43 protein-coding genes (2 of these 43 cut by a window edge) are annotated in these 57,671 nt (G+C 50.9%); 24 read left to right on the top strand and 19 right to left on the bottom strand.

Features of this window, described 5'->3' with window-relative positions:
* The 4 genes from mutL to GmarT_RS04945 all read right to left on the bottom strand — a co-directional run.
* On the bottom strand, positions 1-945 hold the 5' portion of the coding sequence (gene mutL, locus GmarT_RS04960; RefSeq protein ID WP_002646412.1) for a DNA mismatch repair endonuclease MutL. Its footprint begins 1,002 nt before the window's first position; the window shows 945 of its 1,947 coding nt (coding positions 1-945); it begins with the start codon at positions 943-945; its stop codon lies off the left edge, out of view.
* 208 nt (positions 946-1,153) lie between these two features.
* A complete protein-coding gene (locus tag GmarT_RS04955) occupies positions 1,154-1,846 on the bottom strand; it encodes a UbiX family flavin prenyltransferase (RefSeq protein ID WP_002646413.1) in 693 nt (230 codons plus the stop codon).
* 29 nt (positions 1,847-1,875) lie between these two features.
* Positions 1,876-2,589: a bifunctional demethylmenaquinone methyltransferase/2-methoxy-6-polyprenyl-1,4-benzoquinol methylase UbiE gene (gene ubiE / locus GmarT_RS04950; RefSeq protein ID WP_002646414.1), complete on the bottom strand. Its 714-nt coding sequence runs from the start codon at positions 2,587-2,589 to the stop codon at positions 1,876-1,878.
* Between the two features lie 23 nt (positions 2,590-2,612).
* The gene (locus GmarT_RS04945; protein WP_157158942.1) at positions 2,613-4,094 is read right to left on the bottom strand and encodes a UbiD family decarboxylase; all 1,482 of its coding nucleotides are present in this window, start codon (positions 4,092-4,094) and stop codon (positions 2,613-2,615) included.
* Between the two features lie 138 nt (positions 4,095-4,232).
* Between GmarT_RS04945 and GmarT_RS04940 the strand changes: the two genes are divergently transcribed.
* Positions 4,233-5,216 carry a bile acid:sodium symporter family protein gene (locus GmarT_RS04940; RefSeq protein WP_002646416.1) on the top strand — a complete coding sequence of 328 codons (984 nt, stop codon included), beginning with the start codon at positions 4,233-4,235 and terminating at the stop codon, positions 5,214-5,216.
* Here the strand turns inward: GmarT_RS04940 and GmarT_RS04935 are convergent.
* The gene (locus GmarT_RS04935) at positions 5,213-5,491 is read right to left on the bottom strand and encodes a hypothetical protein (RefSeq protein ID WP_002646417.1); all 279 of its coding nucleotides are present in this window, start codon (positions 5,489-5,491) and stop codon (positions 5,213-5,215) included. The two genes, GmarT_RS04940 and GmarT_RS04935, sit on opposite strands and share 4 nt — an antisense overlap.
* Before the next feature lie 503 nt (positions 5,492-5,994).
* Between GmarT_RS04935 and GmarT_RS04930 the strand changes: the two genes are divergently transcribed.
* Positions 5,995-8,904: a hypothetical protein gene (locus GmarT_RS04930; protein WP_149302460.1), complete on the top strand. Its 2,910-nt coding sequence runs from the start codon at positions 5,995-5,997 to the stop codon at positions 8,902-8,904.
* A gap of 533 nt (positions 8,905-9,437) precedes the next feature.
* Positions 9,438-10,469 (top strand): class II fructose-bisphosphate aldolase, encoded by a 1,032-nt coding sequence (gene fbaA, locus GmarT_RS04925; protein ID WP_002646420.1) that lies wholly within the window; start codon positions 9,438-9,440, stop codon positions 10,467-10,469.
* A 99-nt stretch (positions 10,470-10,568) separates the two neighbouring features.
* Here the strand turns inward: fbaA and GmarT_RS04920 are convergent, their stop codons facing one another.
* Positions 10,569-11,453, bottom strand: a complete 885-nt coding sequence (locus GmarT_RS04920) for a hypothetical protein (RefSeq protein ID WP_002646421.1) — start codon at positions 11,451-11,453, stop codon at positions 10,569-10,571.
* A gap of 337 nt (positions 11,454-11,790) precedes the next feature.
* Between GmarT_RS04920 and ispF the strand changes: the two genes are divergently transcribed.
* The 5 genes from ispF to GmarT_RS04895 all read left to right on the top strand — a co-directional run bounded on the left by ispF (position 11,791) and on the right by GmarT_RS04895 (position 16,708).
* On the top strand, positions 11,791-12,303 hold the full coding sequence (ispF, locus tag GmarT_RS04915; protein WP_002646422.1) for a 2-C-methyl-D-erythritol 2,4-cyclodiphosphate synthase: 513 nt from the start codon (positions 11,791-11,793) through the stop codon (positions 12,301-12,303).
* A gap of 80 nt (positions 12,304-12,383) precedes the next feature.
* Entirely contained in the window at positions 12,384-13,940 is a 1,557-nt protein-coding gene (gene cysS, locus GmarT_RS04910; protein ID WP_002646423.1) for a cysteine--tRNA ligase, read from the top strand.
* A 31-nt stretch (positions 13,941-13,971) separates the two neighbouring features.
* On the top strand, positions 13,972-14,502 hold the full coding sequence (ruvC, locus tag GmarT_RS04905) for a crossover junction endodeoxyribonuclease RuvC (protein ID WP_044237825.1): 531 nt from the start codon (positions 13,972-13,974) through the stop codon (positions 14,500-14,502).
* 29 nt (positions 14,503-14,531) lie between these two features.
* On the top strand, positions 14,532-15,152 hold the full coding sequence (gene ruvA, locus GmarT_RS04900; protein ID WP_002646425.1) for a Holliday junction branch migration protein RuvA: 621 nt from the start codon (positions 14,532-14,534) through the stop codon (positions 15,150-15,152).
* A 260-nt stretch (positions 15,153-15,412) separates the two neighbouring features.
* Positions 15,413-16,708, top strand: coding sequence for an HD-GYP domain-containing protein (locus GmarT_RS04895; protein ID WP_002646426.1), 1,296 nt, complete (start codon positions 15,413-15,415; stop codon positions 16,706-16,708).
* A 28-nt stretch (positions 16,709-16,736) separates the two neighbouring features.
* On the opposite strand, the gene GmarT_RS04890 is transcribed toward GmarT_RS04895, so the two are convergent.
* From GmarT_RS04890 to GmarT_RS04865, 6 genes are all read right to left on the bottom strand, one after another.
* The gene (locus tag GmarT_RS04890) at positions 16,737-18,095 is read right to left on the bottom strand and encodes a glycerate kinase type-2 family protein (protein ID WP_002646427.1); all 1,359 of its coding nucleotides are present in this window, start codon (positions 18,093-18,095) and stop codon (positions 16,737-16,739) included.
* Positions 18,096-18,231: 136 nt separating this feature from the next.
* Complete coding sequence (locus GmarT_RS04885) at positions 18,232-18,789, bottom strand: hypothetical protein (RefSeq protein ID WP_002646428.1); 558 nt, start codon at positions 18,787-18,789, stop codon at positions 18,232-18,234.
* Complete coding sequence (locus GmarT_RS04880; RefSeq protein ID WP_002646429.1) at positions 18,789-19,007, bottom strand: hypothetical protein; 219 nt, start codon at positions 19,005-19,007, stop codon at positions 18,789-18,791. The genes GmarT_RS04885 and GmarT_RS04880 overlap by 1 nt, the downstream gene beginning before the upstream one ends.
* Positions 19,008-19,359: 352 nt before the next feature.
* On the bottom strand, positions 19,360-20,013 hold the full coding sequence (locus GmarT_RS04875) for an HAD family hydrolase (RefSeq protein WP_002646430.1): 654 nt from the start codon (positions 20,011-20,013) through the stop codon (positions 19,360-19,362).
* Between the two features lie 28 nt (positions 20,014-20,041).
* Entirely contained in the window at positions 20,042-20,356 is a 315-nt protein-coding gene (locus tag GmarT_RS04870; protein ID WP_002646431.1) for a Rieske (2Fe-2S) protein, read from the bottom strand.
* Between the two features lie 127 nt (positions 20,357-20,483).
* A complete protein-coding gene (locus tag GmarT_RS04865; protein ID WP_044237859.1) occupies positions 20,484-21,464 on the bottom strand; it encodes a lysophospholipid acyltransferase family protein in 981 nt (326 codons plus the stop codon).
* 359 nt (positions 21,465-21,823) lie between these two features.
* Between GmarT_RS04865 and GmarT_RS04860 the strand changes: the two genes are divergently transcribed.
* From GmarT_RS04860 to mnmA, 10 genes are all read left to right on the top strand, one after another.
* Positions 21,824-22,222 carry a hypothetical protein gene (locus GmarT_RS04860; protein ID WP_002646433.1) on the top strand — a complete coding sequence of 133 codons (399 nt, stop codon included), beginning with the start codon at positions 21,824-21,826 and terminating at the stop codon, positions 22,220-22,222.
* Positions 22,223-22,371: 149 nt separating this feature from the next.
* Positions 22,372-25,185, top strand: a complete 2,814-nt coding sequence (locus GmarT_RS04855) for a tetratricopeptide repeat protein (RefSeq protein WP_002646434.1) — start codon at positions 22,372-22,374, stop codon at positions 25,183-25,185.
* Positions 25,186-25,251: 66 nt separating this feature from the next.
* Entirely contained in the window at positions 25,252-27,159 is a 1,908-nt protein-coding gene (locus GmarT_RS04850) for a CRTAC1 family protein (RefSeq protein WP_002646435.1), read from the top strand.
* A 428-nt stretch (positions 27,160-27,587) separates the two neighbouring features.
* Positions 27,588-28,886: a DUF1501 domain-containing protein gene (locus GmarT_RS04845; protein WP_002646436.1), complete on the top strand. Its 1,299-nt coding sequence runs from the start codon at positions 27,588-27,590 to the stop codon at positions 28,884-28,886.
* Between the two features lie 125 nt (positions 28,887-29,011).
* A complete protein-coding gene (locus GmarT_RS04840; RefSeq protein WP_002646438.1) occupies positions 29,012-31,462 on the top strand; it encodes a PPC domain-containing protein in 2,451 nt (816 codons plus the stop codon).
* A 94-nt stretch (positions 31,463-31,556) separates the two neighbouring features.
* Entirely contained in the window at positions 31,557-34,316 is a 2,760-nt protein-coding gene (locus tag GmarT_RS04830; protein WP_002646439.1) for a DUF1549 domain-containing protein, read from the top strand.
* Between the two features lie 67 nt (positions 34,317-34,383).
* The gene (locus GmarT_RS04825; RefSeq protein WP_187782341.1) at positions 34,384-36,519 is read left to right on the top strand and encodes a c-type cytochrome domain-containing protein; all 2,136 of its coding nucleotides are present in this window, start codon (positions 34,384-34,386) and stop codon (positions 36,517-36,519) included.
* A 292-nt stretch (positions 36,520-36,811) separates the two neighbouring features.
* Complete coding sequence (locus GmarT_RS04820) at positions 36,812-37,696, top strand: ATP-grasp domain-containing protein (protein ID WP_002646441.1); 885 nt, start codon at positions 36,812-36,814, stop codon at positions 37,694-37,696.
* 119 nt (positions 37,697-37,815) lie between these two features.
* The gene (locus GmarT_RS04815) at positions 37,816-38,823 is read left to right on the top strand and encodes a cation diffusion facilitator family transporter (RefSeq protein ID WP_002646442.1); all 1,008 of its coding nucleotides are present in this window, start codon (positions 37,816-37,818) and stop codon (positions 38,821-38,823) included.
* 142 nt (positions 38,824-38,965) lie between these two features.
* On the top strand, positions 38,966-40,075 hold the full coding sequence (gene mnmA, locus GmarT_RS04810; RefSeq protein ID WP_002646443.1) for a tRNA 2-thiouridine(34) synthase MnmA: 1,110 nt from the start codon (positions 38,966-38,968) through the stop codon (positions 40,073-40,075).
* A 6-nt stretch (positions 40,076-40,081) separates the two neighbouring features.
* Here mnmA and GmarT_RS04805 read toward each other — a convergent pair whose 3' ends face one another.
* On the bottom strand, positions 40,082-43,054 hold the full coding sequence (locus GmarT_RS04805) for an MMPL family transporter (protein WP_002646444.1): 2,973 nt from the start codon (positions 43,052-43,054) through the stop codon (positions 40,082-40,084).
* A gap of 604 nt (positions 43,055-43,658) precedes the next feature.
* On the opposite strand from GmarT_RS04805, the gene GmarT_RS04800 reads away from it, so the two are divergent.
* Positions 43,659-44,810, top strand: a complete 1,152-nt coding sequence (locus GmarT_RS04800; protein WP_044237832.1) for a hypothetical protein — start codon at positions 43,659-43,661, stop codon at positions 44,808-44,810.
* A 103-nt stretch (positions 44,811-44,913) separates the two neighbouring features.
* Here GmarT_RS04800 and GmarT_RS04795 read toward each other — a convergent pair whose 3' ends face one another.
* Together GmarT_RS04795 and gltX are read right to left on the bottom strand one after the other, a co-directional pair.
* Complete coding sequence (locus GmarT_RS04795; RefSeq protein WP_002646446.1) at positions 44,914-46,605, bottom strand: glutamine--tRNA ligase/YqeY domain fusion protein; 1,692 nt, start codon at positions 46,603-46,605, stop codon at positions 44,914-44,916.
* 61 nt (positions 46,606-46,666) lie between these two features.
* Complete coding sequence (gene gltX / locus GmarT_RS04790; RefSeq protein WP_002646447.1) at positions 46,667-48,238, bottom strand: glutamate--tRNA ligase; 1,572 nt, start codon at positions 48,236-48,238, stop codon at positions 46,667-46,669.
* A 238-nt stretch (positions 48,239-48,476) separates the two neighbouring features.
* Here gltX and GmarT_RS04785 point away from each other — a divergent pair, with 238 nt between their 5' ends.
* Positions 48,477-49,142, top strand: a complete 666-nt coding sequence (locus GmarT_RS04785) for a hypothetical protein (RefSeq protein WP_002646448.1) — start codon at positions 48,477-48,479, stop codon at positions 49,140-49,142.
* A gap of 25 nt (positions 49,143-49,167) precedes the next feature.
* Here the strand turns inward: GmarT_RS04785 and GmarT_RS04780 are convergent, their stop codons facing one another.
* On the bottom strand, positions 49,168-49,545 hold the full coding sequence (locus tag GmarT_RS04780; protein WP_081459486.1) for a DNA polymerase ligase N-terminal domain-containing protein: 378 nt from the start codon (positions 49,543-49,545) through the stop codon (positions 49,168-49,170).
* Positions 49,542-50,675 (bottom strand): glycosyltransferase family 4 protein, encoded by a 1,134-nt coding sequence (locus tag GmarT_RS04775; RefSeq protein WP_187782340.1) that lies wholly within the window; start codon positions 50,673-50,675, stop codon positions 49,542-49,544. Before GmarT_RS04775 ends, GmarT_RS04780 begins: the two co-directional genes overlap by 4 nt.
* A 258-nt stretch (positions 50,676-50,933) precedes the next feature.
* Here GmarT_RS04775 and GmarT_RS04770 point away from each other — a divergent pair, with 258 nt between their 5' ends.
* Positions 50,934-51,965, top strand: a complete 1,032-nt coding sequence (locus GmarT_RS04770) for an exonuclease/endonuclease/phosphatase family protein (RefSeq protein ID WP_002646451.1) — start codon at positions 50,934-50,936, stop codon at positions 51,963-51,965.
* A gap of 7 nt (positions 51,966-51,972) precedes the next feature.
* Here the strand turns inward: GmarT_RS04770 and GmarT_RS04765 are convergent, their stop codons facing one another.
* The gene (locus GmarT_RS04765) at positions 51,973-53,271 is read right to left on the bottom strand and encodes a metallophosphoesterase (protein ID WP_002646452.1); all 1,299 of its coding nucleotides are present in this window, start codon (positions 53,269-53,271) and stop codon (positions 51,973-51,975) included.
* 92 nt (positions 53,272-53,363) lie between these two features.
* Between GmarT_RS04765 and GmarT_RS04760 the strand changes: the two genes are divergently transcribed.
* The 3 genes from GmarT_RS04760 (at position 53,364) to GmarT_RS04750 (ending at position 57,091) form a co-directional block, all read left to right on the top strand.
* Positions 53,364-55,193: a UbiD family decarboxylase gene (locus tag GmarT_RS04760; protein ID WP_002646453.1), complete on the top strand. Its 1,830-nt coding sequence runs from the start codon at positions 53,364-53,366 to the stop codon at positions 55,191-55,193.
* Between the two features lie 253 nt (positions 55,194-55,446).
* Positions 55,447-56,124: a hypothetical protein gene (locus GmarT_RS04755; protein ID WP_002646454.1), complete on the top strand. Its 678-nt coding sequence runs from the start codon at positions 55,447-55,449 to the stop codon at positions 56,122-56,124.
* Positions 56,125-56,152: 28 nt separating this feature from the next.
* Positions 56,153-57,091: an alpha/beta hydrolase gene (locus GmarT_RS04750; protein ID WP_002646455.1), complete on the top strand. Its 939-nt coding sequence runs from the start codon at positions 56,153-56,155 to the stop codon at positions 57,089-57,091.
* A 29-nt stretch (positions 57,092-57,120) separates the two neighbouring features.
* Here the strand turns inward: GmarT_RS04750 and GmarT_RS04745 are convergent, their stop codons facing one another.
* Positions 57,121-57,671, bottom strand: the 3' portion of a protein-coding gene (locus GmarT_RS04745; RefSeq protein ID WP_002646456.1) for a tetratricopeptide repeat protein. Its footprint extends 280 nt past the window's final position; only the last 551 of its 831 coding nucleotides appear in the window; its start codon lies off the right edge, out of view — the gene reads right to left on this strand; the stop codon is at positions 57,121-57,123.

The raw sequence follows: 57,671 nt of genomic DNA, 5'->3' as shown, positions 1-57,671 counted from the left end.
GACTTCCGATTTGGTGGGATGCACGTTGACATCGACCTGGGAGGCGGGCATGTCGAGATAGAGGAACGAGATCGGCTGGCGTCCGACCATCAGCAGCCCGCGGTAGGCTTCGGTCAACGCATGCTGCAGCGTACGATCCTGAATCCAGCGACCGTTGAGGAACAGGTACTGCCCTTTGCGGGTCGATTTGTTCTCGCTGGGATGCGAGACGTAGCCCCAGATGCGGATGTCGTCGACTTCCGAATCGACCCAGATCAGTTGCTCGGCGAGTTTGCTGCCATAAAACAGGCGGAGGCGATCGAGCAGATTATCGGAGGGAGGCAGATCGAAGATGACTTTGTTGTTGTGCCTGAGAACCATGTAGAGCCGCGGATGTGCGAGGGCGGCGCGGGTAAACTGCTCGCTGATGTGGCCGAACTCGGTTTTGGTGGTTTTCAGAAACTTGCGGCGTACGGGTGTGTTGGCGAACAGCTGTCGGACCTCAATCGCTGTCCCCAATGGACAGCCGCACGGCTGAGGTTTGCCGGGAATTCCGGTTTTGACTTCGAATTCGAGCCCCTGACTCTGGTCGGCGGTACGCGTGCGAATACGGAAGTGGCTGACTTCGGAAATCGAGGCGAGGGCTTCTCCCCGGAAGCCCATCGTCTGCACGCTGAACAGATCGTCGGCGGTAGAGATTTTGCTGGTCGCATTGCTGGCAACGGCGAGCAGCAGGTCGTCGGGATGAATGCCTTCGCCGTTATCGACGACGCGGATCAGGTCGGCACCGCCGTTCATGATATCGACTTCGATGCGGGTGGCGAGAGCGTCGATGCTGTTATCGAGGAGTTCCTTGACCGCGCTGGCGGGTCGTTCAATCACTTCGCCGGCGGCAATTTTGTTGATGACGCTGGTATCGAGTTGATGAATGCGGGAAATGGATTCCACGACGGCTTTCCGTTCCATTGGCTGATCAGTCCGACTGATGAATTAGTTCTGGACTAAGTCCAGTTTTACTGTAGCGTCTCCAAGAACATTCGAGACGAGTATATTAGATTGAACGACACTCTGGTTAAATGTGAGACGCTCTGACTTGTTTTTAACGGTTCCGAGGCAGAATCGCAAGAAAGAGCGTTTGAGAGGAGTGACTGTGCTGAACACAAGATACAAAAATCTACAAAGGCTGATTGCCCCAGCGTTGATGAATATCGTGCCTGATTCCCAGATGATCACAGATGCGGCCCGACATGAAGTCGACCAGATCATGGATGGTGACCGGGTTATGATAAAAGCCGGGGGCAGCCGGCATGACGATGGCGCCGGCCTGTGTGAGCTTGACCATGTTTTCCAGCGGGATGAGACCCAGGGGCGTTTCACGGGCGAGCAGAATCAGTTTACGGCGTTCTTTGAGATGGACGTCGGCGGCGCGGTGAATGAGGTTGCCACAGGCCCCGGAGGCGATACTTCCCAGGGTTCCCATCGAACAGGGACAGATCACCATGCCATCGGTCAGAAAGGAACCACTGGCGATGCCCGCGGAGAAATCTTTGTAGTGATGATAAATGAGGGCCCCCTGCTTGAGATCGGAATCGCCGAGTACGGAACTGAGGGCGAAGTCTTCACTGTGGGTGGGCTTGATCTTGCGGATGACGCTGTCATCGGGTTGACCGGCGGGATCGGTGAGGAGCTGTGTGGGGTCGAAATTTTCCAGATCGATTTTCAGGCCGAGCTCATGTTTGAGAACCTGCGCAGCAGAGGCGCTGATGGTGAGATGCACGGTGCGTCCGGCGGCCATCAGAACTTCGATCAGACGGACGGCATAAATGGCACCACTGGCACCGGTCATGGCGACGACGACATTGGACATGAGGGGACCTCACAATCTTTGCTGGAACGTTATTTTGAAACTGCTGGTTTGACGCCGGTATACAGTGTGGCGATGCCAAACGTGAGCGGATACCAGCGTGTGCCTTCCAGCCCGCATTCATCCATGAGGTCTGCTAATGCTTTACCATAAGGAAATTCAGAAACGGACTCGGGCAGATAGTTATAGGCGGACTGTCTGTTGCGGGCGAGTAATTGTCCCATTTTTGGAAGAATATGTCGAAAATAAAACTGATAACAGGAGCGAAACAGTGGATTGGTGGGCATGGAGAATTCGAGGACGGCCACCTGACCGCCGGGCTGACAGACGCGGATCATTTCTTTGAGTCCCCGTCGGGTGTCGGCGACATTTCTCAGGCCGAAGGCGACAGAGACGATCTGAAACTGGTTGTCGGCGAAGGGAAGTTCCTGGGTGTCGGCTTCCAGAAAGGTGAGATGGCTGCTGGTATTCTTTTTCAACGCCAGCTGCAGCATTTCATGTGTGAAGTCGGCTCCGACGACCTGCGTTTTGCCGCCTGCTTTTTTGAGATAGGAAAGGGCAAGGTCTCCGGTGCCAGTACAGACATCGAGGATGGGAGCCTGTCCTGCAGGTGCGACTTTCCGCACGGTGCGCCAGCGCCAGTAATAGTCGACGCCGCCCGAGAGGAAGTGGTTCATGAAATCGTAGCGGGGAGCGATTTCGCCAAACATCTGCTGCACACGGGAGCCGGTTTTATCAACATTCATAACTTCAGGATCGTTTCTTATTTTCAGGACAGGCCGAGTTCGCTCAGACGGCTCTGGACGCGTTCTAACATTTCAGCGGGCATCTTCAAGGCAGAAGGCCATTCACGGGGGTGCCCTTCTGACGGTGTTTTCCGTGTGGCATCGAGACCGAGTTTATGGCCGATGCCCTGGATGGCTGCGCTGTGATCGTCATCATCGCCGGGCCCTTCCGAGTGAATCAGATCGCGGCCCGGATTGAGATTCGTGCTGACGCGATACCAGACCTGCTGTTCGTCGTGCACGTTGACATCGTCATCGACGACGACGATCAGCTTCAATGATAATAGACTTTCCAGACTCCACAATGCATTGACCACCCGGCGGGCCTGTTGAGGATAGGATTTGTGAATGCTGACGAACATCAGATAACGGCCTGCGCCGGCAGCGGGAAAATGGATGTCGACCAGCTCGGGGACCATCAGCTTCAACAGGGGGAGAAAAATACGTTCGGTGGCTTGAGCGAAAAAACCGGCTTCTGCGGGAGGCCCCGCCGGGATCAACGCATGCCAGATGGGATTGGCACGATGGGTGACGGCGGACAGATTCAGAGGCATCACTTTTTCAGCCGGGCTGTAGTAGCCGGTGGTATTCGCGACGGGACCGACATCGACCGGATCAGAAGCAGGATCGATAAAACCTTCCATCACGATTTCGGCCTGCGCAGGGACATCGATTTCGATGGAGCGGGCTCTAACCAGTTCCAGCGCATTGTTGCGAAGAAAGCCGCCAAAGGCATAGGGGTCTGTCATTTTCGGCAGTGGTGCATGTGCCGTATAGAGGCCGACGGGATCACCGCCAATCACGATGGCGACGGGCAGTTGATGACCGCGGGCATGGAATTTCTGCAGAAGCTGATAACCGGCGTCATGCTGACTCCAGCGGATCGCCAGTTGCTGATTCGAGATGACCTGAATGGGCCGGGCGTTGACGAAGCGGGCCTTGGTTTCAGGGTCGAACGTAATGATCTGGGCGGCGGTGATCGTGGGAAATTGTTCTTCTGGCCAGCAGGTCAGCAGCGGGAATTCGCTGAGGTTGACATCGCGGCCGAGCTTGACCACCTGCTGACAGCTGGCGGTTTTCACGATGCGGGGCTTGATATTGACCAGTTGCGAGAACTGCGGAATCATTTTCAGTGAATCGAGCCAGCCTTCGGGCAGATCGGGAGAGAGGAGCCCGGCGACACGGTCGGCGATGGAGTCGAGCGAATCGGTATGCAGGATCTGCAGCATTCGGGGGAGACTGCCATAGAGATTGGTCAGCACGGGAATTTTGTGTCCGGCGACCTGATCGAACAGCAGTGCGGGTGCGGAGTTGGTTGGACTGGTTTTGACAACCTGTTCGGTGATGGCAGCAATTTCGAGCTGCGTCTCTACCGGGGATGAGATCCGGACGAGCAGCCCTGCTTCTTCAAAGTTGCTGACGAATTCCGCCAGATGGTCCGCATGCATCATTATGTTGTTGTTCATAGAAATTCGGAATGGCATAGATTACAGTCAGGAATCATAACCGATTCATTACTGTCAACAAATGATCGTGGCTGTGAACCTCTCAGATTATTACGATCTCAAGCCTGTCGCCGCCAATTAAGCCCCGGAAATGCTCTTATGCTGCAACGTTATCTGTTAGTCTGGCTGATCGTGCTTTCTGCGGCTGCAATTTTTTGGGACAAGATCCTGCCTGACGCGTTTCATCCGTTTCATGCATCGAAACCATATCTCTCCTATTTGTTTACTGCCACGATGTTCGTCATTGGTGCCCTGCTGCCTCCCGATGAAGTGCGGGCAGTGTTTCGTCGCTGGCACCAGGTACTGGGCGGCACATTTGTGCAATACACGGTGATGCCGAGCCTGGCTTTTCTGATGAGCCTGTTTTTTATCGATCAACCGGAATTGCGAATCGGCATTATCCTGGTGGGCTGTGTTCCGGGGGCAATGGCTTCGAATGTGCTCACGCTGGCGGCGCGGGGCAACGTGAGTTATTCGGTCTGCCTGACGGCGTCGGCCACCCTGCTCTCGCCGATTTTTGTGCCAATTGTGCTTTATCTGGCTGTCAGCGGAACGGATATCAATGCGACGGAGCTGGCGAAAGATTCCTTCTTTAAGCTACTGACGCAGGTCGTATTGCCTGTGATTGGCGGTCATCTGCTTGCCCTGTATCACTACGGGTTCAGTCGAGTCATGCAGGTTTTTGGCCCTGCATTCGCAAATTTCTCGATCCTGTGGATCATTGCGACGGTAATCAGCCTGCAGGAATCGCAGTTGAAGAAAGTCTTTTTTTCGCTGGCGGCCGCGTTATTAGTGATCAACCTGCTGGGTTATCTGTGTGGATACCTGGCAGGTGCGGCGATCCAACTGAATGAATCGATGCGGCGGGCCTTGACCCTGGAAGTGGGGATGCAGAACGCGGGGCTGGGAGCGGTTCTGGCAGGTCAACTGTTTCCGGGGCAGGAACTGATCGCCTTACCGCCGGCGCTGTATATGTTTGGCTGCATGTTGACCGGGACGATCCTGGCACAGTACTGGTCATATCGATCCGAACGGCAGCCTGAACAAGAGAGAATCGGAGCGAGTCCGGCTCCTGAAGATTAAGTTTCTTCGAGGCGGGCTTTGAGTTCGTCACGTTCTTTTTTGGTGATATCCAGATCGAACATGAGGTATTTCACATCGAGGCGCAATTGAGCCAGTGCTTCCTGGATCAGCCCCAGAATTCGTCTGCGCCGCTTTACCGATTCCACGACACGCGAATAGGAGACTTCCAGTAATTGCTGCTGTTCGCGGGGCAGTTCGGCTATTTTCTTGCCCAGGTCGATTACTTCGCGGGGCAGACTTGCACTATCTGTTTCGTCGGTCAGTCGAATATTCATAAGTTTTCAATTCTCAGCTTGTGCCATTACCTTCTCAAGAAACGATTTCATCAAGGGATGAACTGAAAGCCAATAGAACAGATTTCATGCCGAATATGAATATTTATTAAAGGATTCGCTCTAAGTTACTACATACTAGCCTGTTAGAATAACAACCAGTAATACGCTGTCTGCTGACTGAATCACAAAAAAGGGAGGCTTCGTATTGGCTTAGATTGCAAAATCTTCTAAAATCTCCAGAGAATGTAGTCATTTTTGGCGATGTTATGGCTGGTTGTATTATGGCAACGTCGTCGTTGACTGACTGCAACGAAAACCGGACAGCTTACAACATTTCGTAAAGAATGCTGAACGGTGATTGGTTTGTGGAAAATGGGGAATCTATTCCACAGACGGACGGGATTAAAAATCACATTCCTGAGTCACCAGAGTGTGTAAATCAGTATAGAAACTGCAGCGTTACGATCATTTTATCCCAGGGATGGGTTCGAGTTCAGGCATCGATGCCACGTATATTGAATAAGCTGTTTCAGAGTTACTTCTGCCTGCTGATCATTCTATTCACGGGATTGTTCAGCGAGTCGGTTTTGCGCGCAGAAACTTATCATGAACATTTCGATGATACATCCCGCGTCAGCTGGCAAGTTCGCATTGATCCCAATCAGGCTCAGAAAAAGTGGCATGTCCGCAATACGACGGTAATGCATTCCGGTGCTGCCTGTGAACATCTGCAGGTAGTGACAGGAAACCTGGGCTCGCTGATCGAAGTTTCTCATCCACTCCCTTCGAGTCGGATCATCAATGAACTGACCGTTTCCGTATGGCTGAAATCCAATCGGCGCGGGACTCGGGTTGGCCTGGAAGCGGTTCTGCCTCATCAGATTGATCCAGAAACCGGAGAAGTCGCCCGCATTTATCTGATTGGAGATACCTACACAGAAGAAGGCAAGTGGCAGCAGTTGAAGTGTACCACCACCGAAACCCTGGTGAATCAGTCATTGGGATTGCTCCGGGGGCGGAGTAAGCTCCGTCAATTGGATACACGAGAAATGTATGTAGAGCGGGTCCTGGTGGTAACGCGTTCCTCTTCTGATCAGGTGGAATTCCTGCTGGACGACCTGAAATTAAGCCCGATTGTCCGTCCCAACGAATCGGTCATACAGACTGCTGCTGCTCTGAGTAAACAGAAAGCCAAACCGATTGTCGAATTTCTGCTGGACCGGGTTCAGCTGGAGGGGCGACCTTTCTTTCCCCGCATGTCGCGATATCATGGCGAAAACCTGGAAACACTCAGACAGGCTGGACTGAATGTTATCGAAGCGCCGCAGTTTGATGATTACCAGTTTCTTTCAGAACTGCGCAGTCAGGGTCTATGGGCGATGGCAACACCTCCCCGTCCCCAGGACGAAGATGGGACGTTCCTGCCTTCCCGTAATGCTACGCTGATCCCCTTTGATGAGCAGACGGCACCCATTGTATTCTGGTATCTGGGAACACAAATCCCCGGTAGTAAATGGAATGAAATCCGCAGTCGTGTCGGTCAGATTCAAAGTGCCGACCAGCAGTTCAAGCGTCCGATTATGGCTGATGTCCTCGGTAGAGAACGACAGATTGCACGCGAAGTTTCGATGATTGGTTCCAGCCCGCGTATTCTGAACAGCGACATCAGTCTGCTGGAATACCGAAATACACTCATTGAAAAGACCCGTTTTGCCCCGGGACGATTTCTCTGGACCTGGATTCAGACGGAACCAACGTTTGCCAATGCACGCTGGCGTGATTCTTCCAATAAGCTACCCATTGTGATTGAACCTGAGCAAATTCGCCTGCAGGTCTACGCCACGCTGTCAGCAGGTTGTCGGGCCGTCGGTTACTGGACCACCAACCGCCTGGATGATACGAGTGCTCCCGGTGCGCTGGAACGAAAACTGGTGATTGAGCAGTTGAATCGGGAAATCGATCTGATCGAGCCGTGGCTGGCTACCGGTTCTGTAATTTCTCATGTTCCGTTCCAGCTCAAACAAAAGGGATCTCCCCGGATTACGCAGTTAGGAGTCGACTTCAAGCGTTCCGGCTCCAAGCGACTGCAGGTCAACGAACAACTGTCCGAACGGGAAATGCTGTTACAGCGGGAAAAAGATGCGGCTGCGGAAATGCAGGCGGCTGTGATTCATTCTGAGTATGGCACTTTGATTCTCCCCGTCTGGTATCGCGACGGGTCTCAGTTTGTACCCGATCAGATGGCGGGAAACGATGCCACGATTGTGATACCTGGTGGAAATGTATCCGCGTCTGTCTGGGAACTGAGCACAACACGAATCAAAAATTTAGATCGAAAACGCGTCAACGGGGGTGTTGAAATCTCGCTTCCCAAATTCGATATGACATCGATCATCATCATGACATCCGATCAGGGACTGATTGAGAAACTGCGAAAAAAAGTGGCCCTGATCAGCCCACAGGCAGCAGAAACCAGCCTGAAACTGAGTCGCGCCAAGCTGGAACGCTGTCAGAAAACAAATGCAGAACTGCTGGAACTGGGAGTGAGCCAGGTTGCGCGTATGGATGGACCAGCCATTTTGGAACGGGCCAGAGAGCAATTGAGCCAGGCAGAGTCGGCTTTTTCCGGCCAGGATTTTCATGGTGCCCACAATGCGGCTCGTGACTGTAGACAGATGTTGCGAATCTTACAGCGCATCCAATGGCGGGAAGCAACCCGAACACTTTCGTTATCCATGACGAGCCCGTACACGGTTTCCTACAGTACCCTGCCCGATCACTGGAGAATGATTGAACAGATCGGTCGCAGCGCGAAACACATTGACCCCAACATGCTGCGATCGGGTGATTGTGAAGACATCGACACGATGATCGGGGAAGGTTGGACGCACGTACAAAATGCGATTGAAGGAACTCAGGCGATCGCCGAACTGTATCCCCGAGACAAACAGTCCGGAGATTTCAGCCTGAGATTGCTGGCGACTCCCCTGAACCGTAGTGAAATTCCAAATAATATAGAAGTTCCGCTGGTACAGCTCTCCACGCCTCCGCTGGCGGTCCGCAGTGGCCAGATTGTACATGTCACAGGCTGGGTCAAGGTGTCGACTGCCATTACGGGCAATCCACTGGGGGCAACGCTGCAGGACAGTATTATGGGACCCGGCGGCGCCCTCCATTGGAATGAGAAGACTGAGTGGCAGAAAATTGATCTGATCCGGGAAGTGCCGCAAAGTGAAAACTTCATTCTAACAATGTCATTGAATGGGCTGGGCGCCATCTTATTTGATGATTTACGGGTGATAACCTATACTCCCGAACCTCGGATTTACGAGCAGACCCAGGGGCTGGAAGTGCTGCCCGCCCAAACAACAGGCGCCGCGGCAGTCGATTTACTGAACAAGGTTCCGAAATAAGGTCTGGAATCTCGGTTGAAACCAGTCGCCCCACAACCCTGTAAAAGCGTCCCCTGCTCTCCCAGTTTTTCCCCTAATCCCCAGTGAAAACGGGTATTTTTTGAGAGCGCGTACGAAAACCTCTGGAATGCAGCGGGACACAGATTCCCCCGACACTTGAATGACCGGGCAGAACTTGATAATAAACAGTATATAAGCAGAGTGAAAATCTGGCTCGGGGTTTTATACTCTGTCAAACCATTTTCAGACCGCATTCAACTTTAACAACAATCGCCTTGGTGCTGTTCAGCAGAACTTATGCTCTGAGAGTACCGATGACTGTCTGATATTAAAGTTTGAATCAGCGGAGACTCAGAGACCATTCTCTCGATCATCTTTTCCGGTTCCCTGCTGTTGCCAGTCCGTGATGAACATCGTCTTGGAAATTCATCCGGAAACGAATCAGTTACTGGTCAGAGATCGTAATGTCGAATCGACTAAAAGATCATTCAGAATCAAACTTTTATCACTTTTAAATTGAACAGGAAAAACCAATGCCGATTGCAACCCCAGCTCAATACGCAGCGATGCTGGATGCCGCTCAAGAAGGTAACTATGCCTATCCCGCGATGAATGTCACTTCGCTGACCACGATCAACGGAGCCCTGAAAGCGTTTGCAGATAAGAAGTCAGACGGGATCATCCAGGTATCCACCGGCGGCGGTCAATTTGCTTCCGGCCTGGATCAGGCAGACGCCGTTTTAGGCGCGATCATTTTAGCAGAAGCCACTCACCGACTGGCAGAACGTTATGATGTGCTGATCGCTTTACACACAGACCACTGTCAGCCCGGAAAAGTCGACTCATTCCTGAAGCCACTGATCGCAGAAACAGCCCGTCGACGCGAAGCCGGCCTGCCGAACCTGTTCCAGTCTCACATGCTGGACGCTTCCGAGCTGCCTCTTAAAGAAAACCTGGAATTATCGGTTGATCTGCTCAAGCTGTGTGCGGCCAACGAAATCATTCTGGAAGTGGAAGCGGGTGTAGTCGGTGGTGAAGAAGATGGTGTGGATAACTCCGACCAGCCAGCCGACAAGCTGTATACATCACCAGAAGACATGGTCGCCGTTTATGAAGCACTTAATGGCCTGGGACGCTACATGTTCGCCGCGACCTTCGGTAACGTGCACGGCAGCTACAAACCCGGTGCCGTCAAACTGCGTCCGGAAATTCTGAAACAGGGTCAGGAAGCTGTGATTGCCAAATATGGTAAAGAAGCAGAATTCGACCTGGTATTCCATGGCGGTTCCGGAACTCCCGAAGATCAACTGCGGGAAACTCTGGAATATGGTGTTGTGAAAATGAATATCGATACCGATACTCAGTACGCCTTCACCCGTCCGGTCGTGGATCACATGATGAAAAATTACGACGGCGTATTAAAAATCGATGGTGAAGTCGGAGTCAAAAAAGTTTACGACCCACGCAGCTATCTGAAAGCCGGTGAAATGGGAGTTGTCAAGCGTATGAGTGAAGCCTGCGACGACCTGTTCTCCAGCGGAAAAACCATTTTTGGTAAAGTCTGATCCGCGTCTGCGTTTCAGCTAAAAAACTGATATTCAGTGAGCTGTTTCTTTCCGAAGCAGCTCACTTTTTTTACAACTCGGTTAATTCTGGACGGAGCCTTATTCGCTTCGAACCACATCCATTTTGGACATGTTGGACAGACGCACGACCAGGATTTTCTGAATGTCCGCTTTAGAACCTTCTCCGCGGAAAAACAGGTGCCCGGCCGAGTTCGGTTTGACTCCGTCGGTGGCTGTGATGATCGCCATTTCACCCACATTCAGAGTGACTTCGAACTTCTGGTTATAGAAGGGGCTGGTATTCTGGCGATTTTCCAGTTGCCAGCCAATATTTGTCGGCGTGCGGCGGAGTTGCTGTGGACCATAGTGCACTTCAGGAGTAAATTCCAGTTTTGCCCAGCCATCCTGCACTTTATGTGCTTTGACCCGCATTACACAACGGGCCTCTTCAAACTCTTTCACTTCCTCAGGTTCTTCGTCGTCCCCCGTCAGCAGTTTCAGTCTGCATTTGGGGTAGAAGTCACTAGTCTGAATATCAGTCGGAACGCCCGACCTTAACATCAGACGCCTGCCGGAAAGCAGTAGTGATTCATCTTCCCGGGAAAGCCCTCCCAGGTGTGATTTCAAACCGAGTAACGTCTGCAACGCCATGGGGGGGACCGAACTCACATGGCCGACTCGCAGCCCATTCTGATTCAGGTTTTCCTGGTCCATCAGTTCGATGGCTCCGATTTCATCCACCTCATTCCAGAGTGTGGAACCAAGCAGAGGATCTGTGGCTGGTCGTTCGATGAAGACAATTTCGACCTGCATGGCATCATGGGATACCGGAATGGCAGGCAGCTTGTTGACCGTCTGTTTCTCGGCATATTTCTTTAATCCGAACACGGCGCTTTCTTCCATCAGTGCGCAGCCGGAGATTTTGACGACCAGTAAAACCAGTGCCACCACCACCAAACAGGATCTGACAGGGAGTAACTTCATGAAAGGTTCAAGTTGAGAGAGGTATCAGTTTGAGAGATCAGTGCGCGACAAAGTATCGCCACTTTAATTGAAGGGGTCGGGAGTCTAACGGGATTCAGATTTTATGTCAATTTGAAAATCCCGACTCGCCTCATCCAGCTGAACCAGCACGGTTTGCTTCACAATTTACGCTACTCTCGATCAGGGAACGACTTGGGAATGCCGGCTCATATTGCCTTGTTTGACTGCTCCAGCTATGATCTGCCTGCTTTAGCAGAACCCGACCTAACCCTATATTCATTAGAACAGCACTCGTCATCATCTGAGTGATTACGACCACTGTGATAAATGCGAACTCATGACATCAGCCCCTGAAACCCGGAACAACCCAGAATTGCGAATTGGCGCAGGCCAGGACTGCCATCGGCTGGAGGCAGGTTTCCCTCTCATTCTGGGAGGGGTCTCCATTGAATTTGATCTGGGTCTGGTGGGACACAGCGATGCCGATGTATTGTTGCACGCCATCACCGATGCCTTGCTGGGAGCGGCCGGTCTGGGTGACATCGGAGAGATGTTCCCCAACACGGACGACCGCTGGAAAGGCGCCGATTCCGGTGACCTGTTGAAAGCAGCATTCTCAGAAGTAGAACAGGCGGGCTGGCAAATTGTAAACCTGGATTGCACTATTTCGGCAGAACGTCCTAAACTAGCCAGCTATAAGCCTCAAATCAGGAAATCAGTCGCCCGTTTACTGAACCTGGACGAACAACAAGTCAATATCAAAGCAAAAACAGGAGAACGCGTTGGCCCTGTCGGCAGACAGGAAGCGATGACAGCAGACGCTGTAGTGCTATTAACGCGAAGTCAATGAAATTCACGATCAGACGGAACCTGCTTCATTTCAGGTTCCTCATCAATTGATTACAGGAAGAAATTCAGGTATCCAGCACAATGACACTCAGAATTTACAACACACTCAGTCGCAAAAAAGAAGATTTTCAGACGATCAAGCCGGGTAAGGTTGGCATCTACCTGTGCGGTCCCACAGTTTACAAGCATTCCCATATCGGCCACATGGTCGGACCGGTCATTATTGACACGATCGCACGCTATCTGACCTACAACAATTACGATGTCAAATTCGTTAATAACATCACCGACATTGATGACAAACTGATTAATAAAGCAGCCGAACTGAATATCTCTGTAGAGAAGCTGGCAGCTGACATGACGCAGGATTATTTCGATAACCTGGAAACCATGGGCGTCGATACGATTACCGATTTCCCCAAAGCCACCGACTATATCGAAGCAATGCAGGAGATTATTCAATCGCTGATCGACAAAGACTTCGCCTACCCACTCGATGGGGATGTCTATTTTTCTGCTGCAGCCGACAATAAATACGGCTGTCTGAGCGGTCGAAAAATTGAAGAAATGATCGCAGGCACACGTGTCGAAGCCAATGATAAAAAGAAGAACCCGGCCGACTTCGCACTCTGGAAGAAATCGCGTCCGGGTGAACCCGCGTGGGACAGCCCGTGGGGGCCTGGTCGACCTGGCTGGCATATTGAATGCTCCGCCATGAGCCGCAAACTGCTCGGCGATTCTTTTGACATTCACGGCGGGGGTCTGGACCTGATGTTCCCCCATCACGAAAACGAACGGGCCCAGTCAGAATGCTGCACGGGAAAAACGTATGTCCGTTACTGGGTGCATAACGGCTTGATGCAGGCCAGCGATGCCGCTGGAAAAGTAGGTGGCCAGCATGATCGTCACGGCGATGTCGCCGTTGATCAACAGGCCCAGGAAGCGGACAAACTTTCCGGGTCCAAAGGCGCTGCATCGGTGAAAGAACTGTTTGCCGTTCATCCACCCGAAATCGTGCGGTTGTTTCTGCTCTCCACACACTATCGCAGCCCGATCGCTTTCAGTGATGAGAATATCCGTGAAACCGGAAAAGGGATTGAAGGCTTCTACCGCTTCTTTGAAACATTCGAACGCATCACGGGAGAAAGTTTTTACCAGCTTCCCACAGCAGACAAGCGGGAACAGTCGACAGGCCTGGAAGGAGATCCGGCGGAATACTTTCAGCAGGTATCCGAATTGCGTCAGCGATTTCTGGAAGCAATGGACGATGACTTTAATACAGGCGGCGCCATTGGCGTGTTGTTTGAATTACGTTCGACATTGAACGCCTTGATTCATTCGCAGAATCTGGAAGGTGAAGGCAAGCAGAATCAGACAATGGTCGAGGCGCTGAAAACCGGTGCCAGTCAGCTCAAGGAACTTTCGAACCTGCTGGGCGTATTCCGGAAAGCCCCGGCCAAAGATGCGAACGCCGATGATGACCTGGTCAACCAGCTGATGGAACTGGTTCTGGATATCCGTAAAGATGCTCGTGCCAACAAAAACTGGGACATTGCCGATAAAATTCGCGAAGGTCTCGCCGCCTGTCAGATCACTGTAGAAGATCGTCCGGAAGGCAGCTTGTGGCGACGCGGCTAATCACGTTACCTGTGATCACATCGAGCCAATCATGAATCTGAATTCAACGATGAATGAAGCAGAGTTGACTACAGCGGTCCGCTTTCTGGGAATCGACCCTGGATTGAACCGGACGGGTTATGCTTTGCTACAGCAGTCCGTAAAAGGACCCGTACTGTGCGAAGGGGGCATCATCCGCTCGAACCAGGAAGCAAATCTTGCCGCGCGTGTTCATGAAATCGCTTCTGGAATCCGCGAAGTCATTGCCGAATATCAGCCTGATGTGATGGTCATTGAGCAGGTATTTACGACTCCCCGCTTCCCCAAGAGTTCGATCATTATGGCTCATGCCCGTGGCGCGATCCTGTTCGCTGCCCATGATGCGGGTGTCCCTGTCGTGCATTATACGCCGACACAGATTAAGAAATTAATTACCGGCAGCGGGCGTGCTTCAAAAGAGCAGATGCAGCATGCCATCAAAACCGAACTGGGTCTGAAAGCCATTCTGGAACCCAATGACGTGGCGGATGCCTTCGCGGCCGCTTTATGCCATTATCACACCATCCGTGTCACCTGTTTGTGAAACCACTTTCTCTTATCTACTGAGCACCCATGATTACAAATATCCGCGGCGAACTGATTGAACTGAGCTTAACCGAAGCTATTATCTCCGTCGGGGCATTCGACTATGAAGTTTTTATTCCCGAGTTCGTCCGCCGCCAACTGCAGCCACTGATCGGCAGCGAAATCAGCCTGAAAACCATTCAGTACATCGAAGGGAATCCACAGAAAGGCAGGCTCACACCTCGCTTGATTGGATTTATGAGTCACGCCGAACGGGAGTTCTTCGAACTGGTCTGCTCGGTAGATGGGGTCGGAGTCAAAAAAACACTAAGGGCGATGGTGCGCCCCGTCAAAGAAGTGGCGACCGCCATTGAAGAAAAAGATATTAAACAGCTTACCACGCTGCCTGGAATCGGACCAGCAGTCGCGGAGCGAATTGTCGCCAAGCTCCGGCGCAAGATGACAAAATTCGCGCTGATTGTCGCCAAAGAATTTCCTGCAGAAGAAGGCCACACCGACGTATTCAGTGAAGCCTATGAAGCGCTGCTCAGCCTGGGATATTCGGCAACCGAAGCCCGTACGAAGGTCGAAACCATTGCCGCAGAAGGGAAGAAATTCAAAAGTATTGAAGAATTTCTGACCGCACTCTATCAGCAGGAACGCAACTGACGGTTTGAGACACGCCGTTTTTTCGCCGCTACAATCCCTGCCATTGACAGAATCCTCAATAATTCTTCCGGAATGACCCTGTGTGTACATCTCGCGCGCTTCTGGTTTGGCGGCGGAGTCTGCCTGACCTAAGTTTGAGAAATCTCATATGTTTGCGTATCGGTTTATGCAATCCGATCCCTGTCAACTCCTGTCAGTTCATACAGCTAAAATCACAACATCAAAATTGCAGATCCTCGGGCACAGCGGCGTCTCACACTATGGTTGCCAGAATTATCAAACAGAAATCCAGCCCCTACAGCGCGCTGAATATTGACCGCTTGAGAATGGGCGTCAAATTACAGGCACCCATTTACGACGCGGAAAGTGAAAAGAACATCCTGCTGCTGGCCAGCGGGAAAAGTATCACCAAAACGACCATTCAGAACCTGAAAAAACGCGGCATTCGCAGCGTGCGGGTTCATGAACGGGATCTGTCAAACCTGACGCTGGCTCCCGGAGAAAACCAGTCTTCCGGTTCTACTGCTTCCCTGCGGTTGCAGAGTCAAAAGTTAAAAAACCGACAGGCTGACGAGACAAAACGAACCAATTCTCCCTGGCAGATTCAATCCCAGTCCTTTTTACATGAAGTGACTCCGCCCGCAACAACCGCTTACTCTCCCACATTACAAACCGAGTATCGAAAAGAATTCGCCGTACTGACAAAAGTGACAGATGATATTTACAAACAGATCCTGGGCGCTTCGCGAATCAGTTTGTCACAAATTCAATCAGTGACAAACAGTTCTTTCTCACAAATGATGCAGGACATGGATCTGTTCGTCCTGGAAGGAATTACGCCTGTCGCGCTGGGAAATTTCTGCAGACATGGCCTGCAGATGTCGAGCCTGGCAATGGCGATGGGTACGCAACTCGGTCTGCAGCGAGAACATTTATCACAACTCTGTATCGGTTGCCTGGTCCACGACACCGGCATGGTCAAAATTAATACCAGCGGCATCGTAGGACATCTGCCATCCCGGCCCATCGACAGTCTGGAACTCAGAAAACACCCTGTCATCACTTACAATCTACTCAGCGAATCGAATGAGTTCTCCATGATCTCACGAATGGTGGCTTATCAGATTCATGAACGCTGTGATGGTTCCGGATATCCACGTGGCCAGAAACAAAATCAAATCCACCCGTTTGCAAAAATCGCCGCTGTAGCAGATGAATTCATTTCCCTGGTTTCTCTGGCTGCAGCCAATGCAGAAGTCCATCCTTACCAGGCGGTAGAACAGTTGATCTACGGCGCCTCACGTGGAATCTTCGACAGCAGCGCGGTCCGCGCATTATTACAGTCCATCTCGCTTTACCCTGTGGGATCCGCTGTCGAATTGAATCAGGGACAATTGGCTACGGTACTTCGAACTAATCGTCAGCAATACGATGCACCAGTGGTCAGCGTATTGCACCCCGATGGAAAAACGCAAATATTCAACCTGCAGGAACACGATGATCTGCGCGTCATTCGCGCAATTCCCCACGCGGAACTCGAGGCTCTCTGCCTGTAACTGAGAAGTCAGTCGGCACGCAGCTTTTTCAATCGACAAGAGCCACCCGCAGATCCATCACGTTAGTCTGCGTGGCACCTGTTTTCAGAAGCCCGTCTGTAGCCGCCAGAAAGGGATATGCATTATGGTCCCGTAAATACAGCGCAGGGTCCAGTTTCAACTCATGAGCGCGTTTCAGGCTGAACTCATCCAGAATTCCACCGGCTGCATCAGTAGGGCCATCTTCTCCATCAGTGCCTCCCGAGAGAATGCAGAACCCGGAAATCGCTTCATCCCAGAGACGCTGCATGGCAGCCAGTACCAGTTCCTGATTGCGGCCCCCCTTTCCCGGATGGGGCGATGATGATAAATCGACAACCGGTTCCCCGCCGCTGAGAATACACGCAGGCCGATGTACCGGTCCTGTCCCCGCCTGCAACTGCATACAGAGTTCGGCCAGTTCCACGCCGCTATCAGCGGCAGTCCCTTCGTTTGCCGAACCAAGGGAATACACTTCATACCCCAGCGCCAGAGCCTGTTCTGATGCCGCCTCCACCGCGGTTGCATTACTGCCAATAATATGATTAAACACCGTCGCACATCTGACCGGCTTTTGAGAGTGTGCGGGCGTCTGCTCTGACTTTAAGACACTCCAGACACTTTCGGGAATCTGAGCGGGGTCGGATACAAACCGCTGCAGAACCTGTAATGCATCCTGTGTCGTTGATTCATCGGCTACAGTCGGACCGGAAGCAATCAGATCGAGCGGGTCACCGACAATATCTGAAATAATCAAGGCAAACAGTTGTCGGTAGCCAGCCGCTTGAGCCAGCCGTCCCCCTTTCACAGCGGAGATCTGTTTGCGGACACAGTTCAATTCCTGAATGGTTGCTCCCGATGACATCAGCAACCGTGTTACCAGTTGTTTGTCTTCCAGAGTCACTGGCGGCAGTGGGGCCGGCAGCAATGCACTCCCCCCTCCCGAGATCAGCACAATACAGATATCATCCGGTTGGAGATTCGACATTTTCTGCAGGATCTGGCGGGCACCATATACGCCTTCCACTGTTGGTTCATTCAGGCTTGCAGGTCGCGCCGGATAGAGATGAATCTTTGAAAGCGGACGGACACAGTCCGCGGGCACATTCACCCAGCCGGTTGTTCTGTCAGCCAGCGCTGAACCTCGCAGTGCGGCTTCCACACCCGCGGCCATCCCGCTGCCCGCTTTGCCAGCACCTGTTACCAACAGTCGTTCATGGCCCTGCAGAGGTATTGTGTGTCCGCAGATCGTCAGATCCTGATCTGTCACCTGAATCGACCGGGAGACCAGCGTTTCTGAGTCGACCGCTCTGACTCCGGCTTTCCAGATCTGTAAAGCACGCTGAGCAGTTGAAGATGTCTGCGACATCAATACCTCGCATAAAAGAGAAAAGCAGACCGGTTGATTTCCCGATTACTTTTCGTATCTCCGTGCTTTGACACGGCAGGTAAATTACAGGGAGGCTCTGGTCGAGACTGGTAATCGCTGGAGCAAATTAATACGTTCAGGGATCTACCTGATCCGAGCTCGAGTCTTCCACAGTTGTATTTAACGAACGTGCCAGTTCTTTTGCAAGCACACGTCCCTGGACTTCTGCTGGAGGGACCCCCTCCTCAGTCAGTTTTTTCCGGGCCAGTTCATCTTCCTGATCATACCAGAGAGGATCGACTTTTGCCTGGGTGATATCAGAAACTTTCCAGACTCCCGTCTGGCTTTTGACAAGATGAATGTCCGGCTTGATCGCATAACCGTTTTTCTGAATCTGAACACGAACCTGGGCTGTAGAAGAGGTCATTTTGACATCAAGAACGCGGCATTCAAGAGGCAGTGGATCATCGTGCGACTTCTGGTTCAACTTCTTCGCCAGATCGGCTTTTTCAGGTGTAAGCAGAGCGCGAATCTGTGACTCATTCCCTGTTTCCAGAGCGTCCACAAACTCAAGCGCAATCTGCTTCACCCGATAATGCTCATAGAATCGTTGTGCACCAATTACGACCAGGTAAAGACCTGCTGTAACTAGAACACCGATGAGAAACTTCTGCGAGAGAGGTCTGTTGGCCATCAGGCGCCCGGGCGGAGATGGCTGTATGCTGATAAGATCGCGTAGAGATCCGAGGGAATCTTTACTTCGTCTTCTGAAAAATCAGAGACCCAGGTACGACGATAATAAACTGCTTCTGCCAGGGCATCTGCAATTTCCCCAAATCGAACATTGACCAGGCTCTCACTCTGTTCGAGAGTCTCTTCTTCACCTGTAAAAATTCGAAGCCGATGTTGCATGGAAAGGATCCTTCCTATATCGAACTCAATGATTCCTGGACCGGCTGAATCCGCAGTCAGGCAGAGGCAATTCTCTGCAAACCAGTATCATTTTGATTGAGCTGAACAAAACAGAAGACCGGAATTCACTCCAGCCCCACGTTAATTATCGGCTTAATCAATTTAGCTTCTTGACAGAAAAGTTCAGTTTTTTTCGATTTTATCGGCTGTAAGGTCACCTCATTTTCACTAATTTGAAATCGACAATGTAAGAAATACCAGTCGATCGGCGTAATCCGCGCATTGAGTCTTCGAAGTGAATTATCAAACAGCAATCTTTGCCGGCTGCAGCAGCCCCTGATTGCACGTCTCATCAGGAAAATGACGACTGCAGCCCGAGTAAGGCTGGCAGTTCATACATGGAGCGAAAGGTTTTTGCGCCGAATGATTCCAGTTCAACCGGTGAACTGTGGTCGGCATAACCGAGTACCGGGATGCCTGCAGCGACTGCCGCCTGCACTCCGAGCTTGCTGTCTTCAATGACCACACACTCATTCGGATGGACTCCCATCTGGTCAGCCGCATACAGATACAGATCGGGTTCCGGTTTCCAGACTCCCACCGTATAGGCAGAGTAAATGCGGCCATCAAAATAGCGGGACAGATCGGTGATTTTCAAGGTGAGTGCCATCTTCTCTTCGGGGCCGTTCGAGGCAACACACTTGGTGACGGGAATCGCTTCCAGTGCTTCGCGGACCCCCTGAATGGCCTGAAGTTCTTTTTCAAATACTTTCGCCATCTGTGCACGGACCTGAGTGGCAAAATCTGCCGGTAGCTTCGCATCCATCTGATCTTCGACGACCGCCAGACAATCGGCCAGCTTGCCTCCCTTGAACTGCTGGACCGCCTGCTCAGGAGAAAGGGGAAATCCGATGTCTGTTATCATTTCGGCCAGGACACGATTCCCCAGGGTTTCACTGTCGACCAGCACACCATCACAATCAAAGATCACCGCTTTGTATTTCATGTCGCCTGCTGACTCACTTCTTAATTCACTATGACTCCGGAAGTTCGATGTAAATCCCGTCCTCTTCCACCAGGACGGGATAGGTCGGGTGGCACAGGCGTTCATTCAGACAGTGCTTGCCTGTCGTCACATCAAACTGCCAGCCATGCCAGGGACACGTCACGACATTTCCCGTCAGCGCCCCTTCACCCAGTGGCCCCCCTGCATGTGGACAGACACCGTCCATGGCATAATACGCACCATCCACATGAAACAGGGCAATAATACGATCTTCCGCGACAAACTCACCCGCCTGTCCTTCAGGCACGGTCGTCAGGTCGGCGATTCGTATTTTCTTACCCATGCGTTTCTCCAGGTCGGCTGTCTGATTCAGAATGCGCTGTGAATGGTCTTATGCTGAACAGGGAGTTGCCGATTCAGTGGAATGACCTCTGACTGCGTTTGTAGTGGAGATCAGTGTCTGAATCAATTCAAGCCGCCTTTTTTTCCTGAATCGTTTCAGTCTGGCGCTTCTTTTTCGCTCGCACCCGTGGCTCACTCTTCCAGCGGCGATGTACCCAGAAATACTGTTCGGGTGATTTCCGTACGGCATTTTCTAAAGCTGTCGTAAACTGTTGGGTGATTTCTCCCACCGGATCTTTAGAGGTACACTGAGTTGAGTCGATCAGCTGCTCGCAGCCCATTTCGAACTTGACCCACTGATTGTTTTCAAAATCATCTGGTAGCCGGCGGGCATAGCCGACACAGATATAGGCCCGGTATTCCAAAGCCAGCAGAGCAATTGATTTGAAAGTAGAAGCAGGCTTACCAAAAAAGTCAACAAACAAACCGCGTTTGCCTGCATCCTGATCGCCGAGCAGTGCCAGATGTCCACGACGTTCAATGGTGGCAATCATATCATCATAGCCCCCTTTTTTCGCCATCGCGCGGTGACCGGTATGCTGACGGAATCTTTCAAACCATTCGTTCAGGAATGGATTATCCAGCTCCCGGGCCACCACTCCCATCGGAAAACCAAACAGCCCGAAGACGGAAACCGCGATCTCCCAGTTTCCATAATGACCGCTCAACAGGATCACCGGCCTCCCTGAACAGAGTGCCGTAATCAGCTCCGGCGGATAATCAAAATCCAGTACATCAAAGATATTGCCTCGATGCAGTTTGCGGGGGAGTTGTATGATTTCCACAACCATACGAAACAGATGCGTCCACATCTGATAGATCGTCTCGTCGATTTCCTCATCAGAGCATTCTTCACCAAAGGCAGTCCGCAGATTGGCTGCAGCCACGTGATAACGAGTCAGCTTGCGGGGCAGACAACGGTGAATCACAAACGCCATCCCTTTTGCCAGTTTCACCGATTCTCTCAGCGGTAAAGATCTGACGATACAAACCAGTGTCTGGAAAATCAGATATTCCAGTCGGTATCTTACCATGCGCCAATTGATCATGCGATCGTTCCCCCAGACTTCCCTGCTGTGATTACCCGCTTCTTCCTGAAGATCAGACGGGATCGATTTCAACTGAAACCCAGAAGCAGCCTCACGTTAACTCTTCAGATCTACAATCAGAGAGAGGCCGTTCTATTCCTGGAATCAGTCTCAAAGTCGTAAAAGTGTCTACAGAATCGGGTTTTACGTCAAGCCCCATCTTGAACCTTGTTCACCTGGCATCAAATTCAATCGTTTTTTGCTAAAACAGAATCGGACTAATTATTTTTTGCTCGGAATTGAACGGCTGACAGAGTATATTCATATAGAGTGATAGATATCTTCAAATCAGTTCCCTTTTTGTTCTTCCTGTAATTTCTATGGTTTATCGACCTTCATCTACGTTGCATCTGCTGCTGATTGCAGTAGCCGTCTGCGCTGCGAATCTGATGTCGCTCGATTCCGCCCAGGCGACCTGTGGAGATTATCTGTCCCATGCAGGTCAAAATGACACTTCGGTGACTGATCTGCTCACAGAGCCCACACAGATGCCACCCGCGATGCCCTGCTCGGGTCCCGGCTGTCAAAAACATCGCCCTAATCCTGTTCCCGAAGCACCGGTACTGGTGATTACCGTTCTCAAACCAGCCTGCCCTGTCGGCTTCGAAACGCTGAAGTCGGAACAACGGCAAACCAGACTCGTATCCTGCTCCACATTACTTTGTTCATCAGCGAATCGAGCACGCATCGACCGTCCTCCCCAACTCTCTGGCCTCTGAAACATCGGATACAGGGACATCGTCTCTGTTGTTTCATGAAACTTGCCTGCGCGAACTGTTCCATTCAACGGTTTAGCCTGCGCTTTGATTAAGTGCGCTTTTACTGCAAGTTTTACCCATAGCCAATCAGTGCAGGACCTCTTGTCGATATGTCAACCACCGATTCTTCCACGGCGGAAGCGAAACCCCGTCGTATCGTCCGCAAAGCCATCGGACCGAAATTACGTAAAGTTCTCTATCTGCTCTTTTTTATGGTGGCATTGCTGGGCGCCAATTCGATCTACCTGGTCAGCATTACCGTCTATGACTGGCTGAGTGGAGAGACTCTGGAAAACTGGTTCTACCAGTACATGTTTCTCGCGCATCTGATCCTGGGGCTGGTGTTACTGGCTCCCTTTATCCTGTTTGGCATCGTACACATTTATAACACGAAGAACCGTCTCAACCGCCGCGCTGTCCGCGTGGGATATGGCCTCTTCTTTATTTCCTGCCTGGTACTGGTTTCCGGAATCTTATTGTTACGCATTGGTTCCTTCGACTTGAAAAACCCCACCGCGAGATCGGTCACCTACTGGTGTCACGTGATTGCGCCGGTGTTTGCCCTCTGGATGTACTGGCTGCATCGCCTGGTCGGCCCCAAGATCAGGTGGAAGGGGGGACTCGCTTACCTGGGTGTCATCACTGCCATGGTGGTTGGCATGCTGATGTTCCATTCTTCCGATCCCCGCAAATGGAATGTGATTGGCCCCAAGTCAGGTGAGAAATATTTCTTTCCCTCACTCTCCCGGACTTCGACAGGTGACTTCATTCCCGCAGAAGCGATGATGATGGATGACTATTGTCAGAAATGTCATCCCGATACACACGCCGACTGGAAAAACAGCGTGCATCATTTCAGCTCGTTTAATAATCCAGCCTATCTCGCTTCGGTCAGAGAAACCCGCAAAGTTTCCTTCGAACGTGATGGCAATCTGCAGGCATCCCGCTTCTGTGCCGGCTGCCACGATCCGGTCCCCTTCTTCAGCGGTGCCTTTGATGATCCCAATTTTGATGATATCAACCACATCACCTCGCAGGCGGGAATTACCTGCACGACCTGCCATGCCATAACGAACGTCAACAGTGTGCGTGGCAACGGCGACTATACCATTGAAGAACCCATCCATTATCCATTTGCTTACAGTGATAATAATTTTCTGCAATGGGTGAATAATCAACTGGTGAAAGCCAAACCGGCGTTTCACAAGAAAACGTTCCTGAAAGATCTTCACAAATCTACGGAATTCTGTGGTACGTGCCACAAAGTGCATCTGCCGGAAGAGCTGAACCAATACAAGTTCCTCCGCGGGCAGAATCATTACGATTCCTTTCTGTTGAGCGGTGTGTCCGGTCACGGGGCCCGCAGTTTTTACTATCCTCCCAAAGCCCAGGAGAACTGCAACAAGTGTCACATGCCAGCCAAACCATCCAACGACTTTGGCGCACGAAACTTCTATGACTCGAAAGAACTCAGTGTTCACAATCATCTGTTCCCGGCTGCGAATACCGGCATCGCCGCATTACGCAATGACCCGGAAACAGTCGCCATTCATCAGGCCTTCCTGAAAGACAATCTTCGCGTTGATTTTTTTGGCATTCGAGAAGAAGGCAAGATCGAAGGTAAACTGATCGCTCCTCTGCGACCGGAAGTCCCTACCCTGAAACCCGGTAACAAGTATCTGCTGGAAACGGTTTTGCGTACCTTGAAAGTCGGACATCACTTTACCCAGGGCACCGCCGACTCCAATGAGATCTGGCTGGACGTGACGGTCAAAAGTGGCGATCGAATCATCGGACGCAGCGGCTCCCGAGAAGAAGACGGGACCGTAGATCCCTGGTCGCATTACGTGAACGCTTTTGTGATTGACCGCGACGGTAATCGAATCTCCCGTCGAAATCCAGAAGATATTTTCGTACCATTGTACAATAACCAGATGCCGCCGGGCGCCGGCCAGACCATTCACTATGAACTGATTCTGCCCGATGACCTGACCGCGCCGGTGACGGTCGAAGCAAAACTGCAGTATCGTAAATTTGATACGCATTACATGCAGTTTGTGGCTTCATCGCTGGAAGCCAAAGGCCAGACACTCTCCTGGAAGGAAAAAGGGGTTCCTTATGTGAATACTCTACCCATCACAACCATCGCTTCGGATACCATTACGTTTCCGATCGAGGGGGTGACTGCGAAAGTGAAAAACAAGGAAGTCGAAATCCCGGTCTGGCAGCGCTGGAACGATTACGGTATAGGCCTGTTCCTGAAAGGCAAAGCAGAACTGCGCCAGGCAGCGGAAGCATTTGAGCAGGTTGATCGACTCGACCGTTACGATGGTTCATTGAATCTGGCGCGGGTGTATTTCACGGAAGGACGCCTGGAAGATGCCGTTGATGCACTGAAGCGAACCGCTTCCTTCAGCAATCCCCCCGCGCCGCCTTGGACTCTCGCCTGGCTGAGTGGCAAGGTGAATCAGCAGCAGGGACACCTGGAAGAAGCAGAGAAAAACTTCCGCAGTGTGCTGGAAGACCAGACGGAAGAACGCACCCGCCGCGGATTTGACTTCAGTAAAGACTACGTGGTCATCAATGATCTCGGTCAAAACCTGTTTGATCAGGCCAAGCGGTTCCGCACGGAAGAAAACCGGGAACAGCGCGATCAACTGCTCAATCAGGCCGTCGATCAGTTTCAGAAAACACTGACCCTGGACCCGGAAAATGTCACCGCGCATTACGGCCTGTCTCTGGTTTATGATCAGTTGAAGCAACCGGAACTGTCTGAGAAGCATCGGAAGCTGCATCAGAAATATAAAGTCGATGATACCGCACGGGGAGTCGCGGAACGAAAAGCACGCGAAAAGTATCCTGCAGCCAACCACGCAGCAGAGCAACCCGTGATTTACTCATTAAACCGTACGGTCAAACCCTGACGTATCGGCTCTCCACGCTGCCACACAGAGTGGAGAGCCGAATTTAGATAAACGAAAGTGATACTCATGTCAGATTTGAACCCTGATGACCTGAGCCCCGAACTGGAAATTGAAACCGAGCAGAATGATGAATCCATCGGTCGCGCATTCTGGTATTCCTTCTCGGTGATCCTGCTCCTTGCTATTTGTGGCGGGAGCATTTATGCCTGGAAGCAGATGCAACAGCCAGAGGAAATCGTCAAGGAAACTCCCCTTGCGCTCCCTGCTCAACGAAAAACGGAAGAAATCACGCTTCCTCAGATCCCATTTACAGATATTACAGAAGCTGCCGGCATCCGCTTTGTTCATAATAACGGTGCCTCCGGTGAAAAGCTGTTACCGGAAACCATGGGGGGAGGAGCCGCTTTTTTTGATTACGATAATGATGGTGACCAGGATTTACTGCTGGTGGGATCTCAGAACTGGCCCTGGAGTAAGGCAGGGGAGCAACAAAAATCGGTCCCCTCGCTGGCATTGTACCAGAATGATGGATCGGGAAAATTTCAGGATGTCACCGAAAGCATGGGGCTGAATTTGTCACTATATGGCATGGGAGTCGCTTGTGGAGACTATAACAATGACGGTCTGGTTGACTTATATATCTCGTCACTGGGCAGCAACCGCCTGCTGAAAAATGAAGGGACGCGATTCAAAGACGTGACCGCACAGGCCGGAGTGGGAGGCCCCGACCATCTCTGGAGTACCAGTTGTGGCTGGTTCGATTATGACCGGGATGGCGACCTGGATTTGCTCGTCTGCAATTATGTGGACTGGACCCCCGCTTACGACCGCGCGCAGAATTTTACTCTCAAAGGAGGTATTCGTGCTTATGGTCGTCCCCAGAACTTTAACGGCGTGAATCCCCTGCTCTATCAGAATCAGGGGAACGGAACCTTCAAGGATATGACCGAACAGGCAGGACTCAGAGTCTTCTCGCCGGGCACCGGTGTGCCTCTGGCAAAATCGCTGGGTTTGAACTTTTACGATTTCGATGAAGATGGATATCTCGATATCTTCATCACAAATGATACCGTGCAGAATCTGCTGTTCCGAAATCAGCAGGATGGAACCTTCAGCGAAACGGCGGCACTCGCGGGTGTGGCCTTTGACATGGATGGAAATGCACGCGGCGCCATGGGCATCGACATCGCCAATTTTCGAAACGATGACACGCTGGGAATTGCCATCGGGAACTTCGCCAATGAGATGACAGCCCTGTATACTTCCCCAGGAAAAGAGATGCAGTTCATTGATGAAGCGATTTCGAACGGACTGGGACCACAGACACGACAGGCGCTGACCTTTGGCGTCTTCTTTTTTGATGCGGACCTCGATGGGCGCCTGGATCTGTTTTCTGCAAACGGCCACCTGGAAGAAGACATCAATATCGTTCAGGAGCGACAGCATTACAAACAGCCGCCTCAACTCTTCTGGAACTGTGGTCCTCAGTATGCAACCGAGTTTGTTCTCCTGGATGAATCGCTGGTGGGCAAGGATTTCGTCGAACCACTGGTCGGACGTGGCGCGACATTTGGGGATATTGACGCCGATGGTGACCTGGACCTGGTCATCATGACGACGGGCAACAAACCCCGCCTGCTGAGAAATGACCAGCAGACGGGGCACCACTGGGTCCGCTTTCATCTGTTCAGTGAAGGAACAGCGACCAAGGATAGCCCTGCTGCTTCACACCGTAATGCTTTGGGAGCACAGATTGAGATCAAAACTGCTGCCGGCATCCAAAAACGGATGGTGATGCCTACCAGAAGTTATCTGTCGCAAACCGAATTACCAGTGACCTTTGGACTGGGAAAAGATGAGGAAATCGAGTCGGTTTCCATTAAATGGCCCTCTGGGAAAGTGACTTCTCTGAAAAATCTGAAACCCGATCAGGTGTATCGAATTTCAGAGCAATCCGGGCATGTAGAAAAATAGCATCATCCCGGCGATGCAGTTAGTTCGATATTTCCCTGACTTGGCAGAATCTGGACAGTAAATCCTTGACACAATCGCATCAACTTTGTTTGATATATACGGTGTCAAGCTATGTTTAGATTGCTGGATTTTAAAATTGTCCTTGAATTCCAGCGAGTGAATCTGGCATAATGCACCCAGGTGGTTTGAATACGATGCCTTCCCCCACTGGATTAATGTGATATTTTTAGAAACATTGCCAGAATCACCTGACAAATAACTCGGGCCATATGAAGAAAAGATCCGAGCCATCCGCCAGTAAGAACTGGCTATATTCCAACCTGATAAGATTTAGTGCTCAAACCTGACTACAAGTGTTAAGCCTCTGGCCCTTGAGAGCCACCAACCAGACACAAATTATCCCCACAAACGAAAATGGAGATTTCACTATGAGCTTGAGACAATCACGTCGCGATTTTTTGCATGTTGGTTTTGCAGGTGGAATCGGTCTGACTCTGCCTGACTTTCTCCGTATGAAAAGTGCCCAGGCAGAAATCAAAAAATACGAATCAAAAGAGGGTACTGCCAAATCGGTTATCTTCATCTACCTCCCCGGTGGTGCTGCCCATCAGGAAACCTGGGACCCCAAACCTTATGCTCCTGTCGAGTATCGTGGCCCCATGGGATCAATCGATACCAATGTTGCCGGTGTTCGCTTCAATGAGAAGCTGGCGAAAACCGCTAAGATCATGGATAAGCTGACTGTCTGCCGTTCCATGTCTCACGGCGAAGCAGCACACGAGCGGGGAACACATAATATGTTCACCGGATATCGTCCCAGCCCCGCCCTGCAGTTCCCCAGTATGGGAAGTGTTGTGACTCATGAATTTGGTCCTAAAAACAGCATGCCACAATATGTCTGTATTCCCAATCAACCAAATGAGTTCGCAGGGACCGGCTATTTGAGTTCCTCTTTCGCTCCTTTCAGCGTAGGTGCAGACCCTGCTTCCAACGGCTTCAAAGTTCGGGACCTGAACCTGCCTGGTGGTGTGGACAACAACCGGTTTACCCGCCGTCGTTCTCTGCTGAGTGCTGTCAACGAGCACTTTGTCTCGAAAGAAAAAGCTGACTCACTCGACGCCGTCGATACTTTCTACAAGCAGGCCTATGACATGGTCTCTTCCAAAGCATCACAGGAAGCCTTTGACCTGGATAAAGAAGACGCCAAAGTCAGAGACGCCTACGGACGCAATCAGGCGGGTGCCCGCATGCTGCTGTCTCGTCGTCTGGTAGAAGCCGGAGCACGTTTCGTCACCATGACTTACGGTGGCTGGGACATGCACGACCGGATTCAGACCGGTATCGAACGCAACGTGCCTTCGTTCGATCAGGCATTTTCAACATTGATTACAGATCTCTACGATCGCGGATTACTCGACAGCACCCTGGTCTGTGTCTGTAGTGAATTCGGACGTACTCCCAAAATCAACGGAACTGCCGGACGTGACCACTGGCCTAAAGTCTTCAGTGTCGTCATGGCTGGTGGCGGAATTAAAGGTGGAAACGTCTACGGTTCATCAGATGCGATTGCCAGCGAACCCGAAGACAACCCACTGTCTGTAATGGACTGGGCAACCACCATTTACCACTGTATGGGGATTGTCGCTGATAAAGAACTGATGGCTCCCGGCGATCGTCCTATTGAGATTGTCGACGGCGGTAAAGTCGTCAAAGACCTGCTGGTTTAGAAGTCAGACAGGTAAATCGAATCTGAATTGTTAGCATGAGGACTCCCGTTCTCATGCTGACATTCATATTCAAACGGAAATAAAAACTGATTCTCGAACATCTACATTCCAAGGGGGGAACCGTGATGCTGCAGAAGTACAGGTCTGTTTGCACCGGAATTTTGACTATCGCTCTGGGCTTACTGCTCGCTGCTCCAGCATGGGCTGCTGATCCGGGGTTGAATTACGTTCGTCCACGGGGAGGTCAACGTGGAACAGAAGTCAGTCTTACCTTCATCGGAGCCCGACTTTCTGACGCAGTCGAAATTCTGTCCTATAAAAAAGGCTTTGAATTCAAAGACATCCAGGCGAATCCTAAAAACGCAAATGTCTGTACCGCTATCGTCAAGATTGCCCCTGACTGTGCTCTGGGCGAACATACATTTCAGGTTCGCACTAAAAGCGGTGTCTCCGACTACAAAACATTCTGGGTCGGACAATTCCCTGAAGTCGAAGAAAAAGAACCCAACAGTGAGTTCGAAACACCCCAGCCCATCGAACTGAATCACACTGTCACTGGTATTGTTCAGAACGAAGATGTGGACCATTATGTCGTCAATGCCAAAAAAGGTCAGCGAATCTCTGCGGAAATTGAAGGCATTCGCCTGGCGACTACTTTGTTTGACCCCTACATCGCCATTCTGGATGAAAAACGCTTTGAACTCAAAGCAGAAGACGACCTGCCTCTGCTGCGAAATGATGCGGCCATTTCTGTCGTTGCTCCTGAAGACGGGAAATACACAATTCTCGTTCGCGACAGTTCTTATGGTGGAAACGGTGCCGCTTTCTACCGACTGCATGTGGGAACTTACCCGCGCCCTACAGCCGTCTATCCGGCGGGTGGCCAGCTGGGAACAAAGCAACAGGTCACCTTCAAAGGCAATACGATCAATAACCTGGTTCAGGAATTCCAGCTCCCCGATAAACCGGATGCAGAATTCGAAGTGTTTGCCTCAGATGCGGGGGGAAGCGCACCTTCCGGAAATGTTTTTCGCCTGTTCCCCCATGGTAACTCTATGGAACAGGAACCCAATAACGATCTCAAATCGGCATCCGCTGCTGCGTTACCCAATGCCTTCAACGGAATCATTGAAAAAGAAGGCGATATCGACTTCTTCAAATTCCAGGCCAAAAAAGACCAGACTCTGGAAATCGAATGTTATGCACGTCGCATTCGTTCGCCACTGGATCCTGTCGTAAATTTGTACAATGCGAAATCGCAGCGGCTCGGCGGAAACGACGATTCCCGTGGACCGGACAGTTACTTCCGCTACAAATTCCCGGCTGACGGTGAATACGCTATTTCCATCACAGACCATCTCTCCCGTGGCGGTGAAGATTTTGTTTACCGGATCGAGATGCTGCCTGTATCACCCGAACTGGAACTGGGAATTCCCCGCAATGCCCGCTATTCACAGGAACGTCAGCGAATTGTTGTGGCTCGTGGTAATCGTTTTGCCGCTATCGTCAGTGCCAAGCGAAGCAACTTCTCTGGCGAAATTGCCCTCGATACTTCTAACTTCCCTAAAGGAATCAAGGTTGTTGCTGAGCCTATGGCGGCTAACCTGACAACAATGCCTGTTGTATTCGAAGCCGCCGCTGATGCCCCCATTGGAGGCGAATTGATTGAACTTAAAGGACAGCATGTTGACCCCAAAAAGAATATTTCAGGAGTTTTCACAAACCGGGCTGACCTGGTGCGTGTCCGCAATAATCAGCTGTTATGGCTGAAAGATGTAGCTCAGATCCCCGTAGTTGTTGTGGAAGAACTCCCCTTCAAATTGGATATTGTCGAACCGAAAGCACCACTGACTCGAAATGGCTCCATGCAGTTGAAAGTGGTGGCAACCCGCAAAGAAGGCTTTGATGAACCGATTACACTGCAATTCCCCTTCCGTCCACCAGGAGTAGGTGCTTCCAGTCGGGTTACCATTCCCAAGGGAAAGAATGAGGCCTTCTACCCGATCAATGCCAATAGCAAAGCCGAAATGAAAAAATGGAAGATCTTTGTCATCGGTTCTGCTAACGTCGGCGGCAATGCCTGGGTTTCTTCTCAACTGGCTCCCTTGGAAGTGGCAGATTCATTTGTGGATCTTGAACTGGCACGGACAGCAGTCGAACAGGGTCAGGAAACTGAGATCCTCTGCAAAGTCAATATGAAGAACCCGTTCGCTGGTGATGCCAAGATCAAGCTGGTCGGCTTGCCTCCGAAAGTGACAACTGAAGATATTACTTTCAATAAAGAGAGTAAAGAACTGGTCTTCAAAGTGAAAACCGATCCGGCTTCTCCTCAGGGACGGCACAAGAGTCTGTTCTGTCAGGTAGAAATTCCAATCAACGGGGAGACCGTTGTGCATACGACGGGTCGCACCGAATTGCGAATTGATAAACCAGCACCTCCCAAGAAAGAGGAGCCGGCCAAACCGACCACGGTTGCGAAAAAAGAAGAACCGAAAAAGGAAGCTCCCAAGCGGTTAACCAGACTGGAACAGCTCAGGCTCGAAGCACAGAAACGACTTGAATCCGGTACGAAATAAATCGGATTGTAAATTGCGCAGTTTCAAAAATACTTTCTCTGTTTAATATTACCTTCATCAACTGGATTTTGTTGACGAAAAAAGGTTTTCAATTATGTGGCGTCATCGACTATTAACAGGCAGTGTTCTCTCACTGGTCATTTTTGCCAGCGGACTCTCTCTCTCTGCAGCAGATGAAAAAGCACCGGCAAAACCCGAGCCAGCTAAACCGGCTCCTGCGAAGCCTGCTGAAACTAAGCCTGCTGAAACTAAGCCTGCTGAAACTAAGCCTGCTGAAACTAAGCCTGCAGAAGCGAAACCGGCTAAAACGAAACCGGCCGAAGCAAAACCGGTTGCAGCAACCACGCCTGCCCCGGCTAAACCAGCGGAAACCAAACCCGCAGAAACCAAACCCGCTCCGGCTAAGCCCGCGGAAACAAAACCAGCCACACCGGCTCCTGCCAAACCCGCTGCCCCCAAGCCGGCAGCTCCTGCTCCTGTTAAACCAGCTCCCAAAATGGTCAAGCTGAATGTGTATCCCACGGAAATTCAACTCACCACCAGTCGGGATCGTCAATCAGTAATTGCACAGGCGGTCTTCGATAACGGTCTGACACAGGATGTAACCAGTCAGATCCAGTTCAAAGCAGCGCAGCCTGGTATCGTTCGCTTCGACAAAAACATGGTTTATCCGGAAAATGATGGAGAAACCGATGTCATCGCCAGCTTCGGCGGTGCCGATGTAAAATTACATACCAAAGTGGTAAAAGGCAAAGTAGATCGGCCGATCAGCTTTAACCTGGACGTGATGCCTACGTTCATGCGTGCTGGCTGTAATACCGGTAGTTGTCACGGGGCGGCTCGTGGTAAAGACGGCTTCCGTCTCTCACTATTCGGGTTTGATCCGAAAGGTGACTACAATCGCCTGACACGTGAATTGAGTGGACGTCGCATCAACCTGAGCCTGCCCCACGAAAGTCTGCTGCTCGAAAAAGCGACTGGCGCTGTTCCCCATACGGGCGGAAAACTGTATGAAAAAGGTTCAGAGCATTACAATGCAACTCTCCGCTGGCTACAGGCAGGTGCCCCCTATGACGCCGGCGAAATCCCCACCGTCACAAAGGTGGAAATCTATCCTGAAGGTGGCGTAATGGATGGGAAAGATACCACTCAACAGGTATCAGTCCTGGCGCATTACTCGGATGGCACTACTCGAGATGTAACAACGCTGGCATTCTTCTCATCCAATAACGATAACTCGGCAACGATTACAAAAGACGGTCTCATCACCGCCAACAATCGTGGTGAAGCCTTCATCATGGCACGCTTCGATACCCACACCGTTGGTTCACATTTTGTGGTACTTCCCAAAGGCCTGGATTTCGAATGGCCCAGCGTACCAGAGTACAATTATGTCGACACACTGATTCACAACAAACTCAAAAAGTTACGTGTGGTACCATCCGAGGTCTGTTCCGATGCCGAATTCCTGCGTCGTGCCAGCCTGGATATCTGCGGCGTGATGCCTACGATTGAAGAGTTCAACACATTTGTTGCCGACAAAGATCCCAAAAAACGAGACAAGCTGGTTGATCAGCTGCTCAATCGCAAAGAATTTGTGGAAATGTGGGTGATGAAGTGGTCTGAGTTACTTCAGATCAGGACAGTCAACAACCGTATCAGTTACAAGTCGGCCTTGCTCTACTACAACTGGCTGCAGGAACGCATCGCGACAAACGTCCCCATCGACAAGATGGTTCAGGAACTGCTCGGGGCCACCGGCGGTACCTTTGCTAATGCCGCGACTAACTATTATGAAAACGAACGGGATACTCTCAAAGTCTCTGAAAACGTGGCCCAGGTCTTTATGGGAATGCGGATTCAATGTGCCCAATGCCATAACCATCCGTTTGACCGCTGGACAATGGATGATTATTACAGCTTTGCTGCCTTCTTTTCTCAGGTCGGCCGTAAAGGAAGCGAAGATCCTCGTGAATCGATTATCTATAATCGCGGCAGTGGAGAAGTCAAACACGCTGTTGATAACCGGGTCATGAAACCTAAGTTCCTGGGGGGTGCCGAACCAGATACCCGTGGTAAAGACCGTCGGGTCGTGCTGTCAAACTGGCTGGCCTCTGATGAGAATCCCTACTTTGCAACCAACCTCAGTAACATAGTCTGGGCTCACTTCTTCGGTAAGGGAATTATCAACGAAGTGGACGACGTCCGCGTCAGTAATCCCCCCGTGAACCCGGAACTGCTGGACGAACTGGCAAAACGATTTACTGATTACAACTATGACTTCAAAAAGCTGGTACGTGATATCTGCACTTCGCGGACTTATCAGCTGTCTACGCAAACCAATCCTTCCAACGAACGTGACCTGACAAACTTCTCGCATGCACAACCTCGTCGGCTGCGGGCGGAAATTCTGCTGGACTGTATCTCACAGGTTACCAGTGCCCCGAATAAATTCCGAGGGTTACCACTGGGTGCGCGTGCGGTTCAGATCGCCGACGGGAACACATCCAACTACTTCCTAACTACATTCGGACGTGCGAAACGCGACACGGTCTGCTCCTGCGAAGTTCGAATGGAACCCAGTCTGTCACAGGCGCTGCATCTGTTAAATGGTGATACCGTTAATCAGAAGATCGTACAGGGTAAATTTGTGGAATCACGACTGAAAGCCGGTAAGAAACCGCTGGAGGTCATTGATGAGATGTATATCACCTGCCTGAGCCGCAAACCGACGGATAAAGAATATTCCTCACTCGTTCAGGTGCTGGATGAAAACAAAAAAGATGAAACGAATACTCTGAACGACGTATTCTGGTCTCTGTTGAACTCTCGTGAATTCATCTTCAATCACTAAATTTCTATCGATTGAACTAACACCGGGGTCTGCTGCGGCGGTCTCCAGACACGATATGGTTACGATAATGAATAATTTAATTCCCACTGATTGGCAAAATCTTACCAGAAGCACTCTCATTGCTGTGGGCATGGTTTCGATCGCTCTGTTTTCAACTCCCGTTCTGGCGGAAGAGAAAAAAGAGGATGATAAGAAGAAACCGAAGATCACCTTTGATGAGCACATCAAACCGATCTTTCGCGCGAAATGTTTTGCCTGCCACAATACAGACAAAAAGGCCTCGGGCCTGGATTTGACCAACTACACAGGTCTGATGCAGGGAGGCGCTGCCGGGGAATCTGTTTCACCCGGTGATGCAGAAGGCAGCTATCTGTATATGCTGGTCACTCATGAATCAGAACCTTTCATGCCACCGAAAGCAGACAAATTGCCTGCGAATGAACTTGCACTCATCCAGGAATGGATCAGTGCCGGTGCACCTGAAAATGCCGGCAGTAAAGTCACCATCAAAAAGCCGAAATTCGATTTCGCTTTGAAGGGGGCTTCTTCCGGAAAACCAGCGGGACCGCCTCCGATGCCGCCTCGTTTGAGTCTGGAACCTATTGTACATACCAGTCTCTCGACCACCGTAACCGCACTTGCTACCAATCCGTGGTCTCCATTGGCTGCCGTTGCAGGTCAGAAACAAATTCTTCTCTACAATACAAAAACTCTGGAACTACTGGGGGTCTTGCCTTTCCCTGAAGGTGTTCCGCATGTACTGAAATTCAGCCGTAACGGCAGTCTTCTGCTGGCTGGTGGCGGTCATGCTGCTGCCAGTGGTCGCGTTGTTGTCTGGGATGTAAAAACCGGCAAACGACTGTTCGAAGTGGGTGATGAACTGGATTCGGTCCTGTGTGCTGATATCAGTTCCGATCAGCGTTTTATAGCGTTGGGTAGCCCCAGTAAAGTAATTCGAGTCTATTCAACCAGCAATGGTGAGCTCGCTTATGAAATCCGTAAGCATACCGACTGGATGACTGCTCTGTCTTTCAGTCCCGACTCCGTTCTGCTCTGTTCCGGCGATCGTAATGGCGGCGCCTTTGTCTGGGAAGCCGCTTCCGGGAATGAATACCTCACTCTCAAAGGTCACAAAGGGGGCATCACGGGTATTACCTGGCGCAGCGATTCCAATCTGGTTGCAACCAGTAGTGAAGACCAGTCGGTGAAGCTCTGGGAAGTTCAAAACGGTTCAAATATTAAATCCTGGAATGCCCATGGCGGCGGAACATCGAGTGTTGAATTTGCCCGCGATGGCCGTCTGGTATCCTGTGGCCGGGATCGTGTCACGAAGGTCTGGGATCAGGCAGGAAAACAGCTGATTGCAGCTCCCGCTTTTGGAGATATAGCCGTCAGTGTCACGATCTGTGATGAAACCAATCGTGTCATTGCCAGTGACTGGACCGGTAAGATCAAAGTCTGGAATGCTGCAGACGGAAAAGAAGTGGGTGAACTCTCAGCGAACCCAGTACCGCTGGCAGAGCGATTGACCGCTGCGACTGCCGGCGTGCAGACCAGCCAGGCCAACCATCAGAAACTGCTGGCTGCTGCCCAGGCAGATCAGGCAGCAGTTGCAAAAATCAACGCTGCTATCGCAGCCACACAAAAACAGCAGACCGATCTGCAAAACGGTTTGAATGGACTGAATGCAAATCTGGCAGCCGCCCAAAAAGCACTTGCTGCTGCTCAGACTGGGGCCGCAAATTCTATAAACCAGATTAAAGCGATTGACACTCCACTACCCGCGATTAAAGAGGCCCACGCTAAAGCAGATGCCGTCAGCAAGCAGGTCGCAGGAGATACAGAACTGGCAGAGGCCGCTGCAAAACTGAAAGCCGCCGTTGATAAACGTGAAGCTGCGAAAGCCGCAGCACAGAAAACCCTGGCAGCCCATCAAGCCGCTGTCAAAGACAATCAGCAGAAGATTGCTCAATACACGCCTCAGATCAAGCAGACAACGGATGCATTGAATGCCGCCAAAGCCAAAGTCGTAGAATTTCAGAAAACGCTGAAACCAGCAACTGATAAAGCAACTGCTTCACAAAATGCTGCCAAAGCTGCTGCAGCTGCACTGGCCGCTGCACAGAATGAAGTCAAACGCTGGCAGGCAGAAATTGAATTCTCTAAACAATTCAACAATGCCCAGGCCAGTACTGCCAAATAAATCGCGACCTGCTTTTACAAAGGCCCTTGGAGCACCAGCTTCAAGGGCCTTTTTTTGTGTGCAGAAATCGAACAGTCTTGCTTTGTTTTGTGTCACATTACGCAGTGAAGTCATTCGACCTCAACTTTATTAAAGATACGTCTTCCTGAACGTCTAGAGCGCATCACATTAAACTATAGTGTCTCCCGATCTATAATACTCGATCCGAATAGCCCTGGAGACGCTACAGTAAAACGGGATACAGTCTAAGTTCTCAAAAACGACTGCAAAACCGAATAAGGATCCATGCAGCATGTCCAATCTCATTCTCTTTCCTCATGAAGCGTTCTCTCGTAATGAAATCGACTCTGCATTCTCGGAGGAACATAGAGCGGCACTGAAAGCGGGATGGAAAACGGTTTTCTATGATCATGACGCACTTACACAGGGTGATACTGGAATTACGGTGCAGGGTCTACCTGTGACAACGCGTTCACAGAAACTCATCTTAAGGGGCTGGATGCTCCCGGGAGAGATCTATGCAAAACTGTACGAATCCGTACGATCAAAGGGATACCAACTGGTAACAACACCAGAAGCCTATGAAGAAGCGCGCTATCTTCCACTGGCGTATCCACTCATCAAAGAACAGACCTCCCGCACCACCTGGATTTCAGGTGATGATATTGAATCGGCGTGGCAACTCTATTCCAATTTCGCTGATTCCGACGTCATTATCAAAGACTGGGTAAAGTCTGCAAAAAATCGCTGGAATGATGGATGCTTTATTCCCGCTGGTACCGATGAAAAGAGGTTTAAAAGAATCTACAAGGTCTTCCGGGAAGAACGAGGGAATTTATTCAATCGCGGTATCGTGTTGCGAGAGTTCATGCCTCTCATATCACATGGAAATGATATGCGTGGCATGCCTCTTGTTGAAGAAACACGACTCTTTTTCTGGAATGGAAAACCCGTCGTCCTTCCTCTTCCTAACAGCGCTTTACCACCGGACGGAATTAAGAGATGGGAGGACATCGCTGGTCAGTTTAAATCTCCATTTATTACGATTGATGTTGCTGCGCTGACGGACGGTACATACAAAATTGTGGAAACCGGAGATGGTGGCGTCTCAGGACTGCCTGTAGATCTCGATCCCATGCTTTTTTATAGATCACTCTCAGAATGTGTGAATCAATGAGATGATCGCATGCTCCCTGTAAGAAGACATATTTGAATGGTACTCTCTTTTCTGTTGTGTTATTTTAAACATGACTATTACCTGAAAGACATCATTCAACTGATAGGGAACAAGATAAAATGGCCCAAAGCAATTCCCGGTTCGCAGTGATTGCGGCTTTAATTGGAAATGCCTTAATCACAGTTGCCAAAGGAGCAACCTTTCTGATTACCGGCTCCGGTGCCATGCTGTCCGAAACCATTCACTCGGTTGCCGACTTTCTGAATCAGGTGCTGTTACTGATTGGTCTGGTCCGCGCTGATCAGGCACCTGACAAACGATTTGAATACGGCTATGCAGGCGAGCGGTATGTCTGGGCACTCATTTCAGCCGTCGGTATCTTCTTTCTGGGCTGTGGTGTGACCATTTATCACGGAGTGCAGTCCCTGTTCCATCCACCAGACCTGGTGTTAGGGGAAATGAACTGGGCCATCGCAGCTCTACTGTTCGCCCTGGTGATTGATGGCATCGTATTTTATCTGGCACTTAAAGGGGAGTGGAAAAATGCCGCCCGCGAAGGTCGGCCGTTCCATCAATATCTGCGCAAAGAAGCAGACCCGGCTGCTGTAGCCGTCATTCTGGAAGACGGTGCCGCTTGCGTAGGAGTAATCATCGCTCTGATTTCAATTCTGTTGACTCAGATGACGGGGCAGCATTACTGGGATGCCATCGGTTCAATCGGCATTGGCATATTACTGGGGGGAATCGCTATCTGGCTGATCATTCGCAATCAGGAATTGCTGGTCGGGCCCAGTATTCCTCCCCGCACCCGAGAACAGGTTGAACGCATCCTGAAAAACAATCCTCTGGTTGAAGATGTCCTCGATCTCCGTTCACGCATCCTTTCTATTGATAATTACCGCATCAAAGCGGATCTCAGTTTCAACTCCCAAGAACTGTCTAAACGACTCAAGAAAAAAGCGCTGGCTGCTTATCCGGAAATCAAAAGCGAACAGGATTTCGAATTGTTTTGTCAGAACTATACAGAAGATGTTTTAACGATGCTGGCTGACGAAATTGATAAAATCGAGGCGGAAATCCAGCGTCAGGTTCCCGAGGCACAACATCTGGACCTGGAAGCGAATTAAGTGCTTGAACGAACCCAAAAACACGAATTCATTTGAATTCGCTGGTTTCAGCAGGCTGCTTAACTGTGATCATTCCGGGAGCCGCCTATAATAGGGGCTGGGTTCCCGACGTTTTTCGTATGTTACATCGAGTTATACTGATATGTCTCAGCGTGTTGTCCTGGCAATGAGTGGTGGTGTGGACAGTTCCGCAGCCGCTCATTTATTACTGGAACAGGGTTATGAAGTCATCGGACTGTTCATGCGGTCCGGCGCGACTGAAGAAACGGCCTGCGCGATTGAAGACAAGAACAGTTTACCTGTCCTTAATCTCAAAGCACACAAGCAGGGCTGCTGCTCGGCCAGTGATGCGGCAGATGCCCGCCGCGTGGCTGATATGCTGGATATCCCCTTTCATGCCTTGAATTTCAAGGACGCTTTCGGACGGATCAAAGATTACTTTGCCGATGAATATCTGGCGGGCCGAACGCCCAACCCCTGTGTGATGTGCAACAACTGGCTCAAGTTCGGCAAGCTCTGGGAATTTGCAGAACAAGTGGGAGCCTCATATATTTCAACCGGCCACTATGCTCAACTGACATCCTTGCCGGATGAAACCCAGCCTGCTCTGATCCGGGGTCTCGACCGTTCGAAAGATCAGTCCTACGTGCTGTTCGGTATCAATCGCGGACTGCTCGACAAAATCATCTTCCCCGTAGGTGGATTCGTCAAGCCGGAGATTCGGGAGATGGCCGGTGAAGCCGGTCTGCGGACGGCCAATAAACCAGACAGCCAGGAAATCTGTTTCATACCGGATAATGACTATTTTGGATTTCTGAACCGCTATCGGGGCCCTCAGGAAACAGCGGGTGAAATGGTTGATACCAGTGGTAATGTCGTGGGACAACATACCGGCTATGAGAATTATACGATCGGTCAGCGTAAGCGTCTGGGAGTTGCCTTCGGCACGCCCCGCTTCGTGATCAAAATCGAGCCGGAAACGAATCGCGTGGTCATAGGAACCAGGGACGAACTGGCACGTAATTCCCTGGAAGCCAACCGCTCTAACTGGCTGATTGATGACCCCGGCTCAGAAATTCGCTGTCAGGCCCAGATTCGGTATCAGCATAAAGAAGCCGATTGCCTGGTCGAAATACTCGACGAAGATCGCTTCCGTGTCACCTTTGACGATCCGGAATACGGGGTGGCCCCCGGTCAGGCAGTGGTACTCTATGATGAAGACCGCGTACTGGGTGGCGGCTGGATTATGTAAGCAGCATCAGGCAGCGGCTTCCATCCGCTCCTGATTTTGTCGCTTCTTCTTCCGATTCCGCTGGGTTTCATCATTGTCGTCCATGCTGACGGAATCAGCCGATTCCTGACGATTGGAGATCCAGGTCAAGAGTGCCGGTAAAGTCACCAGTGAGATAAACAGGCAACAGGCAACACCAATTACCAGAACCAGACCCACACTGTAGAGCCCACGATGCGTGGCAATCATCATGCTGCCGAAGCCGATCATGGAGGTCAGGGATGTCATTACAATCGCATTGATAGTACTGGGTGAAGTCTTATACGGACCATTTTTCAAACGGAAGTCATGCATCACATGCACACCGTCATCAACACCAATCCCCAAAATCAGAGGCAGTACAATCAGATTCGCGGGATTCAGATCGATCGAAGTCATTGCCAGAATTCCAAACATGACGATTCCCCCGACGACCGGCGGCAGCATGGTGAGTAAGGCATGGCAGACACTACCCCGATCTAACACAAAGGACACGCCAAAACTCATGACCAGAAACATCCCGATCGCTGCTTCGACGCTGATCGGTGTTCCCCGGTTGAATAGAATAAACCAGGTACAGACTGTGAGAATCGCTGCAGGGACTAATGCCATCGCAGCATGGCTGCGGCTCAGATAATCGATCAATAAAACAATGCAAATGACCGCCAAAGCATAAATCGATGCAGTTTTGTAGCTCAGTTTAATCTGCTGGGCTGCCTCATAATTCTGCAAAGGAGTGCCTGTCACATCGGGATCGACCGAACGGACCTCCTTCACAAATTCTTCCAGTGGTTCGATTTCCCAGATGTGATTGCGGGGATAGACCTGAATCAACCATTTGCCTTCTGCACTGACAAAGCGCGAGGTCAAAGAACGGGGAAGATCAGAAAATCGCACGGGAGTCGAATCTGAAGCTCCCCGCAAAGCCGCGAACTGTCCCAGGAGTGAAGCCGTCGTTCGATACTGGAATTCATCCAGGAATCGGGACTGCTGCGTCAATGTCATCGATTCAAACCGGTTGAGAAACTGGTCCAGCATCCGGGCTGTCTGCTGTGCAGTAGGGTGGTTATAGCGAGACAATAGAACATAAAACTGTTCCAGCTTACGCCCAATCGTCGAAGGATTCAGCCGGGAGACCAGGGGAACTTCACGAGGTAAATGTGTCAGTTGCGCTCGATATGATTGAACCAGCAGATTGGTTTCCTGTGATGAATGAGCGGGAACACGCGAGGCCAGTTCTTCAACGTGATGTACCGTCGGCAGTGCTTCGAATTTTTTACGCAGCTGTCGCGCCTCTTCAGGGCTGTCTGCTACGGAGACCGCGAATAACAGTGAGTTCTGGGCATCGTTAAAGATGCGTTTCTGAATTTCTACCGATTCCAGTCCGGAAGCCTGCAGGTTCAGCAGATTGTAATCGTAGACGACTTTGGAACTCCAGCCGTCATCTGTCTTGTGGATCATCTGGCTGGCACAGAAAGCGACGATCGCCAGAGAGACTATCGCGACGGACCGCGGGAAGCGGATAATCATTTTCTGCAGCCATTTACCCTGAAAGGGGGTCGGCATCTGCTTGACTTCCACATTCTTATCCGCCCGCGAGAGAAGTGCCGGCAGAACAATGAACGTTGCCACTGCACACAGCAGGATTCCACCGCCGCCAATAAAGCCCAGCTCGGCGATCCCCAGAAATGGTGTCAAACCGGCACAGTAAAACGCCAGCGCGGTCGTTATTGCTGCAGTCACAATGCCAGTACCCACCGTCCGGGATGTCATCAGTAACGCTGGTTCAAGGTCTTCTCCCCGATGCCGCAGCTCAATATATTTTGCCAGGTAATGAATGCCAAAATCGATCCCCAGTCCGATCAATATGACGGCAAACGAAACAGAAAGAATATTCAGATGACCGATTGTGAGAGTCGTATAACCGAAGGCCCAGGCCATTCCAGCCGCCAGCATCAGTAACGTCAATACAGGATGACGAAAACCGCGAAATCCGATGAACAGTAACAGCCCCACTCCAAAGCAGGAAATGATTGATGCGTTAATCATATCCGCTTTCGACTTACGCATCTCATCATTTTCAAGAACCGGGATGCCCGTCAGGCTGATTTTGGCTTCCGGGTTCTCAGCAACCACTTCCCCAATAATGCCACGCATCTTTTCAATGGCTTTGGTGGCACCATCAAAACCATCTTCCTGATGAACGGGAAACACCTTCAGGAAGCCCATCGTACCTTTTTCATTGAGCAGGTAGATCACTTCACGAGAGCGCTCGCGCATGCGTTCGTTCACGGGGACAATCGGCGGCCAGGGTGATCGGAAATCGTTCTGATCAGCCAGAAAACGGGACATACTGCTGGAAAGAATGGCGGCATGTTGAAACAGAGGTACCAGGGATTGATCTGTTTCAGCACCACGATAGCTGGCAGAACGTGACTGAATCTGATAACGCAGGCGATCATAAAGCAGGTCGACCTGAGTCAGATCCCAGCGTCCATTGCGGTAGATCGGCCCATATTCATCTAGCCGATTCAGGCCTGCCTGCAACTGTCGCGGCGTTAAGTATTGCAGCCCTTTCGAGGGTAAATCCCCCGGGTTAATCTGGTACAGCGGGTTTTCGAACAACTCCGGATGCTTTTCAATGCGCTGACCCAGTGTTCGCAGTACATATTTAATCGATTCAGGCGAATCCGCTTCGACCACACACACAAGATCAGACGAACTGCCGAAACTCTCGGTGTAGTTGATCCATTTCTTATGAAAGGCAGCGGTCGGGTCGATTAAGTCGGCGCGATCGGTTTTGAATTCGAGTCGGAAGACCGTCAGCAGCACACAGCCAATCGAGACAATCAGCGCAAAGGCCAGACTGAACTTGGAATGCGTGATCACAAACTGTGTCATCGCAGCCAGAGTCTCGCTGAGGAAAGACCGTTCCTGATTGTCGGGGGAGAGATTATCCACAGAACACTTCCGTGTGTTACTTAAGTCGATCTCTCGTTCGATCTAAACAACCGGGCAGAAGTGAAGGGATCGAGTCTATGAGAGCATTTCGCGTATTACGAACTTGTGATTTTACAGCAATCTCCGTATTGCCGGCAACATGAATCCTGTCTGTATTAAAGGTGTAAGTCCATCAAAATCAAAACTTTAATTCAGCGCTGATCATATAACTGTTTATAGGTCATCAGAGAGGAATCTCCCAGAGTGACGTACGTAATTCGCCCGATAACAGGGATTTCATCGGCAATCTGGTATCGTTCAGATCAACATTCTCAGACAATCCCGCTGATCCAGCCTTAAATTTTTGGAGGCTCCTTTAATCTCATAAAAAGGCCAGGATTCCATAAGTGCTTTGCATACAGTAGATTAGCTCTGCTTCAGTACCAATCAGGTATCCGGGTATCGGCATTTTACCGAATCCCACTTGACCCCAATTTCAATATTTCATAAAAAACCTGCCCCATCGCAATGATTCGACCGCAAGCCTTAGCGGTCAGATATTGCACACTTCACATTGACTCCATCAAATACCCCCTCTCAAAGACTCTCTTTGTAGGACATGCTCATGTTAAAAAGCGTCATTCGTTCGATTCCCGTAGTGGGGATTACATGTTTTTCATTGGCTGCAGGTACTGCTCAGGCTCAGTGGCTGCCCTTTAACAACTGTAATTCCTGTGCACCGCCACCGGTCGTGCAAAACTGTTGTCCACAACCTGTGGTGCAGTGTCCGATTCCAGTGACCCAGACAACCTATCGTCAGGTTCCTGTCACCGAATACCGACCTGTCCAGCAGACTGTGATGAAACCAGTCGTTGAAACCAAATACGTCGATCAGCAGGTCACTGCCTATCGTCAGGTGATGGAACCGAGAACCGTCGATGTTCCCTGCACCACATATCAGAATGTCACTGAGTGCCGCCAGGTACAGAAGGACATGGGACGCTGGGTCACTCAACGTCAGTGTATTCCTCGAACCACACCCTGTAACTACGATAGCCGTCCCAATTTAATGGGCTGGATGAATCGTACCGGGTACTCCATGAGAATGGCGTTCACTCCACAATACAAAACGACTCGACATTATGTGCCGAACGTTGTTGTGCAGAATGTACCTGTCACTCGGCAGGTCGCCGTACAGCAGACCCGCAAGGTCACTTACAACGTTGCGAAAATGGTTCCCTACACCACTACCCGTAAGGTCGCCGTTAATTCAACACGCTATGTCAAAACTACAGTGACCGCTATGAAACCGGTCACTGTCATGCGGTCGATTCCCACAACACGAACTGCTTATGTGTATCCATCCAATGGTGGGTTCAATGGAACAACAACGGCATTGCTGCCGTCACCTGAACCTTACATTTCAGCAGAAGCACCACAGCCCGTCCGTCAACGTTCGGCTCTGAACAAGAAAAAGTATGATGACTCCTTTGATGCAAACGGGGAACCATACCAACGTGATCCTGCAACCGATCCTCGACGATCGAGCCTGGATGATGATTCGTCTTTCCGACGCTCTTCTTACGAAGTTCCTCAGGAATCAACCGCACCGACCTTCCCCCCCACGCGTCGTGCCGGTTATGAACCTGATACATCAGAGCGACCACTGCCATCAATCGTTCGTGCCAGTGGCTGGACCCGCCGTGTTCCTCGCCCTGAACAGACAACTCCGGTAACTGCAAACAGCGATATTACCGTAGCACAGCGAACACCATAACTCAAAGTTAAAACATGAGCACTTTGAAGTGCATGGGCTCACTCGTCGAACCTCAGTTCGACGAGTGTTTTTTTGCGCTGTCCTGATTGTGCTTTCGACTGCTTTACTTCTTCTTTTCCAGCCGGGCCCAGGTGTCACGCAATGTCACCGTGCGGTTAAAGACCGGCTTTCCGGGAGTGGAATCACGGGTATCGACACAGAAGTAGCCCAGCCGTTCAAACTGGAATCGACTTCCCGGCTCTGCCTCTTTCAGACTGGGTTCCAGCTTGCAACCACTCAATACCTGCAGAGAATGCGGATTCAGATTGGTTTTGTAATCGACATCCTCGGGTACATCATCCGGATCAGGTATGCTGAACAGGTGGTCGTACAGTCTGACTTCTGCATCCAGTGCGTGCGCTTCTGAAACCCAGTGCAAGGTCGCTTTGACTTTGCGACCATCGGGAGCATCCCCCCCTTTGGTTTCCGGATCATAGGTGCAATGCAGTTCGACGACTTCACCATTTTCGTCTTTCACCACATCGACGCATGTCACGAAGTAAGCATACCGCAGTCGCACCTCCTTACCGGGAGACAACCGGAAGAACTTCTTCGGAGGATCTTCCATGAAATCGTCTTTTTCGATGTAAATCACCTTGGAGAATGGCACTTTCCGGGTTCCCGCTGATTCATCATTGGGATTATTCACCGCGTCCAGTTCTTCAGATGAGTCCTCGGGATAATTGTCGATCACCACCCGCAGGGGATTCAAAACGCCCATAACACGAGGGGCACTCTGATTCAGATGATCGCGAATGCAGTTCTCCAGCACCACTTTATCGGTCATCGAGTTAAACTTGGTGACACCGATGGTTTTACAGAATGCCCGCAGTGACTCGGGAGTGACGCCCCGTCTGCGCATGCCGCAAATCGTGGGCATACGGGGATCATCCCAGCCGGAAACATAATCGCCTTTCACGAGTTCCAGCAGTTTGCGTTTGCTCATCACGGTGTAAGTCATGTTGAGCCGCGCAAATTCGATCTGCTGCGGATGAAAGATTTCCAGTTCTTCCAGAATCCAGTCGTAAAGCGGTCGATGATCTTCAAACTCCAGCGTACAGATCGAGTGAGTCACCTTTTCAATCGAATCGGAAATACAATGCGTGTAATCATACATGGGATAAATACACCATTTATCCCCGGTCCGGTGATGATGCACATGGCGGACACGATAGATAACAGGATCTCGCATGTGGAAATTCGGAGAGGCCAGATCAATCTTCGCCCTCAGCACGTATTCTCCTTCTTTAAACTCGCCATGCTTCATGCGTTCGAACAGATCCAGGTTTTCTTCGACAGAACGCGATCGTCCCGGACTCGGTTTACCAGGTTCGGTCGCGGTCCCCCGGTACTCGCGCATTTTGTCTGCAGGCAGATCACAGGCGTATGCTTTCCCTTTTTTGATCAACGTCACGGCGTGCTCATATAACTGATCAAAATAATCGGAGGCAAAATATTCCCGATCTTCCCAGTCGAAGCCGAGCCAGCGCACGTCCTCTTTGATAGAGTCGACGTATTCGACGTCTTCTTTCTCGGGGTTCGTATCGTCGAATCGCAGATTGCAGAGCCCCCCCGGATTCTCATTGGCGATCCCAAAGTTCAGACAGATCGACTTGGCATGACCAATATGCAGATAGCCGTTAGGCTCAGGGGGAAAACGGGTCATCACACGACCATCGTGTTTGCCTGTGCGGTTATCTTCCTGAATGATCGTTCGAATGAAATCGGTTGACTTCGTTTCTTCGGGAGTTGACATCCCTTACTCCTTAATGGAATTCTTCAGTGACAGGCTATGCCTGTTTTGTTTTCAGTTCGCCTCAAACGTTCTGCGTAAGACCTATCGCCCGGTCAATCCGCCTGAGACAACTCTCTTTTCCCAGAATCGACAGGCAGTCAAACATCCCGATTCCGGTCCCTTTCCCGCTGACAGCAACTCTCAGAGCATGAATGATCTGCCCCATGCCAATCCCTTCGGCTTCCACAAAATCATGCAGTAGCTGGTCAAGGGCCGCTGCTGAAAAATCGTCGGTCTGAGCCAACTGCTCCTTAAATTTCTCCAGCAAAATGACTGCTTCTTCCGATTTCTGAATCCGCTTTTTAAAGGCTTTTTCATCGTATTCCAGTTGATCGTCGGCCACAAAAAACTCGTCGAACTCCAGAATATCACTGGACACTTTCAATCGATCTTCCATGCCGACAATTACGCGACTGATTCGCTCTTTCACTTCAGGCTGGCTGGCATCTTCCACCAGACCCGCTTTCTCCAGATAGGGGCTGCAATGTTCGATTTTCTCTTCCAGCGACAGTTGGTTCATCCAGTGTGACTGAAAGTTGAGTAACTTATCGGGATCCAGGCCTGCAGCAGCTTTGACAATCCGATCGAGGGTAAAGTTCTCGACAATAGTGTCCAATGACATAAATTCTGTCTTATCATCCAACGACCAGCCCAGTCGCGCCAGAGAGTTCAGAATCGCTTCGGGCAGGTAGCCGATCTTTTCGTAATATTCGACCATGACCGGATCCAGTCCACCGGCGTTCTCCAGGCCAATCCGCGGGAAGACGGCATCCGCCTTATCGAACATTTTCTTGAACTGCGGACTCTTGCGGTATTTATCGAGCTTACGCTTGCTCAGTTTTTCTTTCCCGCCGGGTGCCGCGACAAATGGGATGTGGGCAAATTGAGGCAGTTCATATCCCAGCGCCTGATAAATCAGTACCTGGACCGGGGTATTGGAAAGATGCTCTTCCGCTCGAATCACGTGCGAAATCTGCATCTGGGCATCATCAATGACCGTCGCCAGATTGTACAGCGGCGTTCCGTTACCGCGGAGAATCACCGGATCAGGCATCAGACCGGCATCGAATTCCACGTGGCCACGCACGGCATCATCAATCTGAATTTTCTGATCACGGGGAACCAGCAGACGCACTACCGACGGTCGTCCTTCTGCTGCATACTGTTCCTGTTCACTCTCGGTCAGTTCCAGCGAACGACGAATATTCAGGTAGTTTTTCTTCTCCCGACTGGCGGCTTCGCGGTCGGCCTGAATCTGCTCGGGGGTATCATAATCGCGATACGCCTTCCCGGCTGCCAGCAACTGGTCAACTGCGGCCCGATACAGTTCATTTCGTTCAGACTGAAAGTAGGGTCCATACTCGCCACCCACTTCGGGACCTTCATCCCAGTCGAGTCCCAGCCATTTGAAGGCCTGCAGAATGGGCCCCAGCGCTTCAGATAAGTTACGTTCCTGGTCAGTATCGTCAATGCGGAGTATAAACTGCCCCCCATTGTGCCTTGCCCAGAGCCAGTTGAAGAGCGCGGTCCGCATGCCTCCAATGTGCATATAGCCGGTAGGACTGGGAGCAAAACGCGTTCGAACAGTACTCATAAATAGACTCTTATCATTCGCAGGAAAGCGATCAGGGTGAAAGAAAGTCGTGGAAAACACTCCGGGCAGCCAGTTGTCTCACGATGGATTCGATTCAGACGACTGATCATAAAAGACCACCACCCATCCGACAAGTATATTTAGAGATACAACTTACTGCATTTTCACGTTTTCTGAGCTTTCTCCGGGTAATAGTACCGGTCTTGACGCTTCCCGCTACGCCACCTAGCATTCCTGCATGAAACGTTACCTGCTGTTCTTTTTTTTAGTGCTGCTGTTCCTGACAGGGATTGCGGCGGGGCTCTATTGGTCCTCCGCCCAGGTCCCTGACTTTTATCAGGAAGCGCTGCAGGAACAGATGGAACCGGAAGTGAGGCAGGAAGAAGCCAAAGAGTTTGTCCAGCGCTCCATGCAGGTTGTGAACAAAGTTCGTAATCATGAGCCACTCTGGTCACAGGAATTCAGCGAACAGCAGGTGAATGCCTGGCTGGCTGAAGAACTGCATCAGAAATATAACAAATGGGTCCCCGATGGCGTGACCGACCCGCGCATCCGGTTCGAAAAGAATCAGGTTGAACTGGGATTTCACCTGAGCCTCTCCCAATGGTCGGGCATTATCAGCCTCAAATTCAAACCCTGGTTGATGAAAGAAAATCGCCTCGTTCTGGAACTGGAACAGGCCCGCGCCGGTTTGCTCCCCATCCCCATCGATGAAGCCATTACCGAGCTGATCCAGGAGGCCCGCAAAGAAGGCTGGTTTATCGAATGGGGTCAGTCAAATGGGAATGACGCTATCATTGTTTACCTGGATCGCCGTAAACCGGAACTGCCCGAACTGACTGCCTTGGCCGTGGAAACCGGTCTCTTTCGGATCGCAGGTAAATCGGAGTCAGACACGCAGTAAGACTCTGTGTGACATCGGTACGTGATCAGAAAAAAGGGGTGTAGTTCAGATCCCAGATGGATTCCTGATCGGTCTGCTGCAACGTGACGCGTCCGGCAAGTTGTTCACCTGTCAGCAATGCAACATACAGGCCTGCTTTTTTTTCCAGGAGCGTGAAAGATCCCTTATCCCAACGAGCCACTGTGCCCCGCTCTCCACTGACGGGTCCTTCATACTCCAGGTAAACCAGTCGATGATCGGGCAATGACTCGGCGGTCAGATTCATCGACGTTTCATCGGAAGCAGGGTCGATCTCAGGCGGTGCCGGCAGTCTCCAGGTTTTGAGAACCCCTTCCTCTTCCAACATCAAATCCCAGTGTACTTCGGGATGGTCGTGGTGGAGTATTACGTATTGTTGCATCATGTTTTACTTTCGGAAATAGCCTGATCAATCAGTTGCTCCCAATGCAGAAAGTATTTCTCTACAGAAAAACGTTCTGTTACCTGCAGTGCCGCGACAGCCAGCCGATGTCGAAGTGCTTCATCCCCCATCAGGCGTTTCAATGCCTGCGCAAGTTCTGAAACACTGTCCGCAGGAACCAGCAGACCATTGGTCTCAGATCGTATCATCTCAGCGGGTCCGCTCTCACAGTCATAACTGATACAAGCCAGGCCGCGTGACATTGCCTGCAGGAGTGCATTAGGAAAGCCTTCATATCGGGAAGGTAATACGAAGATGGCTCCCTGGTCCAGTTGCAGTTCAGGTTCGGCCGTCCAGCCCGGCAACTCGACCTGTTCCTGCAGTCCCCGTTTGTTGATTTGCTCCTGCAGCAATTCGCGCAAGGGTCCTTCCCCCAGAATGCGTAACCGCCAATCCGGAAATTCTGCCGCTAAGGAAGCAAAAGCATCCAGAAGACGATCAAAGCCTTTCTCATGAGAAAGACGCCCCAGACCAAGAATCACATTGGAAGGAGTTCGTACAGCAAGTGTTTCAGCCGAAACAGCGGGGACTTCCGGCGATCGAGGTACAGGCACCGCATTCGGAATCACTTCGATGTGAGTCGATTTCAACCACTGTCTGCAGAAATCAGCCACTCCCTGAGTTTGAACAACCAGGGTACGCGCGCGCGGATAGGTTCGCTTTCGCAGGAAGGACCAGAGTCTGCCGATCGGATGATGTCGTGGGTCGGAGCGTTCTGAGATGAAAACCGGACAGCGCATCTTGCCGGTCGCCAGCAGCGTTAACACATTCATTCGATCTGTCAAGCTGATCACAACATCTGGTTGGGATCGGGCAATCGCCGCCTGCAGGTAATTAATTCGCAACCTGTTATTGGAGATAGCCTGGAACAGATTTCCCGAATCCTGCATGAGATCCAGCGCAATTCGCTGCACGCCTTCCTCCAGCGCAAAGGTATCGGTTTCTGCAGAATCGAGGGTGATCAGAGTCACTGCCTGCTCCTGCTTTGCCCAATGATTGGCCATCATCGCTGCAACTCCCTCGGCCCCTCCCAGGCTCAGAGAAGGAACTACGATGGTCAAACGATAAGACAAGGCCTGCTTCTCCATTATGTAAACTATTGTTATCCTGAGACATACAACTTACTGTCAGCTTAGTATCTAAAACAGTATTCAGACTACCGCATCGGAGAACTCACAGCAAGCAGCAGCAATTCGTCCGGCTGAAAATTGCTCTACGCGCTGATTCGGAAATCTGCTAGATTGCGCCCCTCTCAACTCTCACCCCCTTCCCGACTCCCCTCCCCGAAATCTCTCGATACTCCCGTCATACGCATTACCACGGATGGTACTATGGCCGAAAAGTCTAAAAAGAAAACGTCTCTCGTCAAATCATGGAAACTACGCGGACTGGCGCTGCTGCTCATCGGCCTGATGGGTGGAGGCATGTTCCATTTCGATATTGTCAAACCGAAACAGGTTACGCGCTGGGTCTCCGATATTATCTCTTCGACGGTCTCTCCGTCGACTCCCTCTGACTGGGATGCAACAGAGATTGATCTGCCCCGCTCCGATGAAACGATCCGCATCGCCACCTTTAACATTCAGGTGTTTGGACATAGCAAGATGCAGAAACCGGAAGTTCCTCAGATCCTGGCCCGCATCATTCAGCAGTTTGACGTCGTCGCCGTCCAGGAAATTCGTGCACTGGATCAGTCATTTCTGGATGAGTTCCTGAAGATCCTCAATGCAGGAGAACAGCAGTACGGCTGTCTGGTCGGCCCCCGCCAGGGTCGCACGGCCAGCAAGGAACAGTACGCCTACTTCTATAATACAGCGCGAATTACCGTCAATGAAAAATGGACCTACACCGTCATCGATAAATACGACAAATTACATCGCCCGCCGTACGTTGCGCATTTCCGGACCCTCAGTCCTTCCAGCAGCAATCCCTTTACGTTTTCCCTGATTAATATCCACACAGATCCGGATGAGACCGATCAGGAATTGAATGTTCTGGACGACGTTTACCGGGTCGTCGCCAATGATGGCAGCCAGGAAGATGACGTCATTCTGCTGGGTGACCTGAATGTCGATGATCAGCACCTGGGAGAACTGGGGCAGGTTTCGGACATTATGTGGACCGTTTCGAAAACACCCACCAATACCAGAAAGTCGAAACAGTACGATAACATTCTCTTCAGTCGCCGTCGATCTCAGGAATTTACGGGCAAGTCTGGTGTTTATGATTTTCGAACCCGGTTCAAACTGTCAGAGAAAGAAGCACTGACCGTTTCTGATCATCTCCCGATCTGGGCGGAATTTCATATCTCCGAAAACGGGGCCGTCAGACAGGCATCTGCCGCACAGCCTGTACAGCGTTGAACTCAGGTTATCTGCCCGTAAACAGTGTCAACAGACTGAATTCCGGTCTGCATAAGAATCTCAAGGGATGAATTCCAGAGACCCCTCGGCTGACATGCATCAACGTTGATTTCCGGTAGAATGTACCGCTGGTATAACGGGTCCCGTGCACGCTGGGGGCAAACACCGGCCCGATGAAAGGCAGTCTAACCTGGCCTCCATGCGTATGTCCGGCAAGCACCAGGTCGTATCCCTGCGAACAGGCCCAGTAATAATTATCGGGTGTGTGGCTGACCAGCAGCTGAAAATCCGCCGATTCTTCTCCCACCTGAGCAGGTAACTCTGGATGCTGCCCCATCCAGGGGACTTCCGTTCCCGCAATCAGCAGCGAATGGCCCGCATGTTCCAGTTGAACTGTTTGCGAAGAAACGTCAATCCAGCCCAGACCACTCAGCGACGTTCGTATCTGCTCACTCAGCTGATTCCAGTCATGATTCCCCAGGATAAAATATCGCCCCAGGGGCGCTTCCAGTTGCCCCAGCGTTTCGTCCAGCCAGTCCAGGCAATGCATCTGATCGACCAGGTCGCCAGAAAAAATAATCAGATCCGGTTTGGATTCCCGGCCGATTCGACACAGTTCGCAAAAATAATCTCGTGTCAATGTTCCTGAGAAATGCAGGTCGCTCAAATGCAGGATTTTCAGACCTTCCCACGCTGTCGGCAGTCGATCCAAGACGAATGTTTTGTGAGAAAATTCCACATTGAAGATTTCATTGAAAGGGAGGCCAGCGAGATAGTGATAGGGTCCATCCCCAATCAACTCGTGCCCCAGCCGTTCACGGATGTCAATCATCTCTGAATGGCTCTCTGACTGACGACGGGGAACTCGATAGACCAGATGCCTGAAAACAGAAACCAGAAACCCTAGAAATCCAAGACTGCAGAGAATTAAAACAGGCTTCCACCAGAAGGCGAGCTGGCTCCATTCTCCGCCGCGCAACACTCCGGGAGAGTACAGACCCACCGCAACAAACAAAACGATTGGAAAACCCAGCAGCATGACGTAAGTAATATGCCGTGTTTTTTTGAGAGTTGGTTCATGAACCGGCAGAGCATGCGTACGGTTAAGGAATGTGATCCAGAGCTCTGCATGGCCAATTGATAACATGATCAAAATCAGGCCATTGATCCAAACTTCCATGTATTTGTTTTCTAAAAGAGCTTCCGAACAGATAAAACACGAACAGGCACAACCCGGCGCATCATAGATAATGAAAGCGGGAATGAAAATAGAAACCAGACACCAGAGTGGTACCAGATTCATCATAACGTGCTATAATCCCCCAGCAGACATTACGCTTCAGCTGGCATTTTTCAGCTGACCAACTATGAATTTTAGATTAATGGAACTCTGCCCCGATGGGATACCGTGGACTGCGTGCATGCGTCAATGACCTGGAACAAACAGGCCAGTTAATTCGAATCGAACAGGAAATCGATGCGAATCTCGAAGCGGCAGAAATCCAGCGTCGCATCTATCAGGCAGGCGGCCCGGCAATCTTCTTCGCCAATGTCAAAGACTGCCGCTTTCCCATGGTCAGTAATCTGTTTGGTACCCTGGAACGCACGCGTTATATTTTTCGAGATGCTTTACAGGCTGTTAACCATCTGGTTGAACTGAAAGTAGATCCTTCCCGGTTCTGGAAACATCCTTTCCGATACAAAAGTGTTCCTTTTTCCCTGCTCCACATGCTGCCCCGCTCGCGCAGAACCGGGCCCGTGATGGAGAATCAGATTCGCATCAGCGATCTGCCTCAACTCAAAAGCTGGCCTGATGACGGCGGCCCCTTTATCACGCTGCCGCAGGTTTATACAGAATCCCCCCGACGGGGCGGCCTCATGAATTCCAATCTGGGAATGTACCGCGTTCAACTGGGAGGGAATGAATACCAGCCGGATCAGCAGATCGGTATGCATTACCAGATTCATCGCAGTATCGGCGTGCATCATGCAGAAGCGATCGAAAAAGGAGAGCCGCTCAAAGTCAATATTTTCGTTGGCGGAAGTCCTGCCATGACGCTTTCAGCGGTGATGCCTTTACCCGAAGGACTTTCCGAACTGACCTTCGCCGGCGCCCTGAGCAAACGCGCCATCAGAATGGTGAAGAACAAAAACGGGCTGCCCATTTATGCAGATGCCGACTTCTGCATTACCGGCTGGATCGATTCCGAAAAACTCTTACCGGAAGGCCCGTTCGGCGATCACCTGGGCTACTACAGTCTGGCACATCCGTTTCCGGTGATGAATGTAGAATCCGTCTATCATCGCAATGATGCCATCTGGCCTTTCACGGTTGTCGGCAGACCTCCACAGGAAGACACCGCCTTCGGTGCCATCATCCATGAAATTACAGGTCCTGCAATCCCTTCGGTTATTCCCGGCGTGCGACAAGTCAATGCCGTCGACGCGGCTGGCGTACATCCCCTGCTCCTGGCGATTGGCAGCGAACGCTATACCCCTTACGATCAGGAGCGAAAGCCTCAGGAAATTCTGACGAACGCCAATGCGATTCTCGGACAGGGACAATTGAGCCTCGCAAAATATCTGTTGATTGTCGCCCGGGAAGATCGCCCCGATCTGGATGCAGAAGAGATTGAGGAATTCCTGTCTCATCTGCTCGAACGGATTGACTGGAAACGTGATCTGCATTTTCAGACCTGCACGACCATCGATACGCTGGATTACTCAGGAACCGGATTCAATTCGGGATCCAAAGTCGTCATGGCGGCGGCCGGACCGGTGAAACGAAAACTGCCGACAGAGATTCCAGCAGACTGTTCCCTGCCCGCTGGTTTCTCACATCCCTGTCTCTGTCGACCGGGAATCGTAGCCGTCAAAGCACCTGCATACCAGGAACACAATCAGGACCTGCGTCGGTTCTCGGCGGAACTGCCATCCAGTCATTCTTTGAACCAGTTCCCGCTGATCGTGCTCGTCGATGACAGTGAATTTACCGCGGCCAGCCTCAACAATTTTTTATGGACGGTTTTCACACGCTCCAATCCCGCCAGCGACATTGACGGAATTGATGCCTTTACGGAGAACAAGCACTGGGGCTGCAGAGGTGCTCTGGTGATCGATGCCCGGATTAAACCCTGGCACGCCCCACCTCTGATTGAAGACCCCGAGATCACCCACCGCGTAGATCAACTGGGCGCCCCCGGCGGCCCACTGCATGGAATCATTTAACCAGGAAGTTCCGAACGGCTTCCCTTTTGCTGCGATTTCCATTGATTGATACGTACCAGGAATCAGTATGAAGACGAATTAATCTGTTTCTCTTAGACATGCTGTGCACGTCTGGATACAATTAATCCCGTTTGAGATGCCTCCGCAATGAGGTGATCTTACCGTTGAAATACAGTACTCAAATCGATGCTTTCACAATCGACTGTTTTCTGAAGCAGGAAATGATCGTGATGAATACCAGGGAGCCCTGCCTATGAACCGTCGACTCTTACTGACTCTGTTCTGTTGTGCGATCTCGTTTTCTGTCGCTTACGCTGAAGAGGAACAGACAGAGAAAAATGAATTTACTCCGGTAGACCTTTCCGGACATTTCACACAAACAATGCAGAAAAAATTAGCCGAGTACGACAATCCAAGTCTGCCGCCCGGCACCTATAATTTTGGCAATGTCGAGTTTGAGCTCGGCACTGGTATCATTCAGCTTGGCAGTCTCTACAAACAAGAGTGTCCTGACAAGGTTACCAAAATCGAAGTCAATCACAAATTAAAAGCGCTGTATCTCATTCAGGGAACTGCTTTCGGAGGGGGCCCCAACGTTCCAGGCTCAAAGTCTCATGTTCAAGATGGCGCCCGGGTGGGAGAATATGTGATCCACTACGAAGACAAAAGCAAAGCAGAAATTCCCATCGTCTACGGTAAAGATGTACGCGACTGGTGGTTCCGCAAAGATGAAAAAGAACCTTCTGACAGCAAGGTCGTCTGGGAAAACGACAACAAAGCCGCCGGTCGATACAAGTGCCGGGTACGACTCTATATGACAACCTGGAAGAATCCACACCCGGATAAGAAGGTGGTCAGCATCGATTATATCGGTCGCAAAACTGAAACCGCAGCGGCTCCCTTCTGTATGGCTATCAGTTACGAAAAATAAAACGTCTTTCTAAAAACGAGATTCAATCATGCAACTCCTGCGCTCTCAGCTTCATTCAGTCTTAACAGTCACGATCGCAGTTTTGCTGCTCGTGGTTTGCAGCAACGGGTTGGCTCAAAATCAGAAGCCGAAGAAAAAACAGCCGCCGTTCCAGTGGGTGAATGAACTCAAACAGAAAATTCCGGGAGTGCAACATGCCACCTTTCACAGCCCTTCCATGAACCTGGATGTAGGCTACTGCATCTATCTGCCTCCCCAGTACAAAGCAGCGGGAAACGAACAAAAACGTTTTCCTGTGGTCTACTACCTGCACGGCGGTCGTCCCGGCAGTGAAACTAAAAGTGTACGTCTGGCACAGCAGATGCATCAGCATATTTCTGAAGGTGAAGTGGCACCGATGATCTATGTGTTTGTCAACGGCGGCCCTGTGAGCCACTACAATATGGCCGACCGAAATAATGCGATGGGGGAAGATGTCTTTGTGAAAGAATTGATTCCCCATATCGATGCCACTTATCGTACCATCGCGGACCGCAAAGGCCGGGGCATTGAAGGCTTTTCACAAGGGGGGCGTGGGACAACCAGAATCATGTTTAAATATCCGCAACTCTTCGGTTCGGCAGCACCCGGTGGCGCCGGTCATTCGACCGAAAAGCGAATCTCGGAAGAGAACGGACAGGAAAGCCCCGGACTGGTATTTGCGAAAGGGGACAACACATACGACCTGGCACGGAAGTACGCCCGTCATCCGGAACCGGAGCTCCCGATTCTGATTCATGTCGGCACGAAAGGCTTTAACTATCAGAATAATCTTGCGTATATGGATTTTCTGAAGTCACTGAAGATTCCGTTCGGAAAACTCATCGTCCCCGATGTCCCCCACAACGCGGTCAAAATCTACGAAAAGGATGGTTTGAAAATCATGAAGTTCCATGCAGAGAATTTCCGCAAAGCCAGTCAGCAGTAACAGACGTTAGTTGAAAAACTCGATGCGCATTATGCTTTGGGAAGTTTATTCAAGAGCCGTTTCGCTTTGCTTTTCCAGCGAACAAATTTGCGGGCGATTCCCCGGGGACTGCCATTGATATCCAGCAGCATCGACTGCAATGTCTTCCGGGCGGTCTGATGGTCGCCTGCTTCTGCTTCCAGAGTCGCCAGCAGATACAACGCTTCAGGCTGACGCCAGCGCTTTGTATGAACCACAAGTTGCTCCCGCGCCTTTTCCGGTGTATCCAGTTCGCAGATTGTTTTGCAATACATCAGTGAAACATCGCCGAACTTATATTCCGCATCGATGGCCAGTACTTTCTGGCAGAGCGACTGCGCTTCCTGGAAGTCTTTGAACTTCATTTTCATTTGCGCGGCCCCCCACAGCGCCTGCAGGTTGTCGGGTTCTTTGGCTAATGCCTGCTGGTAGGCAGCCAGGCTTTTCTGAAAGACGCCCGCATCTTTCAACGCATCTCCCCAGCGTACAAACTGGTAGGCATTGCCAATCTGCATTGCTGCGGTCTCCAGTTCATTCAATCGACGCTGCCGCAGCAAAGGTC

It is taken from the genome of Gimesia maris (assembly GCF_008298035.1).
Taxonomy (GTDB): Bacteria; Planctomycetota; Planctomycetia; order Planctomycetales; family Planctomycetaceae; genus Gimesia; species Gimesia maris.
The sequence above is the reverse complement of the archived record's forward strand: the minus strand, read 5'-3'. Positions and strand labels throughout refer to the sequence as shown.

Excerpts from the sequence above, each read along its gene's own strand:
- GmarT_RS04760 (WP_002646453.1), top strand. The coding sequence starts at position 53,364 with ATGGGATACCGTGGACTGCGTGCATGCGTCAATGACCTGGAACAAACA.
- GmarT_RS04895 (WP_002646426.1), top strand. The coding sequence starts at position 15,413 with ATGGTTGCCAGAATTATCAAACAGAAATCCAGCCCCTACAGCGCGCTG.
- GmarT_RS04780 (WP_081459486.1), bottom strand. The coding sequence starts at position 49,545 with ATGATGCAACAATACGTAATACTCCACCACGACCATCCCGAAGTACAC.
- GmarT_RS04770 (WP_002646451.1), top strand. The coding sequence starts at position 50,934 with ATGGCCGAAAAGTCTAAAAAGAAAACGTCTCTCGTCAAATCATGGAAA.
- GmarT_RS04855 (WP_002646434.1), top strand. The coding sequence starts at position 22,372 with ATGTCAACCACCGATTCTTCCACGGCGGAAGCGAAACCCCGTCGTATC.
- GmarT_RS04755 (WP_002646454.1), top strand. The coding sequence starts at position 55,447 with ATGAACCGTCGACTCTTACTGACTCTGTTCTGTTGTGCGATCTCGTTT.
- GmarT_RS04795 (WP_002646446.1), bottom strand. The coding sequence starts at position 46,605 with ATGTCAACTCCCGAAGAAACGAAGTCAACCGATTTCATTCGAACGATC.
- GmarT_RS04800 (WP_044237832.1), top strand. The coding sequence starts at position 43,659 with ATGTTAAAAAGCGTCATTCGTTCGATTCCCGTAGTGGGGATTACATGT.
- GmarT_RS04945 (WP_157158942.1), bottom strand. The coding sequence starts at position 4,094 with ATGAACAACAACATAATGATGCATGCGGACCATCTGGCGGAATTCGTC.
- gltX (WP_002646447.1), bottom strand. The coding sequence starts at position 48,238 with ATGAGTACTGTTCGAACGCGTTTTGCTCCCAGTCCTACCGGCTATATG.
- GmarT_RS04935 (WP_002646417.1), bottom strand. The coding sequence starts at position 5,491 with ATGAATATTCGACTGACCGACGAAACAGATAGTGCAAGTCTGCCCCGC.
- fbaA (WP_002646420.1), top strand. The coding sequence starts at position 9,438 with ATGCCGATTGCAACCCCAGCTCAATACGCAGCGATGCTGGATGCCGCT.
- GmarT_RS04865 (WP_044237859.1), bottom strand. The coding sequence starts at position 21,464 with ATGATCAATTGGCGCATGGTAAGATACCGACTGGAATATCTGATTTTC.
- GmarT_RS04750 (WP_002646455.1), top strand. The coding sequence starts at position 56,153 with ATGCAACTCCTGCGCTCTCAGCTTCATTCAGTCTTAACAGTCACGATC.
- GmarT_RS04785 (WP_002646448.1), top strand. The coding sequence starts at position 48,477 with ATGAAACGTTACCTGCTGTTCTTTTTTTTAGTGCTGCTGTTCCTGACA.
- GmarT_RS04880 (WP_002646429.1), bottom strand. The coding sequence starts at position 19,007 with ATGCAACATCGGCTTCGAATTTTTACAGGTGAAGAAGAGACTCTCGAA.
- GmarT_RS04875 (WP_002646430.1), bottom strand. The coding sequence starts at position 20,013 with ATGAAATACAAAGCGGTGATCTTTGATTGTGATGGTGTGCTGGTCGAC.
- GmarT_RS04815 (WP_002646442.1), top strand. The coding sequence starts at position 37,816 with ATGGCCCAAAGCAATTCCCGGTTCGCAGTGATTGCGGCTTTAATTGGA.
- GmarT_RS04955 (WP_002646413.1), bottom strand. The coding sequence starts at position 1,846 with ATGTCCAATGTCGTCGTCGCCATGACCGGTGCCAGTGGTGCCATTTAT.
- mnmA (WP_002646443.1), top strand. The coding sequence starts at position 38,966 with ATGTCTCAGCGTGTTGTCCTGGCAATGAGTGGTGGTGTGGACAGTTCC.
- GmarT_RS04845 (WP_002646436.1), top strand. The coding sequence starts at position 27,588 with ATGAGCTTGAGACAATCACGTCGCGATTTTTTGCATGTTGGTTTTGCA.
- GmarT_RS04930 (WP_149302460.1), top strand. The coding sequence starts at position 5,995 with ATGCCACGTATATTGAATAAGCTGTTTCAGAGTTACTTCTGCCTGCTG.
- ispF (WP_002646422.1), top strand. The coding sequence starts at position 11,791 with ATGACATCAGCCCCTGAAACCCGGAACAACCCAGAATTGCGAATTGGC.
- GmarT_RS04885 (WP_002646428.1), bottom strand. The coding sequence starts at position 18,789 with ATGGCCAACAGACCTCTCTCGCAGAAGTTTCTCATCGGTGTTCTAGTT.
- GmarT_RS04850 (WP_002646435.1), top strand. The coding sequence starts at position 25,252 with ATGTCAGATTTGAACCCTGATGACCTGAGCCCCGAACTGGAAATTGAA.
- GmarT_RS04825 (WP_187782341.1), top strand. The coding sequence starts at position 34,384 with ATGAATAATTTAATTCCCACTGATTGGCAAAATCTTACCAGAAGCACT.
- GmarT_RS04920 (WP_002646421.1), bottom strand. The coding sequence starts at position 11,453 with ATGAAGTTACTCCCTGTCAGATCCTGTTTGGTGGTGGTGGCACTGGTT.
- GmarT_RS04860 (WP_002646433.1), top strand. The coding sequence starts at position 21,824 with ATGGTTTATCGACCTTCATCTACGTTGCATCTGCTGCTGATTGCAGTA.
- GmarT_RS04840 (WP_002646438.1), top strand. The coding sequence starts at position 29,012 with ATGCTGCAGAAGTACAGGTCTGTTTGCACCGGAATTTTGACTATCGCT.
- GmarT_RS04940 (WP_002646416.1), top strand. The coding sequence starts at position 4,233 with ATGCTGCAACGTTATCTGTTAGTCTGGCTGATCGTGCTTTCTGCGGCT.
- cysS (WP_002646423.1), top strand. The coding sequence starts at position 12,384 with ATGACACTCAGAATTTACAACACACTCAGTCGCAAAAAAGAAGATTTT.
- GmarT_RS04765 (WP_002646452.1), bottom strand. The coding sequence starts at position 53,271 with ATGATGAATCTGGTACCACTCTGGTGTCTGGTTTCTATTTTCATTCCC.
- ruvA (WP_002646425.1), top strand. The coding sequence starts at position 14,532 with ATGATTACAAATATCCGCGGCGAACTGATTGAACTGAGCTTAACCGAA.
- GmarT_RS04820 (WP_002646441.1), top strand. The coding sequence starts at position 36,812 with ATGTCCAATCTCATTCTCTTTCCTCATGAAGCGTTCTCTCGTAATGAA.
- GmarT_RS04870 (WP_002646431.1), bottom strand. The coding sequence starts at position 20,356 with ATGGGTAAGAAAATACGAATCGCCGACCTGACGACCGTGCCTGAAGGA.
- ubiE (WP_002646414.1), bottom strand. The coding sequence starts at position 2,589 with ATGAATGTTGATAAAACCGGCTCCCGTGTGCAGCAGATGTTTGGCGAA.
- ruvC (WP_044237825.1), top strand. The coding sequence starts at position 13,972 with ATGAATCTGAATTCAACGATGAATGAAGCAGAGTTGACTACAGCGGTC.
- GmarT_RS04830 (WP_002646439.1), top strand. The coding sequence starts at position 31,557 with ATGTGGCGTCATCGACTATTAACAGGCAGTGTTCTCTCACTGGTCATT.
- GmarT_RS04890 (WP_002646427.1), bottom strand. The coding sequence starts at position 18,095 with ATGTCGCAGACATCTTCAACTGCTCAGCGTGCTTTACAGATCTGGAAA.